Origin of the sequence: Actinoplanes sp. NPDC000266 (genome assembly GCF_042899005.1) — a bacterium.
Taxonomy (GTDB): domain Bacteria; phylum Actinomycetota; class Actinomycetes; order Mycobacteriales; family Micromonosporaceae; genus Actinoplanes.
The window spans coordinates 222,727-279,800 of the sequence record NZ_JBIAZI010000006.1 but is presented as its reverse complement, the minus strand read 5'-3'; the positions used below and the strand labels follow the sequence as shown (position 1 = coordinate 279,800).

General features: G+C 67.5%; 55 protein-coding genes and 1 tRNA gene (2 of these 56 only partly in view). 37 read left to right on the top strand and 19 right to left on the bottom strand.

Annotated features, from left to right (window positions below):
* The 4 genes in view from ACFY36_RS25540 to ahcY are tightly spaced (at most 57 nt apart) and all read right to left on the bottom strand, a layout consistent with a single transcriptional unit that may run on beyond the window.
* On the bottom strand, window positions 1–738 hold the 5' portion of the coding sequence (locus ACFY36_RS25540; protein WP_499748451.1) for an ABC transporter ATP-binding protein. The gene continues 156 nt to the left of window position 1, outside the view; only the first 738 of its 894 coding nucleotides appear in the window; its start codon is at window positions 736–738; its stop codon lies off the left edge, out of view.
* Complete coding sequence (locus ACFY36_RS25535; RefSeq protein ID WP_499748450.1) at window positions 735–1,337, bottom strand: TetR/AcrR family transcriptional regulator; 603 nt, start codon at window positions 1,335–1,337, stop codon at window positions 735–737. The genes ACFY36_RS25540 and ACFY36_RS25535 overlap by 4 nt, the downstream gene beginning before the upstream one ends.
* Before the next feature lie 33 nt (window positions 1,338–1,370).
* A complete protein-coding gene (locus tag ACFY36_RS25530; RefSeq protein WP_499748449.1) occupies window positions 1,371–2,990 on the bottom strand; it encodes a Na+/H+ antiporter in 1,620 nt (539 codons plus the stop codon).
* A gap of 57 nt (window positions 2,991–3,047) precedes the next feature.
* Window positions 3,048–4,508 (bottom strand): adenosylhomocysteinase, encoded by a 1,461-nt coding sequence (gene ahcY, locus ACFY36_RS25525; protein WP_499748448.1) that lies wholly within the window; start codon window positions 4,506–4,508, stop codon window positions 3,048–3,050.
* A gap of 163 nt (window positions 4,509–4,671) precedes the next feature.
* On the opposite strand from ahcY, the gene ACFY36_RS25520 reads away from it, so the two are divergent.
* From ACFY36_RS25520 to ACFY36_RS25505, 4 genes are all read left to right on the top strand, one after another.
* Window positions 4,672–5,556 (top strand): HAMP domain-containing protein, encoded by an 885-nt coding sequence (locus tag ACFY36_RS25520; RefSeq protein WP_499748447.1) that lies wholly within the window; start codon window positions 4,672–4,674, stop codon window positions 5,554–5,556.
* A gap of 73 nt (window positions 5,557–5,629) precedes the next feature.
* Window positions 5,630–6,526 (top strand): LacI family DNA-binding transcriptional regulator, encoded by an 897-nt coding sequence (locus tag ACFY36_RS25515; RefSeq protein WP_499748446.1) that lies wholly within the window; start codon window positions 5,630–5,632, stop codon window positions 6,524–6,526.
* Window positions 6,527–6,594: 68 nt separating this feature from the next.
* The gene (locus ACFY36_RS25510; RefSeq protein ID WP_499748445.1) at window positions 6,595–6,924 is read left to right on the top strand and encodes a YciI family protein; all 330 of its coding nucleotides are present in this window, start codon (window positions 6,595–6,597) and stop codon (window positions 6,922–6,924) included.
* Window positions 6,921–8,063, top strand: coding sequence for an RNA polymerase sigma factor (locus ACFY36_RS25505; protein ID WP_499748444.1), 1,143 nt, complete (start codon window positions 6,921–6,923; stop codon window positions 8,061–8,063). Before ACFY36_RS25510 ends, ACFY36_RS25505 begins: the two co-directional genes overlap by 4 nt.
* Before the next feature lie 138 nt (window positions 8,064–8,201).
* Here the strand turns inward: ACFY36_RS25505 and ACFY36_RS25500 are convergent, their stop codons facing one another.
* Genes ACFY36_RS25500 through ACFY36_RS25490 form a run of 3 tightly spaced genes read right to left on the bottom strand, consistent with a single transcriptional unit; the run spans window position 8,202 to window position 11,331 of the window.
* On the bottom strand, window positions 8,202–8,885 hold the full coding sequence (locus ACFY36_RS25500) for an SDR family NAD(P)-dependent oxidoreductase (RefSeq protein ID WP_499748443.1): 684 nt from the start codon (window positions 8,883–8,885) through the stop codon (window positions 8,202–8,204).
* Window positions 8,886–8,902: 17 nt separating this feature from the next.
* On the bottom strand, window positions 8,903–10,129 hold the full coding sequence (locus tag ACFY36_RS25495) for an EAL and HDOD domain-containing protein (protein ID WP_499748442.1): 1,227 nt from the start codon (window positions 10,127–10,129) through the stop codon (window positions 8,903–8,905).
* A gap of 17 nt (window positions 10,130–10,146) precedes the next feature.
* Window positions 10,147–11,331 carry a CehA/McbA family metallohydrolase gene (locus ACFY36_RS25490; RefSeq protein WP_499748441.1) on the bottom strand — a complete coding sequence of 395 codons (1,185 nt, stop codon included), beginning with the start codon at window positions 11,329–11,331 and terminating at the stop codon, window positions 10,147–10,149.
* A 193-nt stretch (window positions 11,332–11,524) separates the two neighbouring features.
* On the opposite strand from ACFY36_RS25490, the gene ACFY36_RS25485 reads away from it, so the two are divergent.
* The 4 genes from ACFY36_RS25485 (at window position 11,525) to ACFY36_RS25470 (ending at window position 15,237) form a co-directional block, all read left to right on the top strand.
* Window positions 11,525–13,513 (top strand): glycosyl hydrolase family 28-related protein, encoded by a 1,989-nt coding sequence (locus ACFY36_RS25485; RefSeq protein WP_499748440.1) that lies wholly within the window; start codon window positions 11,525–11,527, stop codon window positions 13,511–13,513.
* Window positions 13,514–13,608: 95 nt separating this feature from the next.
* Complete coding sequence (locus tag ACFY36_RS25480; RefSeq protein ID WP_499748439.1) at window positions 13,609–14,502, top strand: NAD-dependent epimerase/dehydratase family protein; 894 nt, start codon at window positions 13,609–13,611, stop codon at window positions 14,500–14,502.
* 31 nt (window positions 14,503–14,533) lie between these two features.
* A complete protein-coding gene (locus ACFY36_RS25475; protein ID WP_499748438.1) occupies window positions 14,534–15,010 on the top strand; it encodes a DUF2975 domain-containing protein in 477 nt (158 codons plus the stop codon).
* Entirely contained in the window at window positions 15,010–15,237 is a 228-nt protein-coding gene (locus tag ACFY36_RS25470) for a helix-turn-helix domain-containing protein (protein WP_499748437.1), read from the top strand. Before ACFY36_RS25475 ends, ACFY36_RS25470 begins: the two co-directional genes overlap by 1 nt.
* Here ACFY36_RS25470 and ACFY36_RS25465 read toward each other — a convergent pair.
* Window positions 15,218–16,921, bottom strand: coding sequence for an ABC transporter ATP-binding protein (locus tag ACFY36_RS25465; protein ID WP_499748436.1), 1,704 nt, complete (start codon window positions 16,919–16,921; stop codon window positions 15,218–15,220). The two genes, ACFY36_RS25470 and ACFY36_RS25465, sit on opposite strands and share 20 nt — an antisense overlap.
* 61 nt (window positions 16,922–16,982) lie before the next feature.
* Here ACFY36_RS25465 and ACFY36_RS25460 point away from each other — a divergent pair, with 61 nt between their 5' ends.
* A complete protein-coding gene (locus ACFY36_RS25460) occupies window positions 16,983–17,534 on the top strand; it encodes a TetR/AcrR family transcriptional regulator (protein ID WP_499748435.1) in 552 nt (183 codons plus the stop codon).
* On the opposite strand, the gene ACFY36_RS25455 is transcribed toward ACFY36_RS25460, so the two are convergent.
* Window positions 17,516–17,588: transfer RNA gene (locus ACFY36_RS25455), tRNA-Arg, on the bottom strand. The two genes, ACFY36_RS25460 and ACFY36_RS25455, sit on opposite strands and share 19 nt — an antisense overlap.
* Window positions 17,589–17,621: 33 nt before the next feature.
* Here ACFY36_RS25455 and ACFY36_RS25450 point away from each other — a divergent pair.
* Complete coding sequence (locus ACFY36_RS25450) at window positions 17,622–18,254, top strand: TMEM175 family protein (protein ID WP_499748434.1); 633 nt, start codon at window positions 17,622–17,624, stop codon at window positions 18,252–18,254.
* Here the strand turns inward: ACFY36_RS25450 and ACFY36_RS25445 are convergent.
* Window positions 18,242–18,460, bottom strand: coding sequence for a hypothetical protein (locus ACFY36_RS25445; protein WP_499748433.1), 219 nt, complete (start codon window positions 18,458–18,460; stop codon window positions 18,242–18,244). The genes ACFY36_RS25450 and ACFY36_RS25445 overlap by 13 nt on opposite strands.
* 41 nt (window positions 18,461–18,501) lie before the next feature.
* Between ACFY36_RS25445 and ACFY36_RS25440 the strand changes: the two genes are divergently transcribed.
* From ACFY36_RS25440 to ACFY36_RS25360, 17 genes are all read left to right on the top strand, one after another.
* On the top strand, window positions 18,502–19,182 hold the full coding sequence (locus ACFY36_RS25440; RefSeq protein ID WP_499748432.1) for a TetR/AcrR family transcriptional regulator: 681 nt from the start codon (window positions 18,502–18,504) through the stop codon (window positions 19,180–19,182).
* Window positions 19,183–19,218: 36 nt separating this feature from the next.
* Complete coding sequence (locus ACFY36_RS25435; RefSeq protein ID WP_499748431.1) at window positions 19,219–19,764, top strand: SigE family RNA polymerase sigma factor; 546 nt, start codon at window positions 19,219–19,221, stop codon at window positions 19,762–19,764.
* A complete protein-coding gene (locus ACFY36_RS25430) occupies window positions 19,761–20,477 on the top strand; it encodes a hypothetical protein (protein WP_499748430.1) in 717 nt (238 codons plus the stop codon). The genes ACFY36_RS25435 and ACFY36_RS25430 overlap by 4 nt, the downstream gene beginning before the upstream one ends.
* A 184-nt stretch (window positions 20,478–20,661) precedes the next feature.
* Window positions 20,662–21,015 carry a hypothetical protein gene (locus ACFY36_RS25425; RefSeq protein ID WP_499748429.1) on the top strand — a complete coding sequence of 118 codons (354 nt, stop codon included), beginning with the start codon at window positions 20,662–20,664 and terminating at the stop codon, window positions 21,013–21,015.
* A 148-nt stretch (window positions 21,016–21,163) separates the two neighbouring features.
* Window positions 21,164–22,171: a phosphate ABC transporter permease subunit PstC gene (pstC, locus tag ACFY36_RS25420; protein ID WP_499748428.1), complete on the top strand. Its 1,008-nt coding sequence runs from the start codon at window positions 21,164–21,166 to the stop codon at window positions 22,169–22,171.
* Window positions 22,168–23,469 carry a phosphate ABC transporter permease PstA gene (gene pstA / locus ACFY36_RS25415; protein WP_499748427.1) on the top strand — a complete coding sequence of 434 codons (1,302 nt, stop codon included), beginning with the start codon at window positions 22,168–22,170 and terminating at the stop codon, window positions 23,467–23,469. The genes pstC and pstA overlap by 4 nt, the downstream gene beginning before the upstream one ends.
* Window positions 23,466–25,154, top strand: a complete 1,689-nt coding sequence (pstS, locus tag ACFY36_RS25410) for a phosphate ABC transporter substrate-binding protein PstS (RefSeq protein WP_499748426.1) — start codon at window positions 23,466–23,468, stop codon at window positions 25,152–25,154. The genes pstA and pstS overlap by 4 nt, the downstream gene beginning before the upstream one ends.
* Window positions 25,151–27,556, top strand: coding sequence for a hypothetical protein (locus ACFY36_RS25405; protein ID WP_499748425.1), 2,406 nt, complete (start codon window positions 25,151–25,153; stop codon window positions 27,554–27,556). The genes pstS and ACFY36_RS25405 overlap by 4 nt, the downstream gene beginning before the upstream one ends.
* A gap of 113 nt (window positions 27,557–27,669) precedes the next feature.
* Window positions 27,670–28,647, top strand: coding sequence for a hypothetical protein (locus tag ACFY36_RS25400; RefSeq protein WP_499748424.1), 978 nt, complete (start codon window positions 27,670–27,672; stop codon window positions 28,645–28,647).
* 11 nt (window positions 28,648–28,658) lie between these two features.
* Window positions 28,659–30,212 (top strand): Ig-like domain-containing protein, encoded by a 1,554-nt coding sequence (locus ACFY36_RS25395; RefSeq protein ID WP_499748423.1) that lies wholly within the window; start codon window positions 28,659–28,661, stop codon window positions 30,210–30,212.
* 172 nt (window positions 30,213–30,384) lie between these two features.
* The gene (locus tag ACFY36_RS25390) at window positions 30,385–31,362 is read left to right on the top strand and encodes a WxL protein peptidoglycan domain-containing protein (protein ID WP_499748422.1); all 978 of its coding nucleotides are present in this window, start codon (window positions 30,385–30,387) and stop codon (window positions 31,360–31,362) included.
* Window positions 31,363–31,531: 169 nt separating this feature from the next.
* Complete coding sequence (locus ACFY36_RS25385; RefSeq protein WP_499748421.1) at window positions 31,532–32,029, top strand: hypothetical protein; 498 nt, start codon at window positions 31,532–31,534, stop codon at window positions 32,027–32,029.
* Between the two features lie 15 nt (window positions 32,030–32,044).
* Window positions 32,045–32,860: a hypothetical protein gene (locus ACFY36_RS25380; RefSeq protein WP_499748420.1), complete on the top strand. Its 816-nt coding sequence runs from the start codon at window positions 32,045–32,047 to the stop codon at window positions 32,858–32,860.
* Complete coding sequence (locus tag ACFY36_RS25375) at window positions 32,854–34,101, top strand: sortase (protein ID WP_499748419.1); 1,248 nt, start codon at window positions 32,854–32,856, stop codon at window positions 34,099–34,101. The genes ACFY36_RS25380 and ACFY36_RS25375 overlap by 7 nt, the downstream gene beginning before the upstream one ends.
* A 9-nt stretch (window positions 34,102–34,110) precedes the next feature.
* Window positions 34,111–34,923: a phosphate ABC transporter ATP-binding protein gene (locus ACFY36_RS25370; protein WP_498694166.1), complete on the top strand. Its 813-nt coding sequence runs from the start codon at window positions 34,111–34,113 to the stop codon at window positions 34,921–34,923.
* Window positions 34,924–34,941: 18 nt separating this feature from the next.
* On the top strand, window positions 34,942–35,568 hold the full coding sequence (locus ACFY36_RS25365) for a uridine kinase family protein (protein ID WP_499748418.1): 627 nt from the start codon (window positions 34,942–34,944) through the stop codon (window positions 35,566–35,568).
* A gap of 67 nt (window positions 35,569–35,635) precedes the next feature.
* Entirely contained in the window at window positions 35,636–36,352 is a 717-nt protein-coding gene (locus ACFY36_RS25360; RefSeq protein ID WP_499748417.1) for an alpha/beta hydrolase, read from the top strand.
* Here ACFY36_RS25360 and ACFY36_RS25355 read toward each other — a convergent pair.
* Window positions 36,342–37,475 (bottom strand): Gfo/Idh/MocA family protein, encoded by a 1,134-nt coding sequence (locus ACFY36_RS25355; protein ID WP_499748416.1) that lies wholly within the window; start codon window positions 37,473–37,475, stop codon window positions 36,342–36,344. The two genes, ACFY36_RS25360 and ACFY36_RS25355, sit on opposite strands and share 11 nt — an antisense overlap.
* Window positions 37,476–38,025: 550 nt before the next feature.
* Between ACFY36_RS25355 and ACFY36_RS25350 the strand changes: the two genes are divergently transcribed.
* From ACFY36_RS25350 to ACFY36_RS25315, 8 genes are all read left to right on the top strand, one after another.
* Window positions 38,026–38,877, top strand: a complete 852-nt coding sequence (locus tag ACFY36_RS25350) for a helix-turn-helix domain-containing protein (RefSeq protein WP_499748415.1) — start codon at window positions 38,026–38,028, stop codon at window positions 38,875–38,877.
* Window positions 38,874–39,062: a DUF397 domain-containing protein gene (locus ACFY36_RS25345; protein ID WP_499748414.1), complete on the top strand. Its 189-nt coding sequence runs from the start codon at window positions 38,874–38,876 to the stop codon at window positions 39,060–39,062. The genes ACFY36_RS25350 and ACFY36_RS25345 overlap by 4 nt, the downstream gene beginning before the upstream one ends.
* Before the next feature lie 595 nt (window positions 39,063–39,657).
* On the top strand, window positions 39,658–41,235 hold the full coding sequence (locus ACFY36_RS25340; protein WP_499748413.1) for a type I restriction-modification system subunit M: 1,578 nt from the start codon (window positions 39,658–39,660) through the stop codon (window positions 41,233–41,235).
* Window positions 41,228–42,415, top strand: a complete 1,188-nt coding sequence (locus tag ACFY36_RS25335) for a restriction endonuclease subunit S (RefSeq protein ID WP_499748412.1) — start codon at window positions 41,228–41,230, stop codon at window positions 42,413–42,415. Before ACFY36_RS25340 ends, ACFY36_RS25335 begins: the two co-directional genes overlap by 8 nt.
* A 10-nt stretch (window positions 42,416–42,425) precedes the next feature.
* A complete protein-coding gene (locus ACFY36_RS25330; RefSeq protein ID WP_499748411.1) occupies window positions 42,426–45,530 on the top strand; it encodes a type I restriction endonuclease subunit R in 3,105 nt (1,034 codons plus the stop codon).
* A gap of 403 nt (window positions 45,531–45,933) precedes the next feature.
* The gene (locus ACFY36_RS25325) at window positions 45,934–47,202 is read left to right on the top strand and encodes a hypothetical protein (RefSeq protein ID WP_499748410.1); all 1,269 of its coding nucleotides are present in this window, start codon (window positions 45,934–45,936) and stop codon (window positions 47,200–47,202) included.
* Complete coding sequence (locus tag ACFY36_RS25320; RefSeq protein ID WP_499748409.1) at window positions 47,199–47,774, top strand: hypothetical protein; 576 nt, start codon at window positions 47,199–47,201, stop codon at window positions 47,772–47,774. Before ACFY36_RS25325 ends, ACFY36_RS25320 begins: the two co-directional genes overlap by 4 nt.
* On the top strand, window positions 47,771–49,699 hold the full coding sequence (locus tag ACFY36_RS25315) for a hypothetical protein (protein ID WP_499748408.1): 1,929 nt from the start codon (window positions 47,771–47,773) through the stop codon (window positions 49,697–49,699). Before ACFY36_RS25320 ends, ACFY36_RS25315 begins: the two co-directional genes overlap by 4 nt.
* A gap of 76 nt (window positions 49,700–49,775) precedes the next feature.
* Here the strand turns inward: ACFY36_RS25315 and ACFY36_RS25310 are convergent, their stop codons facing one another.
* Entirely contained in the window at window positions 49,776–50,297 is a 522-nt protein-coding gene (locus tag ACFY36_RS25310) for a hypothetical protein (protein WP_499748407.1), read from the bottom strand.
* Window positions 50,298–50,755: 458 nt separating this feature from the next.
* On the opposite strand from ACFY36_RS25310, the gene ACFY36_RS25305 reads away from it, so the two are divergent.
* Together ACFY36_RS25305 and ACFY36_RS25300 are read left to right on the top strand one after the other, a co-directional pair.
* On the top strand, window positions 50,756–51,847 hold the full coding sequence (locus ACFY36_RS25305) for a glycoside hydrolase family 19 protein (RefSeq protein WP_499748406.1): 1,092 nt from the start codon (window positions 50,756–50,758) through the stop codon (window positions 51,845–51,847).
* Between the two features lie 108 nt (window positions 51,848–51,955).
* On the top strand, window positions 51,956–52,258 hold the full coding sequence (locus ACFY36_RS25300; RefSeq protein WP_499748405.1) for a hypothetical protein: 303 nt from the start codon (window positions 51,956–51,958) through the stop codon (window positions 52,256–52,258).
* A 1-nt stretch (window position 52,259) separates the two neighbouring features.
* Here ACFY36_RS25300 and ACFY36_RS25295 read toward each other — a convergent pair whose 3' ends face one another.
* The 7 genes in view from ACFY36_RS25295 to ACFY36_RS25265 are tightly spaced (at most 42 nt apart) and all read right to left on the bottom strand, a layout consistent with a single transcriptional unit that may run on beyond the window.
* On the bottom strand, window positions 52,260–52,721 hold the full coding sequence (locus tag ACFY36_RS25295) for a SitI3 family protein (protein WP_499748404.1): 462 nt from the start codon (window positions 52,719–52,721) through the stop codon (window positions 52,260–52,262).
* 6 nt (window positions 52,722–52,727) lie between these two features.
* Window positions 52,728–53,933, bottom strand: a complete 1,206-nt coding sequence (locus tag ACFY36_RS25290) for a CdiA C-terminal domain-containing protein (RefSeq protein WP_499748403.1) — start codon at window positions 53,931–53,933, stop codon at window positions 52,728–52,730.
* The gene (locus ACFY36_RS25285; protein WP_499748402.1) at window positions 53,930–54,238 is read right to left on the bottom strand and encodes a type VII secretion target; all 309 of its coding nucleotides are present in this window, start codon (window positions 54,236–54,238) and stop codon (window positions 53,930–53,932) included. Before ACFY36_RS25285 ends, ACFY36_RS25290 begins: the two co-directional genes overlap by 4 nt.
* Window positions 54,235–54,606, bottom strand: a complete 372-nt coding sequence (locus tag ACFY36_RS25280; RefSeq protein WP_499748401.1) for a YbaB/EbfC family nucleoid-associated protein — start codon at window positions 54,604–54,606, stop codon at window positions 54,235–54,237. The genes ACFY36_RS25285 and ACFY36_RS25280 overlap by 4 nt, the downstream gene beginning before the upstream one ends.
* A gap of 42 nt (window positions 54,607–54,648) precedes the next feature.
* Window positions 54,649–55,449 (bottom strand): ABC transporter ATP-binding protein, encoded by an 801-nt coding sequence (locus tag ACFY36_RS25275; RefSeq protein ID WP_499748400.1) that lies wholly within the window; start codon window positions 55,447–55,449, stop codon window positions 54,649–54,651.
* 5 nt (window positions 55,450–55,454) lie between these two features.
* On the bottom strand, window positions 55,455–56,480 hold the full coding sequence (locus ACFY36_RS25270; protein ID WP_499748399.1) for a FecCD family ABC transporter permease: 1,026 nt from the start codon (window positions 56,478–56,480) through the stop codon (window positions 55,455–55,457).
* Window positions 56,477–57,074 carry the 3' portion of a FecCD family ABC transporter permease gene (locus ACFY36_RS25265; RefSeq protein WP_499748398.1) on the bottom strand. Its footprint extends 422 nt past the window's final position, so 598 of the gene's 1,020 nt are visible here — the last part of the coding sequence; its start codon lies beyond the right edge, outside the window — the gene reads right to left on this strand; it ends in the stop codon at window positions 56,477–56,479. The genes ACFY36_RS25270 and ACFY36_RS25265 overlap by 4 nt, the downstream gene beginning before the upstream one ends.

Here is a 57,074-nt window from a genome sequence, read left to right as displayed (position 1 = left end):
GAAGTCATGGACGCCGGCCAGGGAGGCCAGGCCGTCAGGGGGCCCGGCCAGGTCGGCCTGGATCGTGGTGCGGGTGAGATGGCGCAGGTCGGTCAGGGTGCCGGTCTCGACGGTGCGGCCGTCGCGGATGATCGTCAGCCGGTCGCACAGCTTCTCGACCTCGGCCAGGATGTGGCTGGAGAGCAGGACCGTACGGTCGCCTCGCCGTTTCTCCTCCAGGATGACCTCACTGAAGACCTCCTCCATCAGGGGGTCGAGGCCGGAGGTGGGCTCGTCGAGGATGAGCAGCTCGACGTCGGAGGCGAGGGCCGCGACCAGGGCCACCTTCTGCCGGTTGCCCTTGGAATAGGTGCGGCCCTTCTTGCGCGGGTCGAGCTCGAAACGCTCGAGCAGCTCGGCCCGGCGTTTCGTGTCGAGGCCGCCGCGCAGCCGGCCGAGCAGGTCGATGACCTCGCCGCCGGTCAGGCCGGGCCAGAGGGTGACATCGCCGGGCACGTACGCCAGACGTTTGTGCAGTTCGGTGGCGGAGGCCCAGGGATCGCCGCCGAGCAGGCGCGCCCGGCCGCCGTCGTGCCGCATGAGGCCGAGCAGGACGCGGATCGTGGTGGTCTTGCCGGCCCCGTTCGGGCCCAGGAACCCGTGCACCTCGCCGGTCCGGACCTGCAGGTCGAGCCCGTCGAGGGCGGTGACCCGGCCGAACCTCTTGATCAGTCCGGCGACGTCGATGGCCTCGGTCATGACTGTTCCTCCCCGAAGATCTTGTCGAGCTGGGCCCGCGCCTGATCGGCCTGCGAGGGCGTGATGAGGGGTTGCGAGAAGAGGTCGAGCGACGCGTTCAGCACGCGCGTCCAGCCCTCGACCGAGCCGACGTCGCTGCCCACGGCGCGGGAGAGAAGGTCGCGCATGGTGAACATCGACATCTTCATGACGGTGAGCAGGCCGATGTACGCCCGTGGGTCCGCCACCTTGAGCTCGGTCGATGCCAGCCATTGCTCGCCGTAATCGATCATGCGGTCGAACATGGCGGTGCCGGACGGCGACCCGTCCATGGTCGAGCGCATGAAGTAGCGCTGGAGCAGCAGGATCTTCGGCGTCAGCCGGTCGAGCGACTGGAACTCGGTGAAGTGGGCGTTGACCCGGAGGAGCTCGCTCAGCGCGAACTCGTCACAGGCGTCGCGCAGCCCCTCTTTGGAGCCGAAGTGGTGGCGCAGGAGGCCGGAGGAGACCCCGGCCGCCTGCGCGATGTCACGGATGGTGGCGGCCTCGACGCCGCGCTCGGCGAAAAGCTCGATCGCGGCGTCGCGGATGCGCGCCCGTGCCGTCAGGTCGCTACTCACACGTGCAATTTACTACACGCGTGTGTAGCTCGACTAGCGTCTATCGGGGAGCAGACGTTCCTCGTGGTCGAGCTCGCGCTCCAAAATCCGCAGACTCTCGTCGTTGAGGTTCCCGGCGTCGCGCCATCGCAGCAGCTCCTCGCGCTGCGACTCGATCACCATGCGGCGGACCATCAGCGCCGCCTCGTATTCCGGCGACGTCGGCATTTCGTCCGAATCGGCGTTCTCGAGCAGGTCCAGCCGCTTGCTGTAGCGCTCGAGCCGGATCTCCAGCTGCTTGCGCATGTTCTCGATGGCCCGATCCTCGACGTGGTCGTGCTGCTCCTCCTGGATGTCCTCGAGCCGGTCCAGGGCGGCCCGCACCGCGGCCGACCGGGCCTCGTTTCGCTCCCGGGCGTCGTCGGCGTGGTTGGCGCGCAGTCCCAGCATCCGTACGAGCGGTGCAAAGGTCAGACCCTGGCCGAGCAGCGTCACCAGCACCACCACGAAGGCGCAGAAGTGGAGCAACTCGCGGTTGGGCACCGACTCGGGCAGCGTGAAGATGGCGGCCAGGCTGATCACGCCGCGGGTGCCGGCCCAGCTCAACGCGGTCACCTCGCGCCCGGTCAGGGCCCGCTCGCTGCGCCGGCCGTCGAAATCCTCGCCACCCAGCCGGGCGTGCAGCGAGCGTGGCAGCAGCTGGGTCAGGATCAGCCACAGCGGGCGCAGGATCAGCGTCACGCCGACCGTCACCGCCACCGCGATGATGATCGTGGACATGTCGTAGTTGCTGAGCTCGTCCACCACGGTGGGCAACTGCTGGCCGATCAGCAGGAAGACGAAGCCCTCGAGCAGGAAGTCGACGAGCCGCCAGACCGCGCTGGTCTGCAGGCGGCTGGCCGCCCCGCTGTAGCGCGGCGAGTCGTGCCCGATGATCAGGCCGGCGATCACCACGGCCAGCACGCCGGAGACGTGCACCGACTCGGCCAGGACGTAGGCCGCGAGCGGCGTGACCAGCGAGATCGCGTTCGCGGTCAGCGGGTCCTGCCGGACGTGCCGCAGCTGACGGACGAGGAAGGCGACGATCACACCGGCGATCACGCCGCCGATCGCCATGAGGAAGAACTCGCCGATCGCGGACGGCACGGAGAAATGGCCGCCGTTGGCGGCCGCGATCGCGACCGTGAGGATGGTCAGCGCGGTCGCGTCGTTCAGCAGCCCCTCGCCCTGGATCAGCGTGATCAGCTTGCCGGGCAGGCCCGCGCGGCGGCCGACCGCGAGCGCGGCGACCGGATCGGGAGGGGCGACGGCGGCGCCGAGGGCGACACCGGCGGCCAACGTCGCGCCGCCCACCCACATGTCGATGCCCCAGCCGATGAGCAAGGCGGTGACCAGCACCAACAACACCGAAAGACTGATCACGGTGCGCATGTGGCGGCGGATGTCGAGCAATGACGAATCAAGCGCCGCACTGTAGAGCAGCGGCGGGATCACATAGGTCATCACGAGCTCGGGTTCGAGCTCTAGGTTCGGCCCGGGCAGCAGCGCGTACGTGATGCCGACGATCGTCAGAAGAGCGGCGGCCGGAAGGCCGGTCTTTTCCGCGATCAGCCGGACGGCCACGATCAGCGCGACGCCACCCAGGATGAGGAGGAGTGTGGTCTCGGCGTGCACGCAGTCTATTTTTCCTGGCCGACACGGAGATAACTGTGTCGGCCAGGAAAACAGTGATCAGTAGCGGTAGTGCTCGGGCTTGTACGGCCCGTCGACGTCGACGCCGAGGTATTCCGCCTGCTTCTTGCTGAGCGTGGTCAGCTTGACGCCCAGCGCGTCCAGGTGCAGCCGCGCGACCTTCTCGTCGAGGTGCTTGGGGAGCACGTAGACCTGCTTCTCGTACTCACCCGGCTTGGTCCAGAGCTCGATCTGGGCCATGACCTGGTTGGTGAACGAGTTGGACATGACGAAGCTGGGGTGGCCGGTGGCGTTGCCCAGGTTCATCAGGCGGCCCTCGGAGAGCACGATCACCGAGTGACCGTCCGGGAAGCGCCACTCGTGCACCTGCGGCTTGATCTCGACCTTCTCGACGCCCGGCACCTTCTCGAGGCCGGCCATGTCGATCTCGTCGTCGAAGTGCCCGACGTTGCCGACGATCGCGTTGTGCTTCATCGCCTGGAGGTGCTCGACCCGGATGATGTCGGTGCCGCCGGTCGTGGTGATGAAGATGTCGGCCTCGCCGACGACGTCCTCGATGCGCGCGACCTGCATGCCGTCCATGGCGGCCTGCAGCGCGCAGATCGGGTCGACCTCGGTGACGACGACGCGGGCGCCCTGGCCCCGCAGCGTCTCGGCCGCGCCCTTGCCGACATCGCCGTAGCCGCAGACGAGGGCGAGCTTGCCGCCCAGCATCACGTCGGTGGCCCGGTTGAGGCCGTCGACCAGCGAGTGCCGGATGCCGTACTTGTTGTCGAACTTGCTCTTGGTGACCGCGTCGTTGACGTTGATCGCCGGGAAGAGCAGGGTGCCCTCCTTGGCGAGCTTGTAGAGCCGCGCCACACCGGTCGTGGTCTCCTCGGTGACGCCGCGGATGTCCGCCGCGACCCGGGTGAACCGCTGGCCGTCGGAGGCCAGCGAGGACCGGAGCGTCTCGAGGATGATTTTGTACTCGTGGCTGTCGGCCTCGGTGCCCTGCGGGACCGCGCCGGCCGCCTCGAACTCGACGCCCTTGTGCACGAGCAGGGTGGCGTCGCCGCCGTCGTCCAGGATCATGTTCGGGCCCTGGCCGTTGCCGAAGTCGAACAGCCGCATGGTGGCCCACCAGTACTCGTCCAGCGTCTCGCCCTTCCAGGCGAAGACCGGGACGCCGGTGGGAGCGTCGACGGTGCCGTTCGGGCCGACGACGACCGCGGCCGCCGCCTCGTCCTGCGTCGAGAAGATGTTGCAGGACACCCAGCGCACCTCGGCGCCGAGCGCGATCAGCGTCTCGATCAGCACGGCGGTCTGCACGGTCATGTGCAGCGAGCCGGCGATGCGGGCGCCGGCCAGCGGCTTGGAGTCGCCGTACTCGGTGCGCAGGGACATGAGCCCCGGCATCTCGTGCTCGGCCAGGCGGAGCTGGTGACGTCCGGCCTCGGCCAGCGAGATGTCGGCGATGGCGAACTCGAGGCCGTTACGGGTCTGAAGTTTGTCGCTCACGAAGAGGGGTCTCCCTCCCTCATCAGGAGGCGCCCTTGCGTCTAAGAACCCGCGCCGAGCGTGGCGGGCCGCTGACTTTGGTAGCTCAGTGGGGCCCGTCGCAGCGCCTCTCGGTGTCGGGCTCTAATACTCTAGCGTGTCCGGTCTGGCAGGGTAGGGGATCATGCGTCTGCGCACTCAGCTCACCCTCGCCGTCACGGCGCTGGTGGCCCTCGTGGTGGCCCTGGCCGGGCTTTTCGTCGTGCTGCGGATCGACGGCCGCGATCAGGACGCGCTGGACCGGGAGATCTCGTCCCGGGCCGACCGGGTCCGGGTCACCGCGTCGAAGAACGGCACCCTCGCCTCGGACGGGTCGTTCGCGGCCCGCCTGATCAAGGGCGGCGAGGTCGTCAAGCAGGTCGGATCGGCGGCCGGCTTCCCGCTGCCGGCGCCCGGCGGCTACACGACGGTGAAGGCCGGTGACGGCGAGTGGCGCTCGTTCGGCGAGACCCTGTCATCGGGCGCTCAACTGCAGATTCTCATGAGCCAGGACGACCTGAACGACCAGCACGGCAGTAACGTGCGCATCGTGGTTCTCCTCGTGGTCCTCGCGGCCCTCCTCAGCGCGGCCGGTGTCTGGTTCGCGACGGGATACATGCTGCGCCCGTTCCAGCGGCTGCTGACGTCGGCCCGTGACCTCGACCCGTCCGACCCGGCGTCCCGCCTGCCCGAGGTGCGCAGCCCGCGCGAGGTGGCCGAGCTGGCCTCGACGCTGAACGGCCTGCTCGACCGGGCCCGCGGAACCAGGCAGGCCTCGACGCCGGCCATCGCGCCGCCTCCTCCGGCTTTCGCCGCCGACACGGTCGAGATCCCGAAGATCGTCGTCGAAAAGGTCGTCACGCGGCCGGGCCCCGACCTGCGTCCCCCGCTGGCCGATCTCGGCGCCAACCTCGAGGCCCTGCTCGACAACCCGGACATGCCGGCCACCCAGCGCCACCTCATCCTGGCCGCGATGGCCGACGAGCACCGCCGCATGGTCACCCTGATCGCGGAGCAAGCTGACCAGTGACCAGTCCCGCCAGGGATTGATTAAACATCAAAGACCTTCCATAAAACCTCAAAAACCCCTCATTCTGTACGTCGTGAAGCACCCCCACCGGATCCGCGAGATCGCCGAGCGCGCCGGCCTCAGCCCGGCCACCGTGGACCGGGTGCTGCACGAGCGCGGCGGGGTGCGGGAGAGCACGGTCCGCCGGGTCCACCAGGCCATCGCCACCCTGGACCGCCGGGAACCGCCCTGTCAGCCCACCGTCACCGTCGACGTGGTCGTGCCCCGGCCGGAACCGGTCCGCGCCGCCTTCGCGGCCGAGCCCACGCCGATGATCCGCCCCCGGTTCCACCGCGACCTGGCCGACGCCGGCCACGCGCAGGGGCTGATCCTGGACGCCCCCGACACCCCCGAGGTCACCGAGGCGGTCGGCCGGCTCGACATCCCCGTCGTCACCCTCGGCCGCGACCTGCCCACGAGCAAGCGGATCGCCCACTTCGGCCCCGACGACGTGGAGGCCGGCGCCACCGCCGCCTATCTGGTCGAGCAGTGGCTGGCCGACCGCGCCGGCGACGTGCTGCTCGTGGAAGGCGGCCGCCCGGACGCGGACGCGGGCTTCCGGGCCGAGATGAGGTCACGCGCGCCGAACCGGCGGCTCCTGTCGGTCCCACCGGCCGGGGTGCGCCCGGCGCTGGCCGCGAACCCGTCCGTGCGGGCGGTCCACTCGGCCGCCGCCGGCAACACGGAGGTGGTCGAGGCGTTCGCGGCCGAACGCCGCCGCTACGACGTCTTCGTCGCCCACGACCTCGACGACGAGAACGCCGGCCTGCTGCGCGACGGCAAGCTGTCCGCCGTACTCCATCATGACCTTCGGTCTGATCTTCGCCTTGCGTGCCGGGCCATCCTGCGGGAGCTGGGCCTGCTGGCCGGTCCCCCGCCGGAAGCGCAGGCCGCGGTGCAGGTGATAACTCCGATGAACATTTCCGTCTGATGCTGTCCGATTGCCGGTGTCCCCGTTCGTCACCCTGGTGACAAGCGATCAGCGAGGGAGAGACACCGATGAAGTACATGATGTTCGTCTGCACCGACACCGAGCCGGAGACCGACGAGTCGCGGGTGCCCGACATCGAGGTGTGGGTGGCCGAGAACGACACCGCCGGCCGCCGGGTGACCGGCAGCGTCCTGGCCGCGCCGTCGGCCGCGACCACGGTCCGGGTGCGATCCGGCGAGGTGCTGCTCACCGACGGCCCGTTCGCCGAGACCAAGGAGGTGATCGTGGGCTTCGACATCCTGGAGTGCGCCGACCTGGACGAGGCGATCGCCGTGGCCGCCGCCCACCCGATGGCCTACAACGGCCGCCTCGAGCTCCGTCCCCTCGTGAACCTGTGAAGGAAGTAGCTGAGGCGGCCCAGGACTCGTACACCCGGATCGTCGCGACTTTGATCCGGGTGACGGGTGACTGGACCCTGGCCGAGGACTGCGCCCAGGACGCGCTGGCCGCCGCCCTGGAGCGATGGCCGCGCGACGGCGTGCCCGGCAACCCGGGCGGCTGGTTGATGACGGTCGCCCGGAACAGGGCCGTCGACGTGCTGCGGCGTGCCGCGGTCGAGGAGACCAAGCTGCGGGAGATGGCGATGATGTGGGAGCCGGCGCCACCCGACGACCGCCTGCGGCTCATCTTCACGTGCTGTCACCCGGCGCTGTCCCTGGAGGCCCGGGTGGCGCTGACCCTGCGCACGGTCGCCGGCGTGCCGACGGCCGGCATAGCCCGAGCGTTCCTGGTCTCGGAGGCGACGATGACCCGCCGCCTCACCCGGGCCAAGTCGAAGATCGCCGAGGCCCGCATCCCGTACCGGGTGCCTTCCGACCTGGGCGAACGCCTGCCGGGCGTGCTGGCCGTGCTCTATCTGCTCTTCACCCGGGGGTACGACGCCGACGGTGAGCCGGCCTTCGCCGAAGAGGCCATCAGGCTGGCCCGCATGCTGACGGCCCTGATGCCGGCCGAGCCGGAGGTGACGGCGCTGCTGGCGCTGTTCCTGTTGCAGCATTCACGCCGGGACGCCCGCCGGGACGCCAAGGGCGACCCGATCACGCTGGAACAGCAGGACAGGTCCCGCTGGGACCGGTCGGCGATCGACGAGGCGGTGGAGATCCTGTCGCGTACGCCGGTGGAGGGTCCCTATGCGATCCAGGCCCACATCGCGGCCTGCCATGCGGGGGACGGAACGGACTGGCTTTCGGCGGCGAAGTGGTACGACGAGTTGTCCCGGGTGCAGTCGACGCCGGTGGTCGAACTGAACCGGGCCGTGGCGCACGGCTACGCCTACGGCCCGGCCGCCGGGCTGTCGTTGCTGGCCGCGGTGGACGGCGCGCCCGAGGGTTACATGCTGGCCGTCGAGGCCGATTTGAGAGCCCGCAGCGGCGACGGGGCCGCCGCTTCCGACTTGTTCCGCCGGGCGGCCGCCGCTGTTCCTGACGGTCCCGAACGGCGCGCGCTGCTCAAACGAGTCCACAGCGAGCACCGCTGATCACCGCCAACGCAGCCCCCGCCCTCCCAAAGGGGGCCCCCGTCCTGGCGACATTCTCCCGCGAAAACGCGTGATCGTGCCGCCCGCCTGTGGACAGCCAGGGACTGTGGACAACGAAGGGCGGCCCGAGTCGATCTGCTACAGCATCTCGACGATTGTGCCGCCTTCGCCGTCGCGCAGCAGCCGCAGCGCCACGTCGACGATCTCTTCGGGTGGGATCAATGCCGGCCGCTCCTCCGGTGGCAGGGCGGCCACCTCGGCGTGCGCTCGTTCGAGGCCGATCCACCCCGGCACGATGCCCATCACGCGGGTCAGCGGCAGGTCGCCCATCGTGGTCGTGAAGCGGATCAGGCCCGCCTTCGACGCGCCGTACTCGGGAGAGCCATAAGGGTCCGCTCCCAGCCCGGCCGACGAGGCGATGTTGAGGATCGCGCCGCCGCCCAGCTCCGCCATCGGTGGAATCACGAGCTGGGTCAGGTGCATCGGCCCGACCAGGTTGAGCTGGATCGTGCGGCTCCAGTCGGCGTACGCGGCGGCCGGATATTGCGAACCCGCGGTCCAGCCGCCCGCGTTGTTGACCAGGATATGCGGCCCGCCGGCGGCGGTGGCCAGGGCGACCAGCCGTTCTCGGTCGCCGGGGTCGGTGACGTCGCAGCGGACCGCTCGGTAGGAGGGCAGGCCCTCGCCAGCGGCGCGGCTGGCCTCCTCGTCCACGTCGGCCGCCAGCACCTGGGCGCCCGCTGATGTCAGCGCGGTCGCGATCGAACGGCCCAGTCCCGCGCCGGCCCCCGTGACGACCGCGACGGTTCCATCGAGATCCATGGCTCGACGCTAGTGGGTCAGGCCGCCGCCAGCCTGTTCGTGGCGTCCAGGGCCTTCGTCGACCAGCGCACCGCGTCCATGTACTCGCCGACCAGGTTGACGTCGGCCGGGCCGCATTCGCCGTGCTCGTACGCGTCGACCGCCTGCAGCACCTGCCCCAGCGACCCCGTCCCGTTCGTCAGGGCCGCCGCCACCTGCGGGGCCAGCGGGAACTGCTCCGCCATGTCGGCCGGGGTCATGCCCAGCACCCCGGCCACGCCGGTGATCACGCCCGCCATGAAGGCCGCGTCCGACGGCGCCCCGAACGAGTGGGCCACGTTCTCGCAGAGCCGGGCCCGGGTCAGCACGTCCAGCATGTGCTCTTCCGTCGCCCCGCCCACCTCGTCCAGCACCATCAGCATCGCCCACTGGCGGATGTGTGGCAGTCCCACCATCACCACCGCCTGGTGGACCGACGAGACCCGGTTCGCGTGCCCGGCCGCCACCGAGTTGCTCGCCCTGAGCACTCGCAACGACAGCGCCGGGTCGCTTGCGATGATCGAGACGATGCGGGCCAGGTCGGCGTCGGGCGCGCTGAGCGCCGCCACCAGCTCCAGGCGGCGCAGGCGGGACGGCGACAGGCTGGCCACCGTGAGGACCTGGGGGTGCGAGAGGACGTACCCCTGACGCAGTTCCATGCCGTAGCGGTCCGCGATGGCGAGCTGTTCGTCCGTTTCCAGGCGTTCGGCCACGATTTTGATGTTGGGGTGTTGCCGGCAGGCGGCCACCACCTCGTCGAGGTTGCTCAGGTCGCCGTCGAGCAGGTCGAGCTTGACGTACGAGGCGATGCCGAACAGCTGCTCGTGCCCGGAGCCCCAGACGAAGTCGTCGAGCGCGATCCGATATCCGGCCTCGGCCAGCCGGGTGATGCCGGCGACGACCTCCTCGTCCATCTCCACCGTCTCCAGCACCTCGAGCACCACCTGGGCCGGCCCGAACGGCAGGGCCAGCTGGCCGGTGAGGAACTCGCGGGTGAGGTTGATGAAGCAGAGCCGGTCGCCGGCCACCTCGCCGATGCCGAACTCGGTGAACGCGTTCACGATGACCGTGCTGGTGGCGTACGTGTCCTGCCGTCCCGCCGCGACCGCTTCCATGCTGCCGCGGAAGAGCAGTTCGTAGGCGAAGACCTCGCCCTGCTCATCGAAGATCGGCTGGCGGCCCACGTGCACGAGCTGGGTGCCGGTCGAGGAGGCGGTGGATGTCACACCGCTGCTATCGGCCACTACTCATCCGACTTGAGCCACCACGGGCTCGAGTAGGCGACACCCCAGTCGTTGCAGGGGTGTCCGAGCGGTCCGGGGGAGTCGTTCTCCTGTCCCGGGTCGGAGACGCGCAGCAGGACCCAGTCGCCGTCGTCGGCGTCCAGCGGCACGGTGAACGAGGTGACCCGGCCGACCTCGACGTCGATCACGTCGGCCACTTCCGGGTAGAGGGTGCCGGGCCGCAGCACCTGCACCAGCAGCTCCCGGCCTTCCCAGTGACGGCCGCGGTCGAGGTCGAGCTCGAATGTCACGTCACTCTTGGTGAGGGGCAGGTGCTTTCCCATCCGTACGCCATTGGCCCGCGCGTCGAGGCGCAGACCGCTCACCCGCGTCGCGAAGAAGCGGCGCCGCCGCATCGCCTCGAGCACCCCGGCCCGGGTGTTCTCGGTGACCCAGATGCCGGTGCGCCCCCGGCCCTCGTCGAAGCCCCAGTCGGTGCCGTGCTCGTCGGCCACGCCGGTGATCCCGGTCCGCCAGCCCGCGTTGAGGCAGGCGTTCAGCGGTGAGCCCTGCAGCGGCCAGCCTTCGAAGAGGTAGTCGTCGCGGTTGTTGAACATCTCCAGGCTGACCATCTGCCGGCGCAGCGCCGGGTGATAGGCGAAGTCGTCGAAGCGCAGGAACTGCCGCCCGGGATGGTTGAAGCCGCAGATCCCGGAGGTGTTCGCGATCCAGTCGTAGAGCCGGTGCATGCTGCCGGTCTCGGTGGGTTCGGTGTAGTCGTCGGTGAACCAGACGTTGACGTGGCCGAGGGCCGAGTGCGACCACTCGAAGCCGCGGATCGCCGTGTAGGCGCCGGGCTCGTCGGCCTTGTCGGCGAGCTGCCCGGTGCGGCTCCACTCGGCGTGGCTGAGCCCGTCGATGCCGAGGAGCTTGGAGTGGTCGGTCAGCGCGGCCACGTCGAGTCCGGCCGAGCGCATCGAGGCGAAGGCGAGCGCGGGGTCGCCGTGGCCGTCGGACATGAGCGTGTGGTTGTGCAGGTCGGCTTCGACGAGCCGGGTGCCGTCGCTGATCCGGGAGCGGCGCCGGCCGGCGACGGCCGCCTCGGCGCTGCCGGGGGTGGCCGCGAGCATGAGCATCCCGCCGGCGGCGGCCAGCAGGGAGCGTCGGGCGAAATGGTGTTTATGGGGGTGTTCGTCCGATGACATGCAGGAAGCTTCTCAAGGTCCGGGTGCCCGGCGTGGTTGAACCCCCGCAAGGGGTCGAAAGGTGCAAGAAGGAGTTCCAAGAACGCAAACACAGAACAGCAGCGCGAAAATCGACGACAACATCTTGTGCACTACGTCACACCGGTCCTAAGGTCACCGGCAACGCTCCTCCTCTGTAGAGAAGAGTTCGTCGATGTTCCTGGAACTGAGACGTGGCGGCTGGGCCATCGCGGCCGCCACAGCCTTGGGAACCGTCCTCAGCGGAGGCGCGGCCTACGCGGCCCCCGCGACCGAAACGAAAGTCACCCGCGCCGGCCTCGACCCCGCCCTCGTCGCCGGCCGGGGCGCGACCGTCAACTTTCTGGAGCAGGAGGCCGAGACCGCCCGCACCAACGGCGCCGTCATCGGCCCCGACCGCACCGCCTACACGCTGCCCGCCGAGGCGTCCGGCCGCTCCGCCGTGCGCCTCACGCCGGGCCAGTGGGTCGAGTTCACGCTGCCGAAGGCGGCCAACGCGATCACCGTGCGCTACAGCCTCCCGGACGCGCCGAACGGCGGCGGGATCACCGCGCCGCTGACCGTCAAGGCCGGCAGCCTGACCCGCACGATGCCGCTGACCTCGCAGTACTCCTGGCTCTACAACCAGTACCAGTTCACCAACGACCCCAACGCCGACCTGCTGCACCCGGACTGGTGGATCACCGAGTGCGCCTGCGTGCCGTCGGCCACCACCCCGGCGCCGGTGATCACCAAGCCGTTCCGGCCCATGCACTTCTACGACGAGCAGCGCCTCCTGCTCGGCAAGACGGTCAAGGCCGGCGAGAAGGTCCGCCTGACCGCCTCGAACAAGGCCGCGTGGACCGTCATCGACCTGCTCGACTCCGAGCTGGTGGGCCCGCCCAAGGTCAGCCTCGTCGCGGCGAACGTCCTCGCCTTCGGCGCCGACCCGACCGGACGCCGCGACTCGGCTCCCGCCTTCGACCGGGCCATCGCCTTCGCCCGCAAGACCAAGCTGAAGGTGTACGTCCCCCCGGGCACCTTCCAGGTCAACCGGCACATCATCGTCGACGACGTGACGATCGAGGGCGCCGGCAACTGGTGGACGATCATCAAGGGCCGCGAGGTCGCACTGTCCACGCCCGCGCCGGACGGCTCGGTGCACACCGGCGTCGGCTTCTACGGCAAGGACGCCAAGGACGGCGGCAGCCGCAACGTGCACCTGTCCGGCTTCGCGATCGAGGGCGACGTCCGCGAGCGCATCGACACCGACCAGGTGAACGGTGTCGGCGGCGCGATGAGCGACTCGACCATCGACGGCCTCTACATCCACCACACCAAGGTGGGCCTGTGGTTCGACGGGCCGATGGCCGGCACCAGGGTCACCAACAACATCATCGTCGACCAGATCGCCGACGGCCTGAACTTCCACACCGGGGTCACGGGCTCGCTGGTGCGCAACAACTTCATCCGCAACACCGGCGACGACGCGCTGGCGATGTGGGCCGAGAAGGTGACCAACTCCGGCAACACGTTCGACCGCAACACCGTGCAGACGCCGACGCTGGCCAACGGCATCGCGATCTACGGCGGCGACGACATCACGGTGTCGAACAACCTGGTGGCCGACCCGATCCGCGAGGGCAGCGCGATCCACGCCGGTTCCCGGTTCGGGGCCGAGCCGTTCACCGGCCGTCTGCGGATCATCGACAACACCACGGTGCGCGCGGGGACGTACGAGCTGAACTGGAACATCGGTCTGGGCGCGATCTGGATCTACGCGCTGGAGAGGAACATCGACGCCGACATCCAGGTGACCGGCGACCACTTCCTGGACAGCACCTACAACGCGATCATGCTGGTCGCCGACTGGCCGGTGAAGGATCTCTACTCGATCACCAATCTGCACTTCAAGGACATCAGGGTCGACGGCACGGGTACGAGTGTTCTCAGCGCCCGGGTGGCCGGCGGCGCGACCTTCGAGAACGTCGACGCCCGCAACGTCGGCGCGGTCGGCGTGAACAACTGCGGCACGTTCCACTTCACCCCGCAGGGGTCCGAGTTCGCGGTGTCGGATCTCGGCGGCAACGACGGCGGCTGGCTGGCCCCGTGGATGCTCCCGAACACCATCACCTGCGACGACAGGCCACCGGTGGTGGCGCCTCCGGCGCCGTCTCCCTGGTAGGCCGAAGGATGCCGCCCCATCGGACGATTCCGGTGGGGCGGCGTTTCCTTGGTAGCCTCGCCCGAGTCGGACGGGAACGTCGTACGGAGGAAGTTTTGAGTCAAACGCTGCTGGTCACCGGTGGTGCCGGGTTCGTCGGTTCTGCCCTGATCAAGTCCCTTTTGACCGACTTCCCGGCGGCGGCCGTCGTGTCGCTCGACAACTACTTCACCGGCGTGCCGGAAAACCACGTCAACGACCCCCGGGTGACCTACGTCGACGGCTCGACCGTCGACGTCGCCAAGATCTGGGCCGACCGCGGCCTGCCCAGCCCCGAGATCGTCTTCCACCTGGGCGAATACTCGCGCATCGTCCAGTCGTTCGACGACCACGACCTCACCTGGGAGTTCAACCTCCACGGGACCAAGGAGGTCGTGAAGTTCGCGTCGGCCAACGGGTCCAAGCTGATCTACGCGGGATCGAGCTCGAAGTTCGGCAACGACGGCCAGGACGAAAACCTGAACCCGTACGCCTGGACCAAGGCGAAGAACATCGAGTACATCAAGAACTACGCCGACTGGTTCGGCCTCGACTTCGCCATCACGTACTTCTACAACGTGTACGGCCCGGGCCAGATCACCAGCGGTAAATACGCGACCGTGATCGGCATCTTCGAGGACCACTACCTGCGCGGTGAGCCGCTGCCGGTGGTCTCGCCGGGCACGCAGACCCGCGACTTCACCCACATCGACGACATCGTCCGCGGCATCGTGCTGGTCGCCCAGAAGGGCAGCGGCGACGGCTATCTGCTCGGCGCCGGCCACGAGCGCCCCATCCTCGACGTGGCCCAGATGTTCGGCGTGCCGTACGAGCTGGTCCCGGCCCTGCGCGGCGAGCGCGTCCGAGGTCAGGCCGACACCACCAAGGCGTCCGAGCTGGGCTGGCGCGCCGAGCGCCAGCTGCCGGAGTACATCGCCGCCTTCGTCGCCGCACATCCGCGTGCCTATTGATTTTCGATAGGTAACGAGCGATAGTCGATGTATGTTCGAGCATCGGGCTGTCGCGCCCCTCCGTGTCTTCCTCGCCGTCCTCTTCGCGGTGCTGATCTTCTTCCAGACCGTGGCGCTGCCGGGCCAGTTCGCGTCCATGGCCCGGGAGGCGCCCGACGGCGCCTATCTGCGATGGCCGGCCACCATCGTCACGATCTTCTGGGTGCTGTGCGTCCAGGCCGTCATCGTGGCCACCTGGCAGCTGCTCACCCTGGTCAAGAAGGACCGGATCTTCACGCCGGCCTCGCTGGTCTGGGTCGACGTGATCCTCTGGGCCTTCGGCGCGGGCTGGGTGACGCTGGTCGGCGTCTTCCTCTACGTCGGGTTCAAGGCCCAGGACCCCGGCCTGCCGCTGCTGCTCTTCCTGGTCACCACCGGCGTCACCGTGCTCGGGCTGCTCATCACCGTGCTGCGCGCCCTGCTGCGGCAGGCCACTACGCTGCGGACCGACATGGAAGCGGTCATCTGATGCCCATCGTGGTGCGCATAGACGTCGAGCTGGCCAAACGCAAGATGAGCGTGGGCGAGTTCGCCGAGAAGGTCGGGCTCACCCCGGCCAACGTCGCCGTGCTCAAGAACGGCCGGGCCAAGGCGGTCCGCTTCAGCACCCTCGAGGCGATGTGCCGGGTCCTCGAATGTCAGCCCGGCGACCTGCTGGAGTTCGTCGACGACGGCTCTACACCGGAGCTGGAGTAGCGATCCGCAGCGCCTCGATCAGGCCGCGGTAGAGGTCGTCCGAGGCCAGCAGCGACTCGTGCGTCCCCTCGGCGCGGACCCGCCCGTCCTGCATCACGATGATCCGATCGGCGTCGATCACGGTCGACAGCCGGTGCGCGATCGTCACCACGGCCGAGTCAGAGGCCTTTTCCCGTACGCATCGATGCAGCGCCGCCTCGGTCAACGCGTCGACCTGGGCGGTGGCCTCGTCCAGCAGCAGCACGGACGGTGAGCGCAGCAGGGCCCGGGCCAGCGCGATCCGCTGGCGCTCGCCGCCGCTGAGCTCGGCCCCCGAGATCGAGCTGTCCAATTTGGCGGGCAGGCTGGCGACCTTGTCGCGGAGGATCACTCTCTCCAGCACGTCCCACAGGTCGGCTTCGCTTGCGTCCGGCTGGCTGAGCAGCAGGTTCTCGCGGATGGTGCCCGGAACCACGGGGGCTTCCTGCTCGACGTACGCCAAATGGTCTCTGATCTCCTCATGGGTCAGGTCTTTGTACGACCGTCCATGCAGCAGAACCTCGCCCTCCTGTGGGTCGAGGAAGCGCAGGATCAACGAGAACAGCGACGTCTTGCCCGCGCCGGACGGCCCGACGATGGCGGTGTGACCCCTCCGGTCGACGCGGAGCGTGACGTCGTCCAGCGCCGTCGTGCCGCCGTAGCGCAGCGTCACATCGCGCATCTCCAGGACGGGCGCTTCGGTGATCACCTGCGTCGCGCGCGGTGAGGACGTCTCCTCGTTCATCGCGTAGACCTCGCTGATGCGCCGCGCGGCCGCGATGCCCGACTGCAGAGCGGTGACGTTCTGGGTCAGCTCGCCGATCGGCCCCATCAGCTGGAAGGCGTACAGCAGGAACGCGATCAGGCTGCTGACCTCAAGCAACCCGGCGTCGGCCCGCCACGCGCCGACCCCCAGGACGGCGATCACCGCGAACGAGACGCCGCTCCAGGACACCGTCCAGACCCACGCGGCCCGTTTCGCGGCTCGCACATTGTGCGCCGCCGCCCTGCGGGCGTCGTCTTCGATCCTCGCCTGCTGTCGCGTCTCGGCCCGGCTGGCTTTCACCGTACGCATGGCCCGCAGCGTTCCCTCGAGCTCGCCTCCCAGTTCGCCCACCGCGTCCTGCGCCGCCTTCTGTGCGCGGCTGATCGTGGGCAGCAGCACCGCCATGACCGCGCCGATCACCAGGACTGCCCCGAGCGTGCACATCAGCAGCACCAGGTCGAGCGTGCCCATCAGCACCAGCGTGGCGACGAAGGCGAGACCCGCGTTGATCAGGCCGACGATGCTCGACGAGGCCGCGTGCAGCAGGCCCGGATCGGCCGTGACCCGGGTGACCAGCTCGCCGGCCGGGCGCCCGGTCAGCTCGGCCAGCCGGGCCCGGAAGTAGCGCTGGATGACCGAGACCCGCGCGTCGAGCACGACCTGCTCGGCCAGCGTGCCCATCAATATCCACTGCCACAGCCCGATCACCGCGCCCACGACGACGAGCGCGAGCAGCAGGGTGATCGGCCCGGCCAGCGCACCGCCGTCACCGAGTGTGTCGATGATGCGCTTGGTGGCGAGCGGGGCTGCCAGGTTGGCCGCGTTGGCGACAAGTCCGAGGAGCAGTCCGAGAGCGAGAACCGGCCAGTGCGGCCGGAGGAGGCGCAGGAGAATCTGCATGTTCTGTAGTGGAACACAGGTGTTCCATGACGGGCAATGCCAATTCCCGTAAGGTATGCGCGTGACCTCCGGCATCAAGAACCGCACCCGGCAGGCGATCGTCGACGCCGCGATCACCCTGCTCGCCGGCAACCCGGCCTGCTCCCTGGGCGACATCGCCGCCGCGGCCGAGGTCGGGCGCACCACCCTGCACCGCTACTTCGCCGAGCGGGCCGACCTGATGGCGGCCGTAGCCGTGGAGGGCGGCGAGCGCCTGACCAGGGCCGCGCGCCTGGCCGAGCTCGACAAGGGCACCGGCGCCGAGGCGCTGCTGAGGCTCTGCCGGGAGTATTTCGACCTGGGTTCGCTGCTGTCGCTGGTCTTCAGTGAGCCCGAGGGCGCGTGCGTGGACGAGGGCGAGCAGGCCGACCTCGAGGCGGTGATCCGCCGAGGCCACGCCGACGGCTCCATCGACCCGGTCCTGCCGGCCGACTGGGTGATCAGCCTGCTGTGGTCCCAGCTTTACGCGGCCTGGTCATATCTGGGCGAACGCCCCGAGGCCTCACGCCATCACGTCCTGGATCTGCTGACCAGGACGGTGGCCAATGCCGTCCGTGGGCCCGGCGCGATTTGAACGCGCGACCTACCGCTTAGGAGGCGGTTGCTCTATCCACTGAGCTACGAGCCCGTCCACGCGAGGGTACCAGTGCATACTGGCGCGATGTCTGATGCGGTCGAGGAGGAGTCGAGTCCCGAGCGCCTTGTCCTGTTCACCGATGCCGTCGCCGCTATTGCGATCACCCTGCTCATCCTGCCCCTGCTCGAAACCGTCACGGCCGCCGGCGAGGAAGACCTTCCGCTGAGCGAGCTGCTTCGCGCCGATCGCGCCGAGTTCGCCGGTTTCCTGCTGAGCTTCGCTGTCATCTTCCGCTTCTGGTGGGCCCATCACCGCGTCTTCCGGCACGTCACCCGGCTCCGCCCGCCGATCGTGCTGCTGAGCGCCCTCTGGACCCTGGCCATCGTCCTGCTGCCGGTCCTGACGTCGGTCATCACCACCTATCCGCCCTCACCCACGACTGTGGCCCTCTACGTCGGCACGCTGGTGCTCTCGAGCGGTTCGCTAACCGCCCTCACCGCGTACGTCATGACCCACCCCGAGGCCAGCGCCGGCCGTTCCCCGGCCACCCGCGAGGCGCTCCTCGGCAACGGGGTCGTCTTCGTCGCCCTGCTGCTGGCCGCCATCATCGGTTCCGTCTTCGCCGACACGATCAACTACTGGGCGATCCTGCTCATGCTTCTCGGCGGGCCGGTCGAGCGCCTCATCAAGTCGCGGTGGCGGGCTCAGCCCAGATAGACCTCCACGTCGTAGAGCAGGCGCACCGGCTCGCCGTTGGTGACGCCGACGAAGACGGGCTCGCCCGCGGGCGTACGGCCAAGTCTCACTACTTCGGCGCGGGCCGCGTCCCGCGAGGGACGGTCGACCTTTCCGGCCTGATGGAGGGCGAGCACCTTCTTGGCGGCGCCTCGAGTGCTGTCGATCTGGACCCGTACGAGAGGCATGCAGCCAACTTAACGTTGTCAAGGCACGTTATCGTGGTTCAGTGCCGACAACCGACAGCATCTGGCTCCGGGCCGAGCCCGAGCGGCCCCGCCGTTCGCCGCCGCTCACCCGGGAGCGCATCGTCGAGGCGGCGATCGCGATCCTCGACGAGCGGGGCCTCGACGGGCTGACCATGCGCTCGCTGGCGCAGCGATTCGATGTCAGCGCGACCGCGCTCTACTGGCACGTCCGCACCAAGGACGACGTGCTCGACCTGGCGGTCGACGAGATCTTCTCCGAGGTATGCCTCCCCACCGCGACCGACGACTGGCGGGCCGACGTGCGGGTCCTGATCCACGGGTGGCGTGAGGCCATGCTGCGTCACCCCTGGTCGGTCACCCTCATCGGCCGCCCGATGCTCGGCCCGAACGTCCTCGCCCGCACCGAGTTCCTCCAGGCCGCGCTCGTCCGGGGCGGTCTCGGCGGGCACGAGCTGGCCGTGGCCACGCACCTGCTGGCCAACTTCGTGATCGGCGCCGCGGTGACCGGTGCCGCCGCGACCGGAGCGTCCGCGACTGAGGGCCCCGCGGCCGAGGTTGGTGTCGACCCGCGGCAGGCGCGCCGGCGCATCACGGCCGACCCTGGGGCCTATCCGACCCTGGCCGCCTCCGGTCATCTCGACCCCGACCAATGGGGCGAGGGCGACCTTTTCGCGAGTGGTCTCGATGTCCTTCTCGGATAAATGCAACCCCGCCGCGCGTGGAATCGTCATCGGGGCGTGAGACGAGACAGCGGCTCGGGCAGAACCGAGCGAGACGAGCAGTTCCACGACTTCGTGGTCGGCCGGCGCCCTCGCCTTCTCCACACGGCGACCCTGCTCACCGCGGGTGACACGCACCTGGCGGAGGACCTGGTCCAAGCGGCGCTGACGAAGCTCTACGTCGCGTGGCCGGCCTTCCAGCGGGCGCACAACCCCGACGCCTACGTCCGCCGGGTGCTGGTCAACGCGCTGATCGACGAGCGGCGGCGGATCTGGCGGCGGCGGGAGCGGCCGGTGGCCGAGCTGCCCGAGGTCGCCTTCTCCGAGGCCACGGGCGACGTGGGCGAGGTCGTTCAGCAGGCGCTGCGCGCGCTGCCGCCGCGCATGCGGGCGGCGGTGGTGTTCCGCTACTTCTACGACCTCGGTGTCGCCGAGACCGCGGACGCCCTCAACTGCTCCGAAGGCAACGTCAAGAGCCAGACCGCCCGCGGGCTGGACCGTCTCCGCACTGCGCTCGACTCGGCGCAGACCACCTTTCTGAGCAGTCAAGGAGCCACCCGATGAGCGACCTGCGTCGTCATTTCGAGAAGATCGCGGGCCCCACGCCGGAGACCACCACCACCGCGGCCCAGGCAGAGGCCGACCTCGGCCGTGGCCGCCGGGCCCTGCGCCGCCGGCGCACCGTGCAGTCGATCGCCGGCTCCGCGTTCGGCGTCGCCGCCCTGGTCGCCGTGTTCGCGGTGGCCACGTCCGGCGGGCCCGGCGAGTCGGCCCCGCCGGTCGCCATCAAAGAGAAGACCCCGGTGGTCCAGCTCGTCGCCTACAAGGGCGAGCAGCCCAAGGGCTTCACCGTCGACAAGGTGCCGTCGGGCTGGTTCATCCAGAACGACGACAACTACTCGCTGGTCTTCGCCCCCGAGAAGGCCAAGAACCCGGGACCGGACGTCAACCCGTCCTCGGACGCCGGCCAGATCTACAACCCGGCCAGCTTCGTCGGCAAGATCGTCGTGATGCTGGAGTCGAAGGACCAGAGCGGCCCCGGCCGCGAGGGCAAGACGGTCAAGGTCGGCGACCAGCAGGGCCTGCTCCTCAAGAGCCTGAACGGCGAGACCCCCGCCCCCGACAGCGACACCGGCTGGGAGCTGTGGGTCAAGCAGCCCTCCGGCATCTACATGATCATCCAGGTCTGGGAAGGCCTGGGCCTGAGCGAGAGCCAGATCGTCGAGCTCGGCGCGGGCGTCCACGTCCACGAGGGCGCGCAGCAGGGCGTCGGCTGACAAGTCCACTTCGTACAGGTAAAAGGCGTCGCCGTCACGGCGGCGCCTTTTGCGTGTCTCGCCTCGCCTGTTCACCGATTGTGCGTCGGTCGTGTACGCGCCGTCGGCCCGCCGTGGACGATCACTGCCGACGATCAGCGCGTTTTCACAGGCATAAAAGCAGGCATAAAAATAGGCGGATCCCGTGTCGGCAGCGCGCTTTCGTATCCTCGAACTCCAGCCCGGCCGGATCGGCTGGCGGCTGCTGGCGATCAACAACCGTGATCTCGGCCGGGCCGCGGCCGCCTTCCCCGACGTACGGACGTGCCGCGCGGCCGTGGTGTGGCTCCAGGAACACGCCGCCGAGCTGCGCGTGCTGACCGTGCGCACCGGCCCGACGAGCTGGGGCTGGCGCATCCTGGCCGGCGGCTCGGCCGTGGCCGTGTCCAGCCGTGACTACCACCGCCGCATCCAGGCCGAACAGGCGGCGGCGATCGTGCTCGCCCTCATCCCGGGTGCCGAACCGGTGCCCGACGGCGACGGTGTTCTGGCCATCTGAGCGGATTGGCACGACTGACCGTATTCGGTTCAGCGCATGGCGTTCAGTTCGTCCGTCGTTCACCGGAGCCCGGGTTTACGGCCAACCGGCCCCGTTTCTCTGAGCGCGCACACCTGTGCCCTTGGTGTGCGGAAGCTGGGAGTGTCCTATGACGAGCACGTTGCTCGACGCCGCCCCCGTGCGGGAGCGGCGTCGCCGGCCGAGGCCCTCGGGCGGCCCGGACCGGGTGTTCCGCATCGTGTTGCGGCTGGCCGGTGTCGCCGTACTGGTGCTGATGTCGCTGGTCGGCGCGTTCCTGCTGAACAAGGCGATCAGCGCGCTGCAGCTGGCCGGCTGGTCGTTCCTGACCACCGAGAAGTGGGAGCCCGACGCGGGCGAGTTCGGCATCGCGGCCGTGCTCACCGGCACCCTGCTCATCGCCGGCGTGGCGATCACCATCGCCGTGCCGCTCGCCACCGGCATGGCCCTCTACGTCTCCGAGTACGCCCCGCGCCGGCTGCGCCGCTTCCTGGTCGGCCTGATCGACCTGATGGCGGCGGTGCCGAGCGTGGTCTACGGCCTGTGGGGCTTCAAGTTCCTCCAGGGCCACGTGATCGGCCTGGCCCGCTGGATCTCGACGTACTTCGGCTGGATCCCGATCTTCAAGGTGGACGGCGCCGACCCGCGTGACCCGCTGGCCACCGAGACGGTCTACACGTCGTCGACCTTCATCGCCGGCATGGTGGTGGCGCTGATGGTGGCCCCGGTGATCTGCTCGATCATGCGGGAGTCGTTCTCGCAGGCGCCGATCGGCGAGCGCGAGGGCGCGTACGCCCTGGGCGCCACCCGCTGGGGCATGGTCCGCTCGGTGATCCTGCCGTTCGGCCGGGGCGGCATGATCGGCGGCACGATGCTCGGCCTGGGCCGGGCGCTGGGCGAGACGATCGCGGTCTACCTGATCATCTCGCCGGTCTTCGTGATCCAGCCGCATGTCCTGCAGAACGGCGCGAACTCGGTCTCGGCCCTAATCGCCCTGCGCTACGGCGAGTCCACCACGATGGCGCTCTCGGCGCTGATGGCGGCCGGTGTCGCCCTGTTCGTGCTGACCCTGATCGTCAACTTCGCGGCCGGTTCGATCGTGGCCCGCAGCCGCTCCGGCGCCGAGAGCGACTCATGAGCGCCGCCACGGCCGGGGATCCGGGACACGAGGAGCGCCGCAACACGGCCACCCTGCGCGGCGAGGACGTGCTGGCCGCGCTCGGCGCCGGCGTCGCCGCGATCTGCCTGACCGTCCTGATCTTCTACTGGATCGCGCCGTTCTCCGGCCTGCTCGGTTTCATCGTCGTGGCCTTCGGCATGTTCCTGGCCCTCTACGCCGCGCTGCTCTGGCTCGACGGCAACGGCCCGGCGGTGCGCGACCGGCTCATGTCGGCGATCGTGCACGGCCTGGCCGCGCTGCTGCTCATCGCCCTGATCTTCGTGGTGACCTTCACCGTGGGCAGCGGCCTGAAGGCGCTGGTGCACCTGAACTTCTTCACCCAGGACCTCACCCACGCCGGGCCGCTGGCCCCGCTGACCCAGGGCGGCGCCCTGCACGCGGTGGTCGGCACGCTCGAGCAGATCGGCATGGCCCTGATTGTGACCGTGCCGCTCGGCCTGCTCTGCGCGCTGTTCCTGTCGGAGACGCGCGGCGGTTTCACGCGCTTCGTCCGCACGATCGTCGAGGCCATGACGGCGCTGCCGTCGATCGTGGCGGGCCTGTTCATCTACGCCACGGTGGTGCTGCGCACCTCGAAGTCCGGCTTCGCCGCCGCCCTGGCCATCGGCGTGATGATGCTGCCGATCATGGTCCGCGCGGCCGACGTGGTGCTGCGCCTGGTGCCGGGCCCGCTCAAGGAGGCGTCGCTCGCGCTGGGTGCCAGCCGCTGGCAGACGGTACGCCACGTCGTCCTCCCGACCGCCCGGCCCGGCCTGGCCACGGCGATCATCCTGGCCACCGCCCGCGGCATCGGCGAGACCTCACCGGTGCTGCTGACGGCCGGCTACTCGATCGCCCTGAACGCCAACCCGTTCCGCGATCCGCAGGTCTCCCTGCCGCTGGCCACGTTCACGCTGATCAAGTCGCCCCAGGCCGGCGACGTCGCCCGCGGTTACGGCACCGCGGCCGTGCTGCTGGCCCTGGTCCTGCTGCTGTTCATCATCGCCCGCCTGATCGGCGGCCGGGGCCCGCTCGACCTGTCCGCCCGCCAGCGCCGCGCCCGCGACCGCGCCTCGGCCCGCGACATGACCCGTTTCGCCCGCCGCAACCCGTACGCCGTCCCCATCCCGCACCCCGCCCCCAACGGCGCCCCGGTTCCGCAAGCCGGCTTCGGCGGCGTACCCGCCCCGCACGCCGGCCTCGGCGGCACCACCACCCCGCACCACATGGCCGAGCGCCGTGACCCGGAGATGCCGGCAAGGGAAGAGGACAAGTGAGGAAGTTCGGACGTGCCCTCGTCGCGGCGGCGACCGCGCTGGCTTTGATGATGATCGGGGCCCCGCCGGCCCGGGCCGACACCTATGTGCCCGTCACCGGCGCCGGCTCGACCTGGAGCGAGAACGCCATCCGGCAGTGGGCGTCCAATGTCGAGCAGTACGGCATGCGCGTCAACTACGACGGCACCGGCTCGACCAACGGGCGCAACCAGTTCGCCAGCGGCCTGACCGACTTCGGCGTCTCGGAGATCCCGTACGGCAAGGACGACGGCGCCTCGACCGAGGCCCGCCCGAAGTTCCCGTTCGCCTACATGCCGATCGTCGCCGGCGGCACCGCCTTCATGTACAACCTGAAGGTCGGCAACAAGCTGGTCACCAACCTGCGGCTCTCCGGTGACACCCTCGCCAAGATCTTCACCAACGTGATCACGGTGTGGAACGACCCGGCGATCAAGGCCGACAATCCGGGGCTGGCCCTGCCCGCCCGCAAGATCGTGCCGGTGGTCCGCTCCGACGGCTCGGGCACGACCGCCCAGTTCACCACCTGGATGAGCAACCAGTACCCGAGCATCTGGAACGCCTACTGCGCCAAGGCCGGCCGCAAGAACCCCTGCGGCGTCACCTCGCTCTACCCGGTCATCCCGGGCAGCGCGACCACCGCCCAGTCCGGCTCGCAGAGCGTCGCCGGCTATGTGGCCCAGGACGGCAGCCAGGGCGCCATCACGTACGTCGAGTACTCGTACGCGCTCTACGCCAAGTTCCCGGTCGCCAAGATCCGCAACGCGAGCAACTACTACATCGAGCCGACCGCCCAGTCGGTCGCCGTGGCCCTGCTCGCCGCGCAGATCAACACGAACAAGAACTCGCCCGACTATCTGACCCAGGACCTGCGCCCGGTCTACAACTACAAGGACAAACGCACCTATCCGCTGTCCTCCTACAGCTACATGCTGATCCCGGTCGACCAGGAGAACTCACGCTTCAAGGTGGCCAAGGGCAAGACGCTCGGCGACTTCTCCTACTACTTCCTCTGCGAGGGCCAGCAACAGGCCGATCAGCTCGGCTATTCGCCGCTGCCGATCAACCTGGTCAAGGCCGGTCTCGAGCAGGTACGCCGGATCCCGGGCGTGGCCAAGCAGAACGTGAACATCCAGAAGTGCAACAACCCGACCTTCTCCAAGGACGGCACCAACACCCTGGCCAAGAACGCGCCCTTCCCCTCCGAGTGCGACAAGGCCGGCGTCACCCAGTGCAACAACGGGACCGGCGGCGCCAAGGCCGACACCCCGACCACGGGCGGGGGTAAGAAGCCCACCGGTACGACCGGTGGCGGCGCCGACAAGCCCACCGGTGGCGCCAAGACAGCGACCCCGACCAAGGGCGCGACCGCCGGTGTGGCCGCGGGTGGCGGCGGAACACCCACGGCCGGCAATGTGGCCGGTGGCGGCGCACCGGCCGCGATCGATCCCGACACCGGTCAGGCCATCGGCGGCACGGGTGGCGGTGACGGCACCGGCAGCATCGACAACGCCGCCGCCATCCCCGTCTCGGTCGGCACCCAGGTCGACGGAACGCTCAAGACCGTACTCATAGCCCTGGCCTGTGCCCTTCTGATCGGCCTGACCGTGGGCCCGCCCCTGGCCGCCCGCCTGCTCGACCGGGACAACCGGGGAGACCGGCGATGATCCGGCGGATCATGGCCGCGGTGTTCGCGATCGCCCTCATCGGCGTCGTGACGCCCTCCACGGCCGGCGCCGCCGAGGGCTCGGCCGTGACGGTCTCGGGTGAGGGCGAGTTCGCCGACCTGAAGGTGACCGTCGCCCAGACCACCAACCTGATCAACCAGGTCGTCACCGTGTCGTGGACCGGCGGCAAGCCGACCGTCGACGTCGGCGTCTACCTCGACTACCTGCAGATCATGCAGTGCTGGGGCGACGACGCCACCGGCCCGCGCCGCGACCAGTGCCAGTTCGGCGCGCTCTACACCGACACCCGCGGCGGCACCTGGACCGGCTCACGGCAGGTCAGCTACGGCGGGAGCCTCGTCGACAAGAAGGAGACGCTCGAGCCCGAGGACGGCCAGCCCGCGTACGTGCCCTTCACCTCGGTGAGCGGCGGCGTCTCTACCGGCAGCGGCGGCGGCGAGTTCTTCGACGCCACCACCACCAACGAGATCCCGTACGGGCGTACCCGGCCGAACGGCACCGGCGAGGAGTTCTTCGAGGTGCAGACCGCGACCGAGGCCCCCGGCCTGGGCTGCGGCGCCAAGCTCACCGACGGCACCGGCCGCTCCTGCTGGCTGGTCATCGTGCCGCGTGGCCAGACCGAGGTCGACGGCACCACCGGCGACGCCCGCCCGCACCGCTGGCTCGACTCGTCGCCGCTGAGCGCCACCAACTGGGCCCGGAAGATGGTCGTGCCGCTGAAGTTCCAGCCGCTCGGCAGCGTCTGCCCGATCGGCTCGGCCGAGCGACGCACCGTCGGGGCCGAGGCCATGACCGAGGCGATGCTGCGCTGGCAGCCGACCCTCTGCGCCGGCGGCGGCCGGGTCTTCGGATATTCGCAGGTCACCGATGACCTGGCCCGCAACCGGCTGACCAGCAAGGATCCGGGCCTGGTCTTCCTCAACAGCCCGGCCGTCCAAAATCCCAAGAATCCGCAGCTGTACGCCCCGGTCGCCGTCTCCGGGCTGGCCATCGCGCTCAATGTGGACTGGCAGTCCGGGTTCGACGCCACCGACGAGGACCGGCTCAACGAGGGCCGGCGCATCACCGGCCTGAAACTGACACCGCGGTTGGTGGCGAAGCTGCTCACGCAGTCGTATCTCTCGGGGGCGGACAACAGTCGTACGTCCATCGCCGGTAATCCCATGACCGTCAGCAGCGATCCCGAATTCCTGAAGTACAACCCTGACTTCGCCAAGCAGCTGGCCGTGCCGATCGGCGACATGCTGGTCCCGCTCGGCCAGAGCGACCTCGCGAAACGGCTGTGGGAGTGGGTGCTGGCCGACCCGGACGCCAAGGCGTTCCTGACCGGCACGAAGGACCCGTGGGGGATGAAGGTCAACCCGGTCTACTCGGCGCAGAGCTGGCCCCAGGAGACGTTCCCCAAGAGCGACCTCTACTGCGTCAAGCTGCGCAGCGACGCCGGCGACGAGCGGGACTGGTGCACGCTCGACATGCACCCCTACACCAACAACATGCACGACGCGGCCCGCTACGCCAGCCGCGGCGACGCGCTGGTCCGCAACGTGACCGCCCGCGACAACGTCGGCAACGTCATCGGCTGGAAGAAGGGCGCCCCGCAGGCCCCCGGCAAGCGGGCGCTGCTCGCCGTCACCGACATGGCCACCGCCGACCGCTACGGCCTGCCGACGGCCCAGCTCCAGAACTCGTCCAGCGCGTTCGTCGCGCCGACCACCGAGAGCATGCTGGCCGCGGTCGGCACGATGAAGTACTCCACGGCGATCCCCGGCACCCTCGAACCGGACCCGTCCCGAAACAACGCCGCCGCCTATCCGCTGACCACCGTGCTCTACGGCGCCACCGCGCCGCTCGCGATCACCAAGGACGCCGGCAAGGACTACGCCGACCTGCTGCGCTACGCGGCCGGCGCCGGGCAGACCCCCGGCGTCGAGCCGGGCACCCTGCCCTACGGCTACGCACCGCTACCGTCCGAGTTGCGAGCTTTGACGAATGGGATCGCCGACGTCGTCGAGAAGTACGCGGGCGCGACCGTGGCCCCACCGACCACGTCACCCTCCACACCGGCCCCGTCCGGCGGCGGGGGCGTCTCGGTGGACGACCCAGTGCTTCCCCCGGCGAAGCCGGCTTCCTCGCCGACGCCGACCACCACTTCTCCAGGGGTGCCGTCCGGCGGGTCGCGGCCGATCGCGGCCGTGCCCTCACCCAAACCAGCCGGTCACGGCGACCCGGTACCGGTCGCCCAGGCCAACGCGACACCCGCCCATCGGCTCGGCAACGCGCGCTACGCGCTGGTGGCGGCGATCGCCGTCGGCGCCGTGGCCGCGCTGGCCGGACCGGCCCTGCTCCTGGCCGGGCGGGCCCGCTCGCGCCGCACCAAATGAAACGTCCGTGGCCAGGAGAGGGAACTCCTGGCCACGGCACCCGGCAGTTGGCGCTGCCGGTAGCGGCCGGGCACCAGCCCGGACGCGCAATCGCAGAGAAAAGGATAGCCGCAGTGAACAAGAGGTTCCTGGCTGTCGTCGGCGTCGGGGTGGTGGGCGTGCTCGCCTTCACCGCCACGCCGGCGCAGGCCGACCCCACCGGCACGCCCACCTACCGGACCCTCGCCGGCGTCGGCTCCGACACCACCGAGGGCGTCCTGAACGGCCTGTCCGAGGTCGTCGTCGACGGCTCCGGCACCAAGCTGATCGCGTCCTACGACGCGTTCGGCTCGGCGAACATCCAGACCAAGGCCGCCAACTGCACCATCGCCCGGCCCGCCGGTTCCGGCGCGGGTGTCACCGCCCTCGTCGCGTCGCTCGACGCCGCGAACGGTTGCGTGGACTTCGCCCGCTCCTCCAGTAACAACGCGTCGTCGTACGCCGGAAAGAACTTGACCTATGTCCCCTTCGGCGTGGACGCGGTCACCTACGCCGTCCGCGGTGAGAGCCTGATCTCGCGCAAGCTCTCGAAGGCGCAGCTCACCACGATCTACAACTGCGGCGCGGGCGCCAACTACAAGCCCTTGCTTCCGCAGTACGGCTCGGGCACGCGCAGCTTCTTCCTCAAGTCGCTCGGCTTCACCGACGCGGCGAACTTCACCCAGCAGGCCAACCACACCTGCATCGGCGAGGTCGACTCGACCGGCAAGCCGCTGCAGGAGAACAACGGCACGCTGATGACCGACGCCAAGCAGATCGCGCCGTACTCGATCGCCCAGTTCCTGGCGCAGACCACCGCGGTCGTCCCCGACGTGCACGGCAAGGTCGTCCTGGGCCAGCTCGACGGCATCGCCCCGACCGTGCTGAACACGGCTTCGACGATGTCGCGCGACGTCTACAACGTCATCCCGAGCAACAAGATCGGCGACGCCTCGTACGCCAGCGTCTTCGTCGGCTCGACCTCCCAGGTCTGCGCCAACGTCAACACCATCAAGAAGTACGGCTTCGCCCCGCACTCGGCGTGTGGCGACACCTCCCTCAAGACGCCGTGAGAGGCCTCGTCATGAAGAAATTTGTCATCAGCGCCGCAGTGGCCTCGGTCGCGGTCCTCTCCTTCGGCGCCACCGCCGCCCAGGCCGCCGGCCCGGCCGGAACCTGGACCGCCGACCCGGCCACGGGCACCGACCTGCTCGCACCGAAGGTCAACACCTCGGCCGGCTGCCCCACCGACTCGGACGCCTACAACGCCATCCTGAGCGGCCCCGGCGCCTTCGCGTCCGGATACGCCATCACGCCGACCCAGGACCCGAGCTTCTCCACCACGCAGGGCTTCCCGGTGCAGCTGGGCCTCAGCTTCGCCGACGCCGCGACCGAGCTCGGCACCACGATCGTGGCCGGCGAGTACCCCCTCGTCGTCAACTGCGTGGACAGCTTCACGCTGGAGGTGAAGGCGACCTTCACCGGCACCTTCTACTTCACCAGCCCGACCGCGTACACGACCACCGACCCGAACGCGTCCGCGCCGTCGACGACCACCCTGGCCGTCTCGCCGTCGGGCCCGGTCGACGCCGGCTCGCCGGTGACCCTGACGGCCACGATCGACCCGGCCGGCGCCGCCGGCACGGTGCAATTCAAGGACGGCTCGTCCAACCTCGGCCCGGCGGTCGCGGTCTCGGGCGGCAAGGCGGTTTTGACGACGTCGGCGCTCACGGCGGGCTCGCACTCGATCACCGCGGTGTTCTCGTCCTCCACCGCCGGCGTTTCCGGTTCGGCGTCGGCCGCCTCCACTGTGGTCGTCAACGCCCCGCAGGCCGTCGCCACGGCGACCGCGCTGTCGGTCAGCCCGAGCGGCCCGGTCGAGCAGTACACGGCCGTCACCCTCGCGGCCACGGTCACCCCGTCCGCGGCCGCGGGCAAGGTGCAGTTCACCGACGGCGGCAACAACCTCGGCGCCCCGGTGACCGTCTCCGGCGGCACCGCCACCCTCACCACGAGCAGCCTCGGTGCGGGCGACCACGCGTTCACGGCCCGCTTCGTGCCGGCCAACTCGGGCGCCTACACCGGCTCGGAGTCCCCGGCGGTCAACCTGAACGTGAAGCCGTTCGCCGGCGCCAACGCCTCGCAGACCATCTCCACGACGGTCGAGAGCGGCGCCCTGACCATCAGCGTGGCCAGCAACGACGCGGTCGTCCTGCCGAACCCGGCCCTGACCTCGGACGCGTCCAAGCTGACCACGGGCGGCACGCTGAACCAGCTGACGGTGACGGACACCCGCGCCGGCAACCTCGGCTGGAACGTGGCCGGCCAGGTCTCCGACTTCAAGGACGGCTCCGGCCACGAGATCAACGCGGCCAACCTGGGCTGGACCCCGAAGGTCGTCGACAAGGCCGACGTCCAGACGGTCACGGCCGGCGCGAAGGTCGACCCGGCCAACGCGATCGCCCCCGGAGCTTCGGCCCCGTCGGGCAACGGCCTGGCCTCCAGCCGCACCCTGGCCACGGCCGCGGCCGGCGCCGGCGTAGGCACCGCCCACCTGAACGCCGACGTGGCCCTGCAGGCCCCGACGTCGACGGTCGCGGGCACCTACTCCGCCACCCTCACCATCACCGCCATCTGATCACCCGGTGCGGGGGTGGGCCCAGCCCGCTCCCGCACCACCCAGCTCCCCACAACGCGCCCGCCCTCCCAGGGGGACCCCCAACCTAGAGGGCCATCCTCCCGAAATTCGAAAGCCCGTGCGGGCCGGCTGTGGACAACCCACCACTGTGGAAAACCCTGGAGGCGTACTCATGCGTCGTGCTATAGCGGCGACGGCCCTGCTCGGCGTGCTGCTGTGCAGCGCCCCCGCAACCGCCGCGCCCGGTGACAATGCGGGCAGCTCGGGGCGCGCCACCTTCGGTGTCCGCCCCACCGGCAAGACCGGGCCCGACGATCGGCCCACTTTCGCTTATGCCGCAACTCCGGGCGGCGTTTTCAACGACCAGGTCGAGATCTCCAATCCCGGCCCACAGCCTTTGACCCTTCGTGTGTACGCCAGCGACGCCTTCACCTCGAGCAACGGCGCCTTTGACCTGCTGGCCGGCGGCAAGAAAGCCGACGACGCCGGTTCCTGGGTGAAGATGGCTAAGACCTCGGTGAAGGTCGCCGCCCGCAGCCACGTGGTCGTCCCGTTCAGCCTGCACGTCCCCACGACGGCGTCGCCCGGCGACCACGCAGCCGGCATCGTGGCCACGCTCGCCACGAGCGGCACCGACGCCCAGGGCAACAAGGTCGCGGTCGACAAGCGTGTAGGCGCCCGTATCTACCTGCGCGTCAGCGGTGCCCTCGAGCCGCGCCTGACCGTTGAGGGCCTGACGGCCAAGTACCACCCCAACCGCAACCCTTTCGGTACGGGCCACACCACGCTGACGTACAAGGTCCGCAACACCGGCAATGTCCGTCTGGGCGCGAAGCAGCAGGTGACCGTACGGACGATCTGGGGTTCCGAGCGCAAGGCGCCCGCCATCGCGCAGGCCGCCGAGATCCTGCCCGGCGACGCGGTGGACGTGGTGGCCGAGGTCAAGGGCGCGCTACCGGCGTTCTGGCTGACCGGCACCGTGCACGCCGACCCGCTGGCCCAGCCCGGCGACGAGAAGCTGCCGCTGACCGCCGTCTCCCGCGACCGTGGCTTCTGGGCGATGCCGTGGGTGCTGCTCGCGATCGTCTTCGGGTTGGCGGCTCTGGTCGGCGCCCATTACGGCGTACGACGTTGGCGACGCCGTGCTTAGCCTCGCGGCCGCCCTCCTCCTGTCCTCGACCGGCGGCCTCTCGTTCGACCCGCCCGCGAGCATCGACACTGCGGCCATCGTCGTGAGTACGTCAGCACCCTGCCCGAAAAGCGCGGATTCCTACTATGCGCAGGCACGCGGACACGGCTTCCCAGCCGAGGGCCTGACCGTGACCGCCCCGACGGCGGCCGGAATGTCGTACACGAGCGGCTTCGACGTCTACTTCGCACAGACGATGAAGGACTTCGCGGTCGACAACCACACCACGTTGATAGGCCGCTACGACGTGAGCGTTTTCTGCGTCGACTCGTTCGCCGGCACGAAGTTCGCCGAGTTCAAGGGCTCCCTGACCTTCACGTCCCCAACGAAGTATCGGGCGGCCGGGGCAGCTTCCGGTCCTACGCCCAGTTCAGCCTCCGGTTCCGGCGCCACGGCAGTTCCTGGCCCTGACTCCGCGCCCGGCGCTGCGGGGGCCTCTGGTTCAGGCGCCGCCGAGGTTTCCGTGCCGGCGGCATCGGAGCCTTCCGTTCCCGTGGGCGAGACCGCGGCCGCCGCGCCGCCCGGGAAGGACGGTCTGCCGGTCGGCTGGGTCGTCGGCGCTGTTGCCGCAGTTATGGCCGCGTTCGAGGTGGGGCGCCGTTTCGGCCGGCGCACCGCCACCCGTTAAACGAAGGAGCAAGACGTGTTGCGTTACACCACTGGCGTCGCGTTCGTCGTCGCCGGCGTCGCGGCCCTGGCGATGCAGGCCCCCGCCGCCGCGGCCGACCCGGCCGGGAGCCTCGCCTTCGATCCGGCCACGGGCACCGACCTCCTCGCGCCGAAGGTCCACACCTCGGCCGGCTGCCCCGAGACCACCGACGGCTACGCCGCGATCATGACCGGCCCGGGCGCCTTCGCGGATGGTTACGCCATCACGCCGACGCAGGACGTCAACTTCTCCACCACCGACGGCTTCGACGTCCAGCTGGGCCTGAGCTTCCGCGACGTGGCCACCGAGCTGGGCACGGTCATCTCCGCCGGCGACTACCAGATCACCGTCAACTGCGTGGACATGTTCAAACTCGAGCCCGAGGCCTCCTTCACGGCCACCGTCACCTTCACCGCCGCGCCGACGGCCGAGGACCCGGCCCTGATGACGTACACGACCGGCCCCGGCGGAACCACCGGCCCGACCACGCCTCCCACGACGCCACCGACCACCCCGCCGACCACTTCGCCGACCACCGAGCCGACGGACCCGGCCCCCACTGAGACCGAGTCCCCGTCCCCGACGGCCACGACTCCCGAGCCGGAAACCCCGGAGGCCACCACTCCAGCGGTCGTCGCCCCGGTCACCACCACGCCGACCACCAGCAAGTCCCCGGTCGCCTCAACCGCGACCCTGCCCATCACAGGCTCGGCCACTCCCGTCCTGGTGACCATCGGCGTCCTCTTCATCCTGCTGGGCGTGGTCATCGTCGCCAGCACCGGCAACTACGGACGTGAACCGCAGTGGTAGTCACCATCGGCACGCCGGCCCCGGCAATCGACGTCGCGACTGCTGTCGACACCGCGCCCGCTGTGGACGCCGCGCCGGCTGTGGACACGGCGCCTGTTGCCGATGCTGCGCCGCCTGTGGACACCGCGCCTCTTGCCGATGCCGCGCTCGCTGTCGACACCGCGCCCGCAGTGGACGAGCCTGTTCTGGATACCGCGCCTGTGCTCGACACCGTGACTGCCGCACCCGCGGTGGCCGCGCCGACGGAGGCTCCGCCCACTTCGGTGGAGACGCCAGCGATTCCCGTTGCCCCGCCGACGCCTGCGCCTCCGCTGGAGCCTCCGCGCTCGGCGCCGCCGGTCATGGCGCCGCCGCCGGGGCCGCGTCAGCAGCCGGTCACGCCACAACCCCGTACGCAGCGATCGGCTCTTCATCTCTTTGGCACGTCGCTGTCTCTGCTCGCCGTCGTGCTTCTCGGGCTCGCCGGGCAGATGACCGTGTTGGGCGAGCTCTCGCACGCCCGTGCGCAGAAGGTCGCCTACGCCAACTTCCGCGCCGCTCTGGCTCAGGCCACCGCCCCGGTCAGCCACGCCGTCGACGGCAAGCCCCTTCCGGTCGGCACCGCCATCGCCGTCATCACGATTCCCGCGATCGACGTGAACGAGGTCGTCTTCGAGGGGACCACTGGTGGCGTACTCAAAAGCGGTCCTGGCCATCGCCGTGACTCCGCCCTTCCCGGGCAGGCCGGCGTCAGCGTGCTCATGGGGCGCCGGGCGGCGTACGGCGGACCTTTTGCCCGTATTGGCGAATTGCAGGGTGGCGACAAGATCACCGTGACGACCGGGCAGGGCGAGATTTCGTACGAGGTCATCGGTGTTCGCCGTGCCGGCGAGCCGGCGCCGTCCGCCCTCGAGCAAGGCGCCGGCCGGTTGACTCTGACGACGGCGGACGGACAGGCGTACCTCCCGCAAGATGTCCTTCGCGTCGACGCCAAACAGACGTCTGACCTGCAGGAGACGTCGCCGATAGCGATCGGCTCGGGGCTGTTGCCCAAGCCGGAGCAAGTCATGGAGATCGACCCGATTGCCCTGGTGCCGCTCGTCCTGTGGGGGCAACTGCTGGTCGCCGCCGCGCTCAGCGTCACCTGGCTGCGCCGCCGCCTCGGCCGCTGGCACGGGTGGCTGATCGGTGTGCCCGTTCTGGGGCTTCTGGGCGTACTCGTGGCTGGTGAATGTGCCCGTCTCCTGCCGAATCTCCTCTAAGGAACTCTGATGACCGAGACCACCGCGTTTCTGCCCGCCGTCACCGATGCGATGGCGCTCGAGGCGGAGTCCGTGTCCGCCTGGTTCGGCGACCACAAGGTGCTCGACCGGGTCTCGCTGGCCATGCCCGCGCGCATGGTGACCGCCCTGATCGGCCCGTCCGGATGCGGCAAATCGACGTTCTTGCGCATCCTGAACCGCATGCACGAGCTCATCCCGAGCGCCTCCCTAGCAGGGGAAGTACGCCTCGGCGGCGACGACATCTACGACACCGGCGTCAAGGTCGTCGACGCCCGCAAGAAGATCGGCATGGTTTTTCAGAAGCCGAACCCGTTCCCCGCGATGTCGATCTACGACAACGTCGTGGCGGGTCTTCGCCTGACCGGCACGAGGGCCTCCCGCAGCGAGAAGGACGGCCTGGTCGAGGAGTGCCTGACCAAGGCCGGCCTGTGGCGCGAGGTTCATGACCGGCTTCGCCGGCCCGGCGGGGCTCTTTCCGGCGGTCAGCAGCAGCGTCTCTGCATTGCGAGATCGCTTGCGGTACGCCCACAGGTGCTCCTCATGGACGAGCCGTGCTCGGCCCTCGACCCGACGAGCACGCGCCGCATCGAGGAGACCATCCACGAGCTGGCCGACGAGGTCACCATCGTGATCGTCACCCACAACATGCAGCAGGCGGCCCGGGTGTCGCAGCAGTGCGCGTTCTTCCTGGCCGAGCAGGGCCAGCCGGGCCACATCGTCGAGTCGGGCCCCACCGACCGCATGTTCGGCGCCCCCGACGATCCCCGCACCGCCGACTACGTGAACGGCCGATTTGGCTGAGTTAGGTAGCCTCGGGGCATGTTTCCCGGGCCGGGCGAACCGGCGGCCGGCCCGTGGCTGGCCGAAAGCATGGAAACCGTCGTCGAAGCGCTTCTCGACGACGGTTTCTCACGTGGTGCCGGCCCCAGGGTCATCGCCGTCGACGGCCGGGGAGGTTCCGGCAAGACCACTTTCGCGTCGTCTTTGGCGGCCTTTGTTGAAGGTGCAGCGGTCGTTCACACGGACGACGTGGCCTGGTGGCATTCCCGCTTCGACTGGGCCGACGCGATGATCGACGGCATTCTGAAGCCGCTCCGCGCCGGCGAGGACGTCCATTTCACGCCTCCCGGCTGGGCCGCTCACGGACGTACAGGGGAAATCTTTGTCCCTGCCTCTGCCCCCGTCGTCATCGTCGAAGGAGTCGGCGCCTCGCGCCGCGAACTCGCCCGGTACATCGACGTCGCCGTGTGGGTACAGACCGATTTCGACGCGGCGCGTGCCCAGGGATTGAAGCGGGACCTCGTCGAGAAGGGCCTGTCGCAGGAAGACGCCGAGCGCGAATGGGACGAATGGATGGCCGAAGAAATCCCGTTCCTGTTGTCCGACCAGCCATGGCGCCGCGCCGACCTGATCGTCCCGGGCTTCGGCGAGTTCCAGGTGGCTTAGCCTCGAAGGCATGGTCCCGCACGTAGTGCTCCCGCCCGCGGACGGTCCACGTCCCGACGCGCCGGTCGTGGTCGCCTATCACTTGCTCGACGCGCCGCGGACGCCTCAGGCTTTCGCCGCCGCGCTGCCCCTCGATGGCCTCGACGCCTGGAAGATTTATCTGCGCCTGCCGCTTCCGGCGGACAACGAGGAAGAGCTCTGGCGACTGCTGGCGGAGGACGCCGTCCTGGAGGTATATCAGCACATCGCCGTGAACGCGCTCGCCGAGTTTCCGTCAGCGCTGGCCGCCATCCGCCGCGAAGCCGGCATCGCCTCAGACGTGCCGATAGGCCTGATGGGCGGCTCGGCGGGCGGTGCGGTGGCCCAATTGGTGATGGCTGAAAGCGGCTTCGCCGCGCACGCCGCCGTCCTGGTAAATCCCGTGGTGCGGCTGCGCGACACGATCGACGCCCTGGCCGCCATTCACGGCCAGAATTACACGTGGAGTCCCGCTTCCACGGCCGTCGCTTCCCGCCTCGACTTCGTCGCGCGCTCGGGTGACATATCGGACGCAGCCATCCGCTTCATCACGGGCGCGGACGACATGCCCGACGCCATCCTGAAGCCGGTGGGCGCTGCCGTGGACGCTCTTTCCGGCGCGACCGTCGACTGGAAGGTCGTGCCGGATATGGCCCACGCGCTGGCTCTCGAACCGGGAACGGACCCGGCGCCACAGACTCAGCACGCTGCGGCAGTCGACAAGCTGGCCGTCGAATGGTTCCGGCGTCACCTGGTCAGAGAGTGATCCAGCCTCGGGTGGCGGCTGAGCGCTCCATCGCATCGAGGGCTTCGGCGCTGCGGATGGCGTCGGCGAGCGTCGCCCCGTACGCCTTGCCGTCCGCGATCGACCGCAGAAAGCGAGCCGCCTCAATCACCTTGAGGTCGTCGTAGCCCATGGGGATGCCGGCGCCCGGTTGGAACGCTCCAAAGTCGCCGTCTTGCGGTCTCGCGAACTCGACCCTGACAAACTCGTCCTGGTAGGCATCGCCGAGGGCGGCTTGCAGCTCGCCCATGCGGCGGAAGTCCCAGATGAGCGCGCCACGCGTGCCGTGGATTTCGAAGCCGTAGGTGTTCTGCTCGCCGACGGCTACCCGACTGCAGTCGAGAATGACGCGAGCTCCCGACGCCATCCTTAGGAGGCTCCCGAAGTAGTCGTCGTTCTCTACTGGGCCGGGCTCGCCGCTGCCACGTTCGTGACCGGCGGTGGCACCCGTCGGTCGTGGTCTCTCCGGGATGAAGATGGCCGTGTCGGCGATGAGTTCGCTGATCTCTCCGAGCAGATAGCGGATGAGATCTACGCCGTGGGCGCCTAGATCGCCCAGCACTCCGTTGCCGCCTCGGGCCCGCTCGAATCGCCAGCTCAGCGCGCCGTCGGGGTGGGCCGCATAGTCACTGAGGAACCGGAACCGGGCGTGTGTGACGTCCCCGATTGCTCCGTCGGCGATCAGTTCCTTGGCCCGCTCAACGGCCGGTGCGTTGCGGTAGTTGAACCCCACAGCGACCTGCACATCCCCGACGATCGCCCTGGCGTCATCGGCGGTGAGCCCAACCGGCTTCTCAATCCAGATGTGCTTGCCGGCTTCCGCGAACGCGGCGCCGATCTCCCGGTGCAGGAAGTTAGGCGCGGTGATGCTGACCGCTTCGACCGCCGGGTCGTCGACGAGGTCACGCCAGCTTTCCGTGGAGCGCTCAAAGCCGTATCGCGCGGCGGCCGCTTCCGCCCGCCCCGGCACGTCATCCGCCACCGAGACAAGCCTGACGGCCGGCACGTCAGAGAAGTGATGAGGCACCCGCGCATACGCCTGGGTATGCACCCGCCCCATCCATCCAAAGCCAACAACAGCGACGCCGAGCGATCTCTCCGTCACGTTCGGCAGCATAGCCTGAATTGCTGCTACCTCACGGTCCACTGAGGTGAGTGCAGCCCGCCGTGGCCTGCGGCTTGCATGCAGTACGTGCTGTGCTCGAGCGCCTCGCCACAGAAGAGATGCGTGCTTGGATTCCTGCCGCCCTCCTCTACGACAAGGCTGGAGGTGGTGTCGATCTCAGGGAAGACGCCGTGCATCAGCCGTAGGAAGTGCCGGGAGAGCTGAGCTGCTCGATCCGGACTCTCGACATCCAACCTCAAGTGCAAGACGTAGCCCATCGGATCGCTTCTCGCTTCCTGCGGCCGAGCACGACGGTCGAGAGTCCTTAACCGGCGCTGGCCACCTCAGGCTGCCAGCGCCGCAGGCCCCGGGCTCATTCGGCGGCCGCCGCCGGGCTCCTAACCGACATCCTGCTCCGGCGATCGCCAGAATGCAATGTTGCATTCGCAAAAGTGCAGACGCGTAGCCCTGTGGAGGGGGCCTACGAGGGCCATGGAGACTGAGAAGATCGGAGAAGGGAACGCAGTTGCCTCGTCGCCAGGCCCCCACCGTGCGCTTGCGCCGGCTTGCCGCGGAGCTGCGCGCCCTTCGCGAACACGCCAAGCTGACGCCCAAAGTCGTGCAGGAGCGGACCGAAATCAACCCGGCGACGCTCTACCGAGTCGAGACCGCGAAGGTCCGACCGCAGCGCCGAACCGTCATCTCATTGCTGGACACGTACGGCGTGGAGAAAACCAGACGTGACGACCTGCTCGAGCTGCTGAAGCAGTCCGCCGAGCCGGGATGGCTGGCCGCCTTCGAGGATGGGCTGCCCGAGCTCTACATGCACTACGTCAGCTTCGAGGCCGACGCCCGTTCGCTGCGCAACTACGAGACCATCTTCGTCCCCGGCTTGCTTCAGACCCGCGAGTACGCCCAGGCGGCCATCACGCAGGCGGGCTTGCCCATAGCCTCAGACGACGACGTCGCCCGCAGAGTCGACGTGCGGCTACAGCGGCAAGCGTTGCTGCACAGAGACCCGCCCCTGCAACTGTGGGCCATCCTCGACGAGTCCGCCTTGCACCGCATGATCGGCGGCCGCGACGTGATGCTCGCTCAACTCCAGCACCTGCTGAAGGTCGGCGAAGCTCCCAACATCGTCATCCAGGTCATCCCGTTCGAGGCAGGCGCCCACGCCGGCATGCCAGGCAGCTTCGTCATCATGGACTTCCCCGACGCCCAGGACCCCGACCTCGTCTACTCAGACAGCATGGCTGGCGACCTGTTCCTGGAAGCCGAGGAAGACATCCGCCGCTTCTCCGCGATCTTCGACCTCCTGCGCGCTTCAGCCTTGAGCCCACAGGAGTCAGCGCGCATGATCACCAAGCGCGCCCACGCTCTGGAGAAGGGAAGCACCTCATGAGCACCTGGAAGAAGAGCACCCGCTCTTCCCAGTCCGGCCAATGCGTCGAGTGGTCCACCGACCACCAGCCAGACCTGGTCTGCGTCCGCGATTCCAAAGATCCAGATGGTCCGGTCCTGCGTTTCACGCGAGCCGAGTGGAACGCCTTCGTGGATGGTGTCCGTCAAGGTGAGTCAGACGTGTGAGCGGGGTGATAGGTGCAACACCTGCAGACTCTTAATCCGCGGGTTGTAGGTTTAAGCACTACGTGGCGCGCAAGTGATCGTGGCTCTGATCAGGGGTTTTACGTCTACTCAGAGCCTTTCTCGTGTCCCGCATGGACGGTTAAGTGCTTGATGTGTGCTCTAGAGTTGTTGGCACTGTCCAGCACCAGCATGAGACCCGGCAGTGACAACCCGGCAACAGAGATTGTCGTCGGCTGATCCTCGACTTTGGGCGAGTTTCCGACATGCGCGGTCGAACCTCCGGGCGACGCAGCACTCCATCCAGCGCTCGTACCGACGGGCGGGACAGAGGCGGGGCGGCGCCCCCCGAAGCGCCAACTCCGCTACACGTTGACCTCCTGAGCAACGCAAACGACGAGTGGATCGGGCACCCGAGCCTGTGTGGGTCGCGCGCCGACGCAGCGTTGCATGGCGCGAGAATTAAACTGCCGCGCATGTATGCACCCGCTAAGGCGCGCCCTGAGTGCATACGCCGGCACCTGCGGAACGGGGCGATTAGCAACAACGCCGCAGCCGCCGGGCCCCCGCCCCCTGACGAGCAAGGACATACTGACTGATGGCAGTGACCCAGCAGGAGATCGAGAGCCGGTTGTGGGACGCCGCCGACGAACTGCGCGTGGCGATTCCCGAGGCGCAATACTCTTCGGTGATGTTTCCTCTGATGTTCTGGAAGTATTTGTCCGATTCGTGGGACCACCAGCATCAGCAGTTCCTGGCCGAGAACGAGGACGTTCTGGATGGCCTCTCGGTCGAGGAAGCCCATGAGATCGAGTACCGCGACTACCAGTCGTTCGAGATCCCGGTCGTCTACCGCGGCACCGTGCAGGAGCGGCGCGCCTCCTGGTCGTCCATCCTCGCCACCATTACCCAGTCCGGCCTCGGCAAGCGAGTCCGAGCCGCGCTGCAGGCCATCGAGACTGCCAACCCCGACAAGTTCTCACGTCTGTTTGGTTCTATGACGTGGACAGCTGAAGAGGTCCTCCCCCGAGACGTGCTCGCGGCGGTCATGCAGGCGATGGACCGTGTACCAAAGATGCATGAGGGCAACATGTCCCACGATGTGCTCGGGGGAGCCTATGAGTACCTTTTAAAACGGTTCTCCGATGGGTCTGGAACCCGTGCCGGTCAGTTCTTCACCCCGCGAGAGGTCGTCGAACTGATCGTTGAAATCCTTGATCCCAATAATTTCGAGTCGGTATATGATCCGACATGCGGGTCAGGCGGCATGCTCATCGCCTCTGCGAACCTGTTGAAGGTTCGCCGGAAGCGTGGCTATACGCTTAAACTCTATGGACAGGAAGCCGTAGCGGACACGGCTGGTGTGGCTCGTATGAACCTGTTCATGCACAACCTCGCCCAGTTCCAGATCGAGGTCGGCGACACCCTCAAGGACCCACGCTTCAAGAAGGCCGACGGGTCCATCGAGCAGTTCGATGTGATCCTTGCCAACCCGCCCTACAGCCTAAAGTGGAAGCCATGGGCAAACGACCCACGCGCCATCGGTGCCGTCGCCCCCCAGGCATCGGCAGACTGGGCGTTTGTACAGCACATGATCGCATCGATGGACTCGCAGAAGGGGCGCGCTGGCGTTGTCTTACCCCATGGTGTCCTCTTCCGGGGCGCCCAGGAAGCAGCGATCCGCAAGCGTGTCCTGGGTGATGACCTTCTGGAAGCCGTAATCGGACTGCCCGCTAATCTCTTTTACTCGACAGAGACTCAGACGTGCATCCTCGTGTTTCGCGCTCAGGGAACCAAGGTTGAAGAACGTCGAGGCGGAGTACTTTTCGTTGATGCCTCTAAGCGGTTCACCAGAGCAAAGAATCGCAACGTCCTAACAAGTGGAGACATCTCCGACATAGTGACCGCGTACCGCTCGAAGTTTGACGCTAGCGGCGATCCGCTTGATTCCGACAGCCTCGGAGGGCTCATCGCACGGTTCGTCCCCCTATCGGAAATCGCAACGAACGAGTACGACCTAAATATTGCAAGATACATCAAACGAGCCGCCGCCGAGCATGAGGACCTCGGAATTCTCATCAACAACTACAATGTCGCTCGGGCGGAGCGCCAAAAGACCGAACAGCGCATGCTTGCAGTCCTGAGCGCAGCTGGAATCAGGGGCTTCGATGAGTGAATGGCGGCGCGTCTCGCTTTCCGAGATTGTTAAACGAGTCACAAACAAAAATACAAATGGGTCTATCGAGAAGGTGCTGACCGTTTCCGCAGAGCACGGATTGATTGCGCAAGAATCTTACTTCACCAAAAAAATAGCCAGCGCGGACACCTCCGGCTATTACGTTGTAGCGCCAGGGCAGTTTGTCTACAATAAGAGTACTTCTAAGTCGGCCGCCTACGGCACGGTTGCTCGTAACGTTGGTGGTGAATCGGGAATCGTCTCGCCGCTGTACTTTGTGTTCGAGACCAAAGAAGAAGCCGCGCTTCCCGAGTACCTGGAGCTTGCTCTAAACTCAGATCAGTTTTTCCGCTCTCTTGCTGGCATGCTGCGGGAGGGCGCACGTTCCCATGGCGCACTGAATGTTCGCCTGAACGAATTTTATAGCGCGACTCTTAGCCTGCCGCCCAAGCCGCTACAAGAGCGGATCGTTGAGGTGATCCGCTCGGTGGACGACCAGATTGCCGCGCTCGCAGCCGAGGCGAATGCGCTAGCGGACGTCATGGCTGCACTACGTAACGAAATCTTGATGCGAGGCGACGGCTGGGATGAAGCGACGGTGGGGGCCGTATCTGAGACGCGGACGGGGCGGGCATTCCCGAACAAGTATCAAGGAAATGCCAGTGGAGAAATACCGTACTTTAAGGTTGCCGACATGAACGCCCCGGATAACAGTCGGTACCTGACAACTCCGGGCAACTGGCTTGACATAGACGGTGTTTCAGCGGTCAAGCCTAAGGTCTGCCCTGCCGGAACCGTCGTTTTCCCGATTATTGGAGCGGCCCTCTTGACGGAGAAGCGCCGTATTCTTGCACGGCCGTCAGCGTTTGATCAGAATCTCATGGGTCTAGTGCCAAATGATCGCGTTCTTCCCGGGTACCTATTCGCGGTGATGTCTAACTTCCGACTCTCGGACTTGACCCAGCCGGGTGCGGTTCCGTCGGTGAACCAGAAGATTGTGTCGGGTATCCGGATTCCACTAGCCCCCATAGAAGTGCAGGAACAAATCGTTAAGACCTTGGACTCAGTTCGAAGTTCCGTAGACGCTAAATACGCAGAGGCTAGAAGCCTTCGGACCGCCCGTGCGGGGCTGTTGTCGGGTCTGCTGAGTCGTTCCATCGCGATTGAGTTTGGCGGGTAGGGTCTGAGTCGTGGCGAAGGGCATTGAGGAACGCGAGTTCCAGAACCTGATGATCCGGTGGTCTCTGCCGATGGGCTGGACCTTCGCAGCGGGCAGATCGCTGCCTCGGGAGACGACGCAGACGGTGCTAGTAGGCGAGTTGCGAGACGCGATCGTCCGGCTCAATCCGGACGTGATCGACGCATTCGACGTGGACGCGGTAGTCGCTGAGATCGTTGCTACCGTCAACGCAGTTGAGGGCGGCCTCGTACGCGCCAACGAGCAGGTCCTGCACCTGCTGCGCGGGCGTCAAGAGTTCCGAGACGCCGACGGTGCGTGGCACCCCCTCAAAGTCATCGCCTTCGAGCATCCAAACGACAACGCGCTGGTCGTGTCGGACGAGGTGACAATCACCGTTCCGGGTAAAACCCCGCGTCGGTTCGACCTGGTTTACTGGGTCAACGGGTTGCCGCTGGTCGTGGTCGAGGTGAAGTCGCCAACTTCGAAGTCGGGCTGGGCAGACGCCGCCCGTGAGATCAACGATGTGTACGCCACCGAGTACCCGTGGTTCTTCGCCTCGAACGTGTTCGCGGTCGCAACCGATGGGATGAAACTGCGGTTCGGTGCCGCCGGCGCGCCCACGAACCTGTGGCAACCATTCCGGTCGACCGCTGACGACGAGTCCTTGTCTGGTGAGGCTGACGTGCAGCGCTCGGTCGAATTGCTGCTCCGGCCGGCGACGATCTTGGACATACTGGCGAACTTCGCCCTGTTCGACACCTCGGGCGGCGGGGCGGACAAGAAGTACCTGCCCCGTTACGCGCAAATGGAGGCCGCACACCTGATCCACCAGCGGGTTCTAGACGACGGGTCGAGGGGCCTGATCTGGCATCACCAAGGCTCAGGGAAGACCTTGCTGATGGTGTTCGCCGCATCCCTGCTGCTGGCCGACACTCGTACCGACTCGCCGACGATCATCCTACTGTCGGACCGGACCCAGCTTGTCCGGCAGACCTCCGGGGTTTTCATCTCCGCGATGGGGCACGCCTACTTCCATCAGCCGACCACCAGCCAGGAGTTGCGTTCACTGCTGGCCGACGACGTACGTGGCGTGATCTCGACGACGGTCCACAAGTTTGCCGATGCCGGCAAGAACCTGTCGACGCGGCGAAACATCATCGTGATGGTCGATGAGGCGCACCGGACTCAGTCCGCCATCCGTGAGGGTGGAAGGGTCATCGTCAAGGCGGACTCGCTTGCCGGGCAGATGCGCGCAGCGTTGCCGAACGCGAAGTTCTTTGGCATGACTGGCACCCCGGTACGGAACCTTTCCACCGATACGTTCGCCCTCTTCGGCGACGTGAGCGACCCGGGCCGGGTGCTGCACCGGTATTCGGTGTCCCGGTCGCTGCAGGACGAGGCGACCGTTCCGGTCATGTTGGACCCGCACCCCGTTCTGTTCGAGATGGACGATGAGGAGTTGCAGGCCGAGTTCGATCAGTTCGCCGACGATTTCGACCTCGATGATCCGGACCGTGAGGTGCTGTCCCGTAAGTTCGGGCGGCTCACGTGGGTGTTTTCCAATCCTGATCGCATCCACGCGGTGTGTCAGGACATCGTCGATCATTACCTGGCCGGCGCCTACCGCAACGGTTTGAAGGCGCAGGTCGTCGCGTATAACCGTGAGCTGGCGGTGGCGTACACGGCAAAGATCAACGAGTTGCTGGCGGGGTTCGAGGCGTCACAGGTCCTTGCCGAGGTCGGCAAGCACGAGCGGATCACCGCCGAGGTGAACATCTCGGTCTCCGATGCCAAGGACGAGGACCGCGCGATGCGGCTGTACCAACTCTCGGAGGCCGACGAGGAGGAGCAGAAGCGGAGGTTCCTCTCCCCGGACGACCCGCTGTGCTTCGTGGTGGTGACCGCGAAACTAATGACCGGGTTCGACGCCCCAAACGAGGGTGTGCTGTACCTGGACAAGCCAATGAAGGCTCATTCCCTGTTCCAGGCGATCACCCGCCCGAATCGAACCTGGGTGTCCCCGGTCGGCTTCGTGAAGACGTGCGGGGTGGTGGTCGACTACATCGGGTTGGCCGAGGAGGTCCAGCGGGCCGTCGTGGACCCCACGGCGGACGACGCCGGCGAAGGCGGCGGGTTCGTCACCGATGTGACCGTGTTGGTCGCGGAGTTCCGCTCCAACTTCGCTCGTATAGAGGACCTGCTGGCGGGCGTGGATGACCTGGACCTCGCGGTCCACGGATACGAGTCCGTGCGGGCGATCAATAAGTTCCTGGACGCCGACCAGGGTGCCGCAGAGGTGTTCTCGCGCGATTATCGGCTCCTAGCCCGGCTGTACCCGCTGGTGAGCACCGACAAACGGATCACCAAGTATCGGAACGGTTTCGCGCTGTTCGGGTCCGTGTACACGACCTTGTTCAAGAAGTCCTCCGATGAAGAGCGCAAGGAACGGCTGAACGAGCTGGGGCCGATGGTCCTGGAGATCATCAACGCGCACGTGCACTCCTTCTCCGTAGTCGCCACACAGGAAGAAGCCCTCGTTCTGGACGCTCAGGGCATCGCCGTGCTCAAAGAGTTGATGGCGCTCGTCCGTCCGAGAACCGGCAAGGGCGGCGGCGAGGACAAGGCAGTGCCGTCACCGCGGGAGATCCTTGACCAGATCAAGGCCGCCCTCGACAAGGAGGTCGAGCCGGGCTCCGCGAAGTACACCGCCCTCGCAGAACGCATCCGGCTACTCCGGGACCGGATCATCCAGGACGCCCAGGACGCCCTCGAGTTCCTGTCGGAAGCACTTCGGACCGCCCGCGCCATCGTGAACGCTGGAAAGAACCCCGACGAGGCCGTCGTCGTACTCGACGACGACCACGTGGGTGTCCTGTCGCGGATCATCCGCGACCATGCGCCGCCTGGCCTGACCATCACGGAGCGGAATCTGGCTGAGGAGATCGACCAGGTAGTCACCCGAACCCTTGCCCAGTCGTGGGACAACGCGGACGCCCGCAACCGTGGAGTTCGCCGTGCCACCGCCGCGGTCTTCCGCAAGTACCTCTTGAAGCCGGTCGGAGAGCCGTACGACTCCACCGTCGCTTATATCGAGGCCCACTACCTCGTTGACTGACGCATCGCCAAGGTTCCACTGGTCTGTCGGCCGCCGGCCTGGTTCGATGGCCCGCTCTGAGCAGGACGCACGAACTAGTGGCCGTCGGATCCACTTGCGATGACCTGCTCAATCCGCCGGGTATCGCGGGAGCGCCCTAACCGGTGCAACGACGATTCCGGGAAGTCCTTGTTGGACGGCACTGTCGCTTAGGCGACAGTTGGCTGATCGACACGCTGTGATCGGGCAAACTGCTGCCGAGCAACCATCGAACGGTGAGTGCGTCGACAACTACTCAGTGCTGTGCAGGTGGCCATTGCGCACGGGTGACGGGGAGCCTTCGGCGACTGACCTCGTCCTGACGGAGAAACCACCGGATGACGCCGGTGCTCGGACGGCCGATCAGTACGAGTGGCAGGCGGTCATGGCCACCGCGGACGGGTTACGCCTGTATCTAGACGCACTCGATCCTGCTGGCAACCTGGCCTCTTCCGGGACCACGAGGGTCGTATGCGAGCATCACGAGGACTGGGTCGCTCTACGCGGCGACGACGCCGAACTCGTCTCCGCCAAGCACCCAGGCCTACCGTTCGGTGCCTACAGCACCCTGAACTCCCTCGCAGATGATGGCGGCGTGGCGCACCTGTTCAACCGGTGGCTCACAATGGGCGAAAAACCCACCTGTCGGCTGGTCACCACTGCCGGAGCCTCTGGCCCCGCCCAAAAGCTTGTGGAGATTGCCGTGACTGCGCGGCAGCGCCGGCTTGACGGCGAGCCATTCGTGCCAGACACCGAGCAGGAGGATCTCCTCATAGGGTTCGGCAGAGCGCTGTTGAAGCATTGCGACGGCCTCTCGCAGCGCTGGGCATCATCCAACGGCGGCCCGCCGGCATCGATTCCGACAGCTGCCCACCGGCAACAGATCATCCGTTTCCTATCAATCTTTACCTTCCAAGACAGCGTGCCTCGTAAGTACGCGCCGTATGCGGCGCCCTCGATGTTCGTGCAGCCGGTTCTCGATCGACTCGGCAGTACCGCGCCCTCTGGTTCTGTGTGGGAAGCCGTTCTCGCCGTGTTCCGGGCTCGCATGCGCGCTGCCGGACCGACCCCGATCGGCGGGCTCCCGCCAGTCCTTGCCGTGCCTATCGGTGCTACGACACTGACATCAGTCGAGCTCGAGATAAGCCTGGCCAGCCGCATCGTCACGCTCGCCGACATCGACCTTGCCACCCGTACAGCGATCGCCAACCCGACCGGCTTCGCGCCGCTACCGCGTCTGGTGCGCACCACCCGACTGGCGATCAAGATGGAGGTCGGAGGCTGCACGGACAACACTGTGGAACGCGCCGAGCAGTTACGCGCCGACTACACGGACTTCTGGCGTGTCCCGCTGGCAGCCGACCCAAGCGCGCGTACCAGGCAACAGCGGCTGCACCGCCTGCTCCTGCGGATCAGCGACGCCGCCACCGAACGGGTGAAGAACCCGGACGGCCGATGGGGTGCTGCTCTCTGGCGGCAAGTCGAAGCCGACCTCGATCAGCAGCAGGACATGCTCCCGGTTGACATGGACGTCGACCTGGCCCTCGGTGGCCTCTGCGAGCTGTCCAATCGTTGCCAAATGTGGTTCAGCGACAGTTTCGATGTCGCCTCCGAGCAGGCGCGCCGACGGCCAGTGGAAGGAACAGGCTCGTGATCGGAGAAGATCCGGACGCCCTCGAACTGGCTCTGCTGCGCGAGGACCTCGCCTATCACCAGGCTCGTGTCTTACTGCTGGTCAGTGCGGTGGCGACCGAGCCAGGGCACAAGCGCAAGCTCGACGGCCTGACCAAACTCGCAAAGTTGGACTTCCTTCTGCGCTATCCAGCGCTGGCGAGCACGGTGCTTGATCCACTCGACCCGCGCGATCGGCGGCTGCATCTCGCCGACGAGGACATACACGACCCGACCGCGGTGGAAGCGCCGATGACCCGGTACAAGTACGGCCCCTGGGATGACCGGTACTACGCGATCATCGGTGCACTCGTCGGGCGCGGTCTTCTCCGCTACGCCCGCGGGGTCAGGAGCAGCGTTGCGCTCGTCCCCACCCCCGCTGGCAAAAGCCTCGCCGCCGATATGGCCGCCAGCGACCAGTGGTCGGACGTCGCCGATCGCAGCCAGGCCATCGCCGAGGCCTCGAGCGGGCTGACCGGTAACACGTTGAAAGATCTGATCTACCAGAGACTCGCCGACCTCATGGACCGACCGCATCGACAGGTGATCCGGTGACCACAACGTTCCGGCTTAACTCCGTCACCCTCGACACCCTGGACGGGCCAGTTCGGTATGCCTTCCCCGCAGACCTGACCCTCTTGGCTGGCCCCACCGGCGTCGGGAAGACAAGCCTGCTTGAGGCAACCAAGTACGGCTTCGGCTGCGACGGGATGCTCGCCCCCGTGATCACGGAATCAGTGAACGACGTCAGCATCGACGTCACCATCGGCGACGCTCGCTACCTGCTCGTGCGCAGCGTCGATCCCGGTAAACGTCGTAACGTCCGGGTCACCGACCTCAAGGCCCAGGAACGGCTACCTGATCACAGCACTGATACAAGCCATAGCCCCAACCTGTCCGCGTTACTCATGCAAGCGCTTGGCTTTGCCGACGATATGCGTGCCGCCGCGAGAACCATCAGTAGCACGAAGCCTGGCGCGCGGATCACCTTCGCCGACATCTTCTCCTACCTGTACGTTCCGCAGTCAGACATGAATCGGGAGATCGCCAGGAGTCAGGATCAATACCTCGCACCCAAGCGGAAAGCCGTTTTCGAGTTGCTCTTCGGCCTGACCGATGAAGCCCTGCAGGCCTTACGCTCGGAAGCCACCACCCTCAACGGCAAGGTTGAGGGGGCGAAGCGTGCGACCATGACTATCCGCGACTTCTTGGCGAACACACACACCACCAGCAAAGAGGAAGCGAATAGCGCAGTCGGCGCTGCCATCAACGAGCAGATCGCGGCAGAGGCCGCGCTACGGGTGCTTCGCGACGAAATCAACCCAGTCTCCGACCGCGAGACCCAGCTGATGCGCGACCTTCTCAACGACGCCGAAGACAGGCTCGCGGAAGCCAAAGCAGCCGTCACCTCCCTGATTCGGCAGAGCAGAGAGCTAACCACCGAGAAACGACGCGTCGAAGCTGATCTTTCCCGACTCAACCGCATGCGTGACGCTGGCGACCGCATCGCCAACATCGAATTTGTCACCTGCCCCCGCTGCCTGCAGTCGTTGACCGGCCGGCCGGTACGCGACGGTGCTTGCCGCGTATGCCTGCAGCACGACCCCGTCACCGCCGACGCATTCGAGGACCTCTACGAACAGCGGCAACTCACTGACCAGCTTCGAGAGATGGACGACCAGTTAGCTGCCATCACCGAGCAACTCAGCGCCGTCAACGACGCCGTCGCCGAGCGCGAGAACCTGGTCAAGAGCCTCACTCTCGATATCGAGCGGCGCACCTCTGCTCGGGTGACACCCCGCCTCCAGGCATTCACCGACGCCTACACCACTCTCGCCAACGCGCGGGCACGCCAGCGCGAACTGGAACAGGTTCTACGGCAGTGGGACCGTGTCGACGACATCGCAAGAGCCGAGGAGCAGCTAACGGCCGACCGGGACAGGGTGCGCGCCGAGATCGCACGGCACGAGGATGCCCTCGAACAGCGGCGAAGAGAAATCATCGATGACCTGAACGCCGAGTTCAACAGGGCCTTGAGCAGCATCGGCGTGCCAAGCATCAAGACGGCGTACATTCATCCGACCAACTATCTGCCGATCCTCAACGGTGAGCCGTACGCCAAGATCAGCCGAGGCGGCGGCATCATCACCGCCGTTCAGATCGCCTACTGGACCTCGATCCTTTACGTCGTGGTCAGCCGCGGTGACACCTACTACCCGTCATTCCTGCTGGTCGACAGCCCTCGGATGGCGCTCAACAGCGCCACCGGTATCGCCGTCGCCCTCTATCGCCGACTACACGACCTCGCGACCGCCCTTCCCGGCAAGATGCAACTGATCGTCGCCGACAATGAACTACCCGCAGAAGTTGAACGCGATTTCGCCGAGCTGGACTTCGACTACGAACATCCCACAGTCGCCACTGTTAGCCATCCGGGACCAAATTCGGTGCAAACGCTCGGGCATGAAACCGCAGAGTAGCTTGAGACGAGAAAGGTTAACCGCGGTTGCTAATTGGGTATATTAAAGACTCAAGCTGTAGGTAACAGAAGATGGTTCAGTCTTGTGGTGCCGCCGCACGGGCGCATCCGGCGCTCGTCAATTCATAACGCGTAGGAGAGCGGCTGTCATGGCTACCAGCGTCTCGACCTCCGTTCGGCTGTACTTGTAGTTTTAGTTCCGGCGTTTCCATGCATGGCTCCACTGGTTGCTGGCGCCATTTGCTTTCCGCGATGCCGATGTGTTCGGTGAATTTAGGGCAGCCGGGGAATCCGGAGGCCCCTGGAAGAAATCCCTCCACGTCCAGTTCTAGGCGCAGGTCGCCCAATCGGCATTGCTCCATCGCCTGTAGCTGAGCGTTGGTGATCAAATACAAGAGGGATGCGCGGCGGATCTCGCCGGTCCTGTTGAACGGTACGAAGGCTTCCGCTAATCCCAGCGGCGCGTGCGGGCCATTGCCCTGCGGGGCGTACAGCGTCGTTTCAACCGCTAAGAGTTGCCCAGCGCCCTTGGCGACTTGGGATATGCCGACCTCCAGCTTGAGCTGGAAGGAGTGTGCCCCAGGCCTTTGGAGATCCACGGCGATTCCGGGGCAACACTGACGGTGTAGGGCCCGAGGCCTGCATCGAACCTCAGCTGATTCACGCTGCGCCTTTCATTACTCTTATAGCCTCAAGATTCGAGGGGGGATCGTTCTCCCCGGAGACGACGCCTTACACGACGGCGAACCCGATGGGCAACCCAGCGGACTCTACGTAAACACTCGTTCGTTGGCATCATCAGGCCAGCATGCTGGAGCGTTCCCGAGAGGGTTGCTGGTCAGGCTACCTCTTAGAAGCCGTCAGCCTCTGTGGGAGCGGTGTCCTCTGTAGACGTGCGGGCCTGCGCTTTGCCGTCGCCGCGTGAAGGGTGGCGATTCGGGCAATCTTTGAGGTTTGTTTACAGATGGCTTGACTTCCGCGCGTGGGATCTAGTTGAGTCGATGTACCACTCATCCCCCTCGCGCCAGTACGTTCCCCGACGTACGGAAGGTTTGCCATGCCCAGAAAACGGCTTCTGTCCATCGTGGCCGCGGTCGGCGTTGCGCTGGCCGGTGCTGCAGCAGCGGTTATCCCCATGACGGCGTCGAATGCGGCTGAGGCCTGCGTGGCCGCGTACAGCAGCTCGGCGGTTTACACCGGCAATCAGCGGGCCTCCTACAACGGGCACAACTGGACCGCCAAGTGGTGGACCCAAGGCGAAGCGCCCAGCACCGGCGGCTCCGGCGTGTGGGCCGACAACGGCGCCTGCGGCGGTGGTACGACGCCACCACCGACCGGCAGTTGTAACTACCCGAATTGGGTTGCTGGGCAGTTCTACGCGGCCGGCGCGATCGTGAAGTACACCAATGGGCAGTACTACAAGGCCTCGCACGAGAACCCGGGCTACGATCCGGTCATCAGCACCTGGTACTGGTCGCCGTTCAGCTGCTCGGGAGGTGGCACCACGACTCCGCCGCCCACCGGTTCCGGATCCTTCCCGGTCAGTGAAGCCCAGTTCAATCAGATGTTCCCGAACCGGATCGCGTTCTACTCGTACGCCGGTCTGATCGACGCCATCAAGAAGTTCCCGGCCTTCACCACCACCGGCAGTGACACGGTCAAGAAGCAGGAGGCCGCGGCCTTCCTCGCCAACGTCAATCACGAGTCCGGCGGCCTCGTTTACGTCGAGGAACTCAACCAGGCCAACTGGCCGCTCTACTGCGACCGCAACCAGTCGTACGGCTGCCCGGCTGGCCAGAGCGCCTACCACGGCCGCGGTCCCATTCAGCTGAGCTGGAACTTCAACTACAAGGCGGCCGGTGACGCCCTCGGCATCGACCTGCTGAACAACCCCGACCGCGTCAAGAACGAATCGTCTGTGGCCTACCAGACCGCCGTTTGGTACTGGATGACCCAGCGCGGCCCCGGCACCATGACCCCGCACGACGCCATCGTCAATGGCCGCGGTTTCGGCGAGACCATCCGCTCCATCAACGGTTCCTTGGAGTGCAACGGCGGCAACCCGGCCCAGGTCCAGAGCCGCGTCGACGCTTACAACCGCTTCACCGCCATCCTCGGCGTTACGCCGGGCGGCAACCTCTACTGCTGATCCGGGGGATAGGGATTGAGGGGGTACGGCCACAAGCCGTACCCCCTCAATGCTGTGACCAGGCATTAGCTCTGGCAAGCTCAGGGGCCAGCGGGAGGTGAAACTCGATTGGCTGCTTCGGTCGGAATCTGGGCGCAAAGCGACCCCAGCGCAGATGTGGTGGTCTACCGCTGGGAGATCGGCCGCCAGACCGGTTTCGTGACGTTCGAGGTGCCGGGTCGGAGGATCCGCCCGTCCGATGAGAGCGGCCATCCCGCCGGCGACCTGCTGTTCGACGCGGCCGTGGGGGAGCCTTCGGGATCAGCGGCTGGGGTGGACATCCCGTTGTTCATCGAGGTGGTCGTTGCTCTCATGCGTGTCTATCGCCGGACGGGAGCCGCGCCGGCGACCGCGCACGCGTACTACTTCTGAGCTACAACAGCGGCTGGGGGAGCGCCGTGTTCGCGAACTGCGTCAGCAGAGGCGCGACCTCATCGTTCTCGCTCCAGTCCTCCCAGTCCGAGGAAAACGTGACTCCGTCTTCCCCATACTGAAGGACCGCTTCGTCGCCGTTGTACAGCAGTACGCCGTTGCCGCCGTATCGCTGCGCGAACGCGATGAGCATGTGAGCCATCAGCGCGATGTTGTGCTCGGTGGTCTTCTGGGACGCCTGGTTCGCGAATCGGAACGTGGCGCTGAATCGCTCCTCCCACCCGAAGAGCGCGATGGCGGGATTGACGTCGTTGCCTGTCACCGCTCGTGCGGTGACGTACATTCCGCTCAGGAAAATCGTGCCGTCGGGATGCTGGTCACCACCGATCGTGGCGGCGATGAAGGCCCGCAACGTCGCGGTGTCCACTTCCGTGTCGCCGGACCAGTCGTATTCGAGGGCCACGCCTCATCACTCTCCGAAGGGGTAGAACGGGATGACCTTACCGTCCTGAACGACCAGGATCTGCTTGAGATCGGCGATGGGTTTGCGGCGGAGCATGTCCGCGACCTGGTCGAGTGAAACCGATGTGTCGTCCATGTTCAGCACGAGGCGGCCGGCTTGATCGTCGGCGACCTTCTTGCTGAGCTTGGTGCGTATGTTGTCGAGATTGCTGGTCTCCGGCGCGTAGTTGTCGAAATACTCACCCTCGATGAGGTAGTCCGGCTCCTTGCCGTTGGGTTTCGGCGGGGGGTTCTGTTCGATGTCGTAACCATGCCGGGCCAGCGCATCGGCTGATTCGTTCTCCCTCCGTAGGGCTCGGGTTCTCTTCTTGGTCGGGTGGGCCTCGGTGCGCTTGCCTCGTGGTTTGCGGCTCGGGTCCGGCTTCCCCGATGGTGTGGTCGGGCCGTTGCCGCGGCTGCGAAGGCGAGTCAGCAGCTTCTTGATGGCCTCGATCGCGCTGCCCATCCGGTCGGCCAGACCTCGCAGATTCCCGAGGCTCCGTATCAGTCCGCGCAACCAGCCTGCGATGCGCGCGGCCCACGAAGCGCACAAGGTGCTGACCTGCTCGACCACCAAAGGCGTGGCCAGGCCGAGCGTGAAGGCCATTTCGGCGGCGTACGAAATGAGGCGTGAGACGAGCACCGCGATGGCGTCGCGCACCATCATCCGCACGCCGGCCACCAGCATTCCGGCGCCCTCGGTGATCGCTGCCATGGTGTCGGCCGCAGTGGCCAGGGCCCCGACGGCATCACGTTGCTGGCCGTTCCATGTGCGGTAGGCGTCGGCGGCACTGCCTACCCACTCGGTAGTGTCCCAGCGTCCCGCGCGGTCCAGATCGGCCGCCTCCTCGCGGAGCGCTCCAGAAATGTTGCGCCAGGTCTGTGCGTGGGCGGCGATCTGGCCGGGGTCGCCGGCCAGCCAATCCAGCGCCTCGGACAGTGGCTTGACGTGTTCCAGGATCCAGGCCACGCCGTACTGAAGGAGGCCGCCCAGCGGATCGGAGATGAGCGCGAGGGCGTCGAGACCCGCGGACACGGCTCCGAGCGTGGTGTCTATCCAGCTGCCGCTCTTGACGCCGTTCAGAATCGTCTCGATGTCCTCGGCGATCCACACGCCGGCCCACGGATCGGTCGACCCGGCGGGATTCGCCACCGCCACCAGCGGCGGCCTCAACGGGTGTTCCTCAGTCGTTCCGACGCCGCCTTGTCCGCAGTGTCGTAGGCGGTGGCCACCGACCGTAGCGAGTCAGCCGTCTCGTGTGTTGAGGCTGCGGCGGTGGCCATGCCGTCCACCATCGCCTGCTGGAGTCCGTTGAGGAGGACGGGCACGAATTGGCAGAGCTGGCCGTAGGCGCCAGTGTCGGTCTGAACGGCCCGCCCCGCATCGGCGGCCGATGTCAGCCCGTCACCGATGCCGTCGATCGAGCTGGCATGCGCGGTCAGCGAAGAAGGATCGACTTGGAACTCCGGCCCGTTCACTGTATGAGCCGGCGGCGCTGCGACTCGAGCAACATCCGGCCGGTCTCGCTCTCCGCGCCGACCGTCTCTGTCGTCGCGGCTTCGAATTGCCGGAAGAGGTCTTCCTTGGCTGCTCGCAGCGTCTCCAGAATGCTGCGAGTCGTCGCTTCGGCCGACTGCCTACGAGTCGCCTCGTCGAGGTGCAGCCGCGTCAGTTGACCTTCCGCGTTGATGGTCACCTCGACCAGGCCGTCGCGGCTGTGCGCGGTGGCCGACATCGCGGACGCGCGGCGTGTCAGAGCCTGCGCTTGCTCCGCGCGCCGGGCCATGGAGTGTTCCCACGCGTCGACCCGAGCGAGCGCGCTGTCAACCGACTCATCGCCGAACATTCACCGAATGCTATCGAACGAGTGCACACGGTTAATTAGACGTCAGGCGGCCTTGTGGCGGCCGATCGGGACGATCATCGGGGTGTCTGAGACGGGATCGGGGACAACACGGCAGCGGATGCCGAAAACATCGGTGACGATCTCCTCGGTCAGGACCTCGGTGGGGGCGCCCGCCGTGACCACCGCCCCGTCCTTCATCACCACCAAATGGTCGGCGTAGCGGCAAGCCAAATTCAGCTCGTGCAACACGATCACGATTGTGGTGCCCTCGGCCTCGTTCAAGTCGGTCAGCACGTCCAGCACCTCGACCTGGTGGCTTACGTCCAAGTACGTGGTGGGCTCGTCCAACAACAGGATTCCGGTTCGCTGGGCCAGGGCCATCGCGATCCACACCCGCTGCCGCTGTCCGCCCGAAAGCTCGTCCACCGACCTAGCGGCCAGCGGCAGCGTGCCCGTGGCCTCCAGCGCCGCCGTCACCGCCTCGTCGTCCGTGCTGCTCCACCGACGGAACCAGCCTTGATGCACGTGACGCCCGCGGCTGACCAGGTCGGTCACCGTGATCCCGTCCGGCGCGATCGGCCCCTGCGGCAGGATTCCCAGCTGCAGGGCCACCTCCCGGCTCGGCGTCTCCTGGATCGACTTGCCGTCCAGCAGCACCGACCCCGCCGACGGCGGCAGCAGCCGGGCCAGCCCTCGCAGGAACGTCGACTTTCCGCAGGCGTTCGGGCCGATGATGATCGTGACCTTGCCCGTCGGGATGGGCAGGGTCAGGTCCTGTACGACCGCGCGGTCGCCGTAGCCCAGAGACAGCGACGACGCCTCAAGCGTGGTTGGGGCCTGCATAGAGGTCAGCCTCCTCGGCCGGTGCGGTTCGACGTGGCCAGCAGCCACAGCAGGTACGGGGCGCCGATCACGCCGGTGACGACGCCGACCGGGTAGACACGGTCGCCGAGCAGGTGCGAGCCCGCGAAGTCGGCCACCAGGACCAGCAGGGCGCCCACCAAGCCGGCCTGCAACAACACGGGACGGCCGCCGCCGACCAGGCGTACGGCAATCGGTCCTGACATGAACGCCACGAACGCGATCGGGCCCGCCGCCGCCGTTGCCATGCCGGCCAGGCACACGCCGGTGAGCAGCAGCCCGAGGCGGCACGTCTCCACCCGTACACCAAACGCTCTGGCCAGGTCGTCGCCCAGCTGCATGCCGGAAAGCGCGCGCCCGAGGATCAAAGCCAACGGCAACAAGACCACAAGGGCCACGAACAAAGGCACAATCTGGGCCCACGTACGTCCGTTGACACTGCCCGTCAGCCAGATCAGCGCCTCGGCCGCCACCTTCACGTCCGACCGGGTCAGGATGAACGATGTGACGCTGGTCAGCGCCGTCCCCACCCCGATCCCGACCAGGATCAGGCGGTAGCCGCCCACCCCGTTGCGCCACGACAGCAGGTAGATCGCGATGGCCGTGACCAGCGCCCCGGCCAGGCCGATGGCCGAGACAGCCACCCCCGAGAAGCCGCCCGCCATTACCGCCAGCACCGCCGCTGTCGTCGCTCCCTGCGCCACCCCGATCACGTCAGGACTGGCCAGCGGGTTGCGCAGCAGCTGCTGGAAGATCGCCCCGGCCAGCCCGAACGCCAGGCCGGCCAGTGCCGCGACCGACGCCCGGGGCAGCCGCAGCGAGTGCATGATGTAGTCCACGCCGGCCGGCGTCGGCTGGCCCAGCAGCGACCGCACCACGTCCGGCAGGGAGATCTGGAATTCGCCGTACGACAGCGTGAGCGCGAACATGGCGATCACCGCGGCCGCCAAAACAAGCGAGACCCGGCGAGCTCGGGCATCAGCGCGGCGCCGGGTGGTGGCAACGATGCTCATAGCTCGGCCAGCCTTCGCCGCCGGGCCAGGATCACGAAGACCGGCGCCCCGATGATCGCGGTCACGATGCCCACCTGGACCTCGCCGGGCCTGGCCACGACCCGGCCCAGCACGTCGGCCAGCAGCAGCAACAACGGCGCCATGAGCATCGAGTACGGCAGCATCCAGCGGTGATCCGGGCCGGTGATGGCCCGCGCCACGTGCGGGATCATCAACCCGATGAAGACGATCGGTCCCGCCATCGACGTCGCCGTGCCGCACAACAGCACGATCGCCAAGCCCGCGACCAGCCGCGCCACCAGCACGTTCTGCCCGAACGAGGTGGCCACGTCATCGCCGAGGGCGAGCGCGTTCAACGCCCGCGCCGACGCGAACGCCAACACCGCGCCGACAGCCAGGAACGGCAGCGACTGTACGACCACATCCGAGCCCCGGTTGGCCAGCGACCCGACCTGCCAGAACCGGAACTGGTCGAACGTGTCCACGTCGTTGAGCAGCACCGCCGTCGTGAACGACGTCAACGCCGCCGTGACCGCCGCCCCGGCCAGCGCCAGCTTGATCGGCGTCGCGCCGCCACGGCCCACCGAGCCGATC

Coding starts and splice junctions, on each gene's coding strand:
- ACFY36_RS25520 (WP_499748447.1), top strand. CDS start 4,672: ATGCGTCTGCGCACTCAGCTCACCCTCGCCGTCACGGCGCTGGTGGCC.
- ACFY36_RS25510 (WP_499748445.1), top strand. CDS start 6,595: ATGAAGTACATGATGTTCGTCTGCACCGACACCGAGCCGGAGACCGAC.
- ACFY36_RS25500 (WP_499748443.1), bottom strand. CDS start 8,885: ATGGATCTCGATGGAACCGTCGCGGTCGTCACGGGGGCCGGCGCGGGA.
- ACFY36_RS25490 (WP_499748441.1), bottom strand. CDS start 11,331: ATGTCATCGGACGAACACCCCCATAAACACCATTTCGCCCGACGCTCC.
- ACFY36_RS25485 (WP_499748440.1), top strand. CDS start 11,525: ATGTTCCTGGAACTGAGACGTGGCGGCTGGGCCATCGCGGCCGCCACA.
- ACFY36_RS25475 (WP_499748438.1), top strand. CDS start 14,534: ATGTTCGAGCATCGGGCTGTCGCGCCCCTCCGTGTCTTCCTCGCCGTC.
- ACFY36_RS25470 (WP_499748437.1), top strand. CDS start 15,010: ATGCCCATCGTGGTGCGCATAGACGTCGAGCTGGCCAAACGCAAGATG.
- ACFY36_RS25465 (WP_499748436.1), bottom strand. CDS start 16,921: ATGCAGATTCTCCTGCGCCTCCTCCGGCCGCACTGGCCGGTTCTCGCT.
- ACFY36_RS25450 (WP_499748434.1), top strand. CDS start 17,622: ATGTCTGATGCGGTCGAGGAGGAGTCGAGTCCCGAGCGCCTTGTCCTG.
- ACFY36_RS25445 (WP_499748433.1), bottom strand. CDS start 18,460: ATGCCTCTCGTACGGGTCCAGATCGACAGCACTCGAGGCGCCGCCAAG.
- ACFY36_RS25430 (WP_499748430.1), top strand. CDS start 19,761: ATGAGCGACCTGCGTCGTCATTTCGAGAAGATCGCGGGCCCCACGCCG.
- pstC (WP_499748428.1), top strand. CDS start 21,164: ATGACGAGCACGTTGCTCGACGCCGCCCCCGTGCGGGAGCGGCGTCGC.
- pstA (WP_499748427.1), top strand. CDS start 22,168: ATGAGCGCCGCCACGGCCGGGGATCCGGGACACGAGGAGCGCCGCAAC.
- ACFY36_RS25405 (WP_499748425.1), top strand. CDS start 25,151: ATGATCCGGCGGATCATGGCCGCGGTGTTCGCGATCGCCCTCATCGGC.
- ACFY36_RS25395 (WP_499748423.1), top strand. CDS start 28,659: ATGAAGAAATTTGTCATCAGCGCCGCAGTGGCCTCGGTCGCGGTCCTC.
- ACFY36_RS25390 (WP_499748422.1), top strand. CDS start 30,385: ATGCGTCGTGCTATAGCGGCGACGGCCCTGCTCGGCGTGCTGCTGTGC.
- ACFY36_RS25370 (WP_498694166.1), top strand. CDS start 34,111: ATGACCGAGACCACCGCGTTTCTGCCCGCCGTCACCGATGCGATGGCG.
- ACFY36_RS25365 (WP_499748418.1), top strand. CDS start 34,942: ATGTTTCCCGGGCCGGGCGAACCGGCGGCCGGCCCGTGGCTGGCCGAA.
- ACFY36_RS25345 (WP_499748414.1), top strand. CDS start 38,874: ATGAGCACCTGGAAGAAGAGCACCCGCTCTTCCCAGTCCGGCCAATGC.
- ACFY36_RS25340 (WP_499748413.1), top strand. CDS start 39,658: ATGGCAGTGACCCAGCAGGAGATCGAGAGCCGGTTGTGGGACGCCGCC.
- ACFY36_RS25335 (WP_499748412.1), top strand. CDS start 41,228: ATGAGTGAATGGCGGCGCGTCTCGCTTTCCGAGATTGTTAAACGAGTC.
- ACFY36_RS25325 (WP_499748410.1), top strand. CDS start 45,934: ATGGCCACCGCGGACGGGTTACGCCTGTATCTAGACGCACTCGATCCT.
- ACFY36_RS25305 (WP_499748406.1), top strand. CDS start 50,756: ATGCCCAGAAAACGGCTTCTGTCCATCGTGGCCGCGGTCGGCGTTGCG.
- ACFY36_RS25280 (WP_499748401.1), bottom strand. CDS start 54,606: ATGTTCGGCGATGAGTCGGTTGACAGCGCGCTCGCTCGGGTCGACGCG.
- ACFY36_RS25275 (WP_499748400.1), bottom strand. CDS start 55,449: ATGCAGGCCCCAACCACGCTTGAGGCGTCGTCGCTGTCTCTGGGCTAC.
- ACFY36_RS25270 (WP_499748399.1), bottom strand. CDS start 56,480: ATGAGCATCGTTGCCACCACCCGGCGCCGCGCTGATGCCCGAGCTCGC.